The sequence below is a fragment of the Haloferula sp. BvORR071 genome (assembly GCF_000739615.1).
GTDB lineage: Bacteria > Verrucomicrobiota > Verrucomicrobiia > Verrucomicrobiales > Akkermansiaceae > Haloferula.
Genome location: NZ_BATP01000019.1, coordinates 1 through 57,671, shown reverse-complemented (window position 1 = coordinate 57,671; position 57,671 = coordinate 1). Strand labels below are relative to the sequence as shown.

At 62.8% G+C, this 57,671-nt stretch carries 51 protein-coding genes and 1 pseudogene (1 of these 52 running past the window's edge); 17 read left to right on the top strand and 35 right to left on the bottom strand.

Translation table 11 applies throughout. The features are described from left to right. On the bottom strand, positions 1–30 hold the 5' end (the start) of the coding sequence (locus BV071_RS08540; RefSeq protein WP_035605006.1) for a hypothetical protein. The gene continues 471 nt to the left of window position 1, outside the view; 30 of the gene's 501 nt are visible here — the first part of the coding sequence; the start codon lies at positions 28–30; its stop codon lies off the left edge, out of view. A gap of 269 nt (positions 31–299) precedes the next feature. Here BV071_RS08540 and BV071_RS08535 point away from each other — a divergent pair, with 269 nt between their 5' ends. Further along, positions 300–1,748, top strand: a complete 1,449-nt coding sequence (locus tag BV071_RS08535; RefSeq protein ID WP_035605003.1) for a nitrilase-related carbon-nitrogen hydrolase — start codon at positions 300–302, stop codon at positions 1,746–1,748. A 1-nt stretch (position 1,749) separates the two neighbouring features. Here the strand turns inward: BV071_RS08535 and BV071_RS08530 are convergent, their stop codons facing one another. From BV071_RS08530 to BV071_RS08485, 10 genes are all read right to left on the bottom strand, one after another. Beyond that, positions 1,750–2,346 carry a hypothetical protein gene (locus BV071_RS08530; protein WP_265594222.1) on the bottom strand — a complete coding sequence of 199 codons (597 nt, stop codon included), beginning with the start codon at positions 2,344–2,346 and terminating at the stop codon, positions 1,750–1,752. A 69-nt stretch (positions 2,347–2,415) separates the two neighbouring features. Next, positions 2,416–4,965 carry a DNA topoisomerase III gene (gene topB / locus BV071_RS08525; protein ID WP_035604997.1) on the bottom strand — a complete coding sequence of 850 codons (2,550 nt, stop codon included), beginning with the start codon at positions 4,963–4,965 and terminating at the stop codon, positions 2,416–2,418. Positions 4,966–5,195: 230 nt separating this feature from the next. After that, a complete protein-coding gene (locus BV071_RS08520) occupies positions 5,196–5,663 on the bottom strand; it encodes a hypothetical protein (RefSeq protein WP_035604994.1) in 468 nt (155 codons plus the stop codon). 49 nt (positions 5,664–5,712) lie between these two features. Continuing rightward, positions 5,713–6,234: a hypothetical protein gene (locus tag BV071_RS08515; RefSeq protein ID WP_035604991.1), complete on the bottom strand. Its 522-nt coding sequence runs from the start codon at positions 6,232–6,234 to the stop codon at positions 5,713–5,715. A 3-nt stretch (positions 6,235–6,237) separates the two neighbouring features. Then, on the bottom strand, positions 6,238–6,711 hold the full coding sequence (locus BV071_RS08510; protein WP_035604988.1) for a hypothetical protein: 474 nt from the start codon (positions 6,709–6,711) through the stop codon (positions 6,238–6,240). Between the two features lie 23 nt (positions 6,712–6,734). Beyond that, positions 6,735–7,223, bottom strand: coding sequence for a hypothetical protein (locus BV071_RS08505; protein WP_265594221.1), 489 nt, complete (start codon positions 7,221–7,223; stop codon positions 6,735–6,737). An 8-nt stretch (positions 7,224–7,231) separates the two neighbouring features. Next, a complete protein-coding gene (gene dprA / locus BV071_RS08500; protein ID WP_035604981.1) occupies positions 7,232–8,323 on the bottom strand; it encodes a DNA-processing protein DprA in 1,092 nt (363 codons plus the stop codon). Between the two features lie 151 nt (positions 8,324–8,474). Next, positions 8,475–9,851 (bottom strand): DUF2851 family protein, encoded by a 1,377-nt coding sequence (locus tag BV071_RS08495; RefSeq protein ID WP_035604979.1) that lies wholly within the window; start codon positions 9,849–9,851, stop codon positions 8,475–8,477. Then, the gene (locus tag BV071_RS08490) at positions 9,848–11,407 is read right to left on the bottom strand and encodes a TIGR03790 family protein (protein ID WP_052573064.1); all 1,560 of its coding nucleotides are present in this window, start codon (positions 11,405–11,407) and stop codon (positions 9,848–9,850) included. Before BV071_RS08490 ends, BV071_RS08495 begins: the two co-directional genes overlap by 4 nt. A gap of 71 nt (positions 11,408–11,478) precedes the next feature. Then, positions 11,479–12,309 carry an MBL fold metallo-hydrolase gene (locus BV071_RS08485; protein WP_265594220.1) on the bottom strand — a complete coding sequence of 277 codons (831 nt, stop codon included), beginning with the start codon at positions 12,307–12,309 and terminating at the stop codon, positions 11,479–11,481. Between the two features lie 294 nt (positions 12,310–12,603). Here BV071_RS08485 and BV071_RS08480 point away from each other — a divergent pair, with 294 nt between their 5' ends. From BV071_RS08480 to BV071_RS08455, 6 genes are all read left to right on the top strand, one after another. Then, positions 12,604–13,566, top strand: coding sequence for a hypothetical protein (locus tag BV071_RS08480; RefSeq protein ID WP_035604976.1), 963 nt, complete (start codon positions 12,604–12,606; stop codon positions 13,564–13,566). A gap of 156 nt (positions 13,567–13,722) precedes the next feature. Beyond that, positions 13,723–15,381: a DNA repair protein RecN gene (recN, locus tag BV071_RS08475; protein ID WP_035604972.1), complete on the top strand. Its 1,659-nt coding sequence runs from the start codon at positions 13,723–13,725 to the stop codon at positions 15,379–15,381. A 78-nt stretch (positions 15,382–15,459) separates the two neighbouring features. Beyond that, positions 15,460–15,774, top strand: a complete 315-nt coding sequence (locus BV071_RS36120) for a DUF5808 domain-containing protein (RefSeq protein ID WP_035604969.1) — start codon at positions 15,460–15,462, stop codon at positions 15,772–15,774. Between the two features lie 47 nt (positions 15,775–15,821). Beyond that, complete coding sequence (locus BV071_RS08465) at positions 15,822–16,379, top strand: RimK/LysX family protein (RefSeq protein WP_052573063.1); 558 nt, start codon at positions 15,822–15,824, stop codon at positions 16,377–16,379. Further along, positions 16,376–17,281, top strand: a complete 906-nt coding sequence (gene rimK, locus BV071_RS08460; protein WP_035604966.1) for a 30S ribosomal protein S6--L-glutamate ligase — start codon at positions 16,376–16,378, stop codon at positions 17,279–17,281. Before BV071_RS08465 ends, rimK begins: the two co-directional genes overlap by 4 nt. Positions 17,282–17,296: 15 nt before the next feature. Then, positions 17,297–18,031 (top strand): hypothetical protein, encoded by a 735-nt coding sequence (locus BV071_RS08455; protein WP_035604963.1) that lies wholly within the window; start codon positions 17,297–17,299, stop codon positions 18,029–18,031. A gap of 56 nt (positions 18,032–18,087) precedes the next feature. Here the strand turns inward: BV071_RS08455 and BV071_RS08450 are convergent, their stop codons facing one another. Further along, positions 18,088–20,286 carry a hypothetical protein gene (locus BV071_RS08450; protein ID WP_265594219.1) on the bottom strand — a complete coding sequence of 733 codons (2,199 nt, stop codon included), beginning with the start codon at positions 20,284–20,286 and terminating at the stop codon, positions 18,088–18,090. A gap of 121 nt (positions 20,287–20,407) precedes the next feature. Here BV071_RS08450 and BV071_RS08445 point away from each other — a divergent pair, with 121 nt between their 5' ends. Both BV071_RS08445 and BV071_RS08440 read left to right on the top strand, forming a co-directional pair. Beyond that, positions 20,408–22,441, top strand: a complete 2,034-nt coding sequence (locus tag BV071_RS08445; RefSeq protein WP_052573061.1) for a family 20 glycosylhydrolase — start codon at positions 20,408–20,410, stop codon at positions 22,439–22,441. Between the two features lie 200 nt (positions 22,442–22,641). Continuing rightward, positions 22,642–24,651, top strand: a complete 2,010-nt coding sequence (locus tag BV071_RS08440; protein ID WP_052573060.1) for a family 20 glycosylhydrolase — start codon at positions 22,642–22,644, stop codon at positions 24,649–24,651. Between the two features lie 139 nt (positions 24,652–24,790). On the opposite strand, the gene BV071_RS08435 is transcribed toward BV071_RS08440, so the two are convergent. The 20 genes from BV071_RS08435 to BV071_RS08335 all read right to left on the bottom strand — a co-directional run bounded on the left by BV071_RS08435 (position 24,791) and on the right by BV071_RS08335 (position 47,831). Beyond that, the gene (locus BV071_RS08435) at positions 24,791–25,936 is read right to left on the bottom strand and encodes an endo-1,4-beta-xylanase (protein WP_035604960.1); all 1,146 of its coding nucleotides are present in this window, start codon (positions 25,934–25,936) and stop codon (positions 24,791–24,793) included. A 56-nt stretch (positions 25,937–25,992) separates the two neighbouring features. Continuing rightward, a complete protein-coding gene (locus BV071_RS08430) occupies positions 25,993–26,886 on the bottom strand; it encodes an alpha/beta hydrolase-fold protein (RefSeq protein ID WP_081885872.1) in 894 nt (297 codons plus the stop codon). Positions 26,887–27,035: 149 nt separating this feature from the next. Then, positions 27,036–27,224 (bottom strand): SEC-C metal-binding domain-containing protein, encoded by a 189-nt coding sequence (locus BV071_RS36115; RefSeq protein ID WP_343123399.1) that lies wholly within the window; start codon positions 27,222–27,224, stop codon positions 27,036–27,038. A 179-nt stretch (positions 27,225–27,403) separates the two neighbouring features. Beyond that, complete coding sequence (locus tag BV071_RS08425; RefSeq protein ID WP_035604956.1) at positions 27,404–28,753, bottom strand: hypothetical protein; 1,350 nt, start codon at positions 28,751–28,753, stop codon at positions 27,404–27,406. Positions 28,754–28,957: 204 nt separating this feature from the next. Continuing rightward, positions 28,958–30,637 carry a prenyltransferase/squalene oxidase repeat-containing protein gene (locus tag BV071_RS08420; RefSeq protein WP_035604954.1) on the bottom strand — a complete coding sequence of 560 codons (1,680 nt, stop codon included), beginning with the start codon at positions 30,635–30,637 and terminating at the stop codon, positions 28,958–28,960. 131 nt (positions 30,638–30,768) lie between these two features. Continuing rightward, positions 30,769–31,227: a biopolymer transporter ExbD gene (locus BV071_RS08415; RefSeq protein WP_035604951.1), complete on the bottom strand. Its 459-nt coding sequence runs from the start codon at positions 31,225–31,227 to the stop codon at positions 30,769–30,771. A 7-nt stretch (positions 31,228–31,234) separates the two neighbouring features. Then, positions 31,235–31,672, bottom strand: coding sequence for a biopolymer transporter ExbD (locus tag BV071_RS08410; protein WP_035604948.1), 438 nt, complete (start codon positions 31,670–31,672; stop codon positions 31,235–31,237). A 127-nt stretch (positions 31,673–31,799) separates the two neighbouring features. Further along, positions 31,800–32,582 carry a MotA/TolQ/ExbB proton channel family protein gene (locus BV071_RS08405; RefSeq protein ID WP_052573059.1) on the bottom strand — a complete coding sequence of 261 codons (783 nt, stop codon included), beginning with the start codon at positions 32,580–32,582 and terminating at the stop codon, positions 31,800–31,802. 133 nt (positions 32,583–32,715) lie between these two features. Beyond that, positions 32,716–33,558, bottom strand: coding sequence for a hypothetical protein (locus BV071_RS32685; RefSeq protein ID WP_052573058.1), 843 nt, complete (start codon positions 33,556–33,558; stop codon positions 32,716–32,718). 11 nt (positions 33,559–33,569) lie between these two features. After that, the gene (locus tag BV071_RS08385) at positions 33,570–36,551 is read right to left on the bottom strand and encodes a tetratricopeptide repeat protein (protein ID WP_035604937.1); all 2,982 of its coding nucleotides are present in this window, start codon (positions 36,549–36,551) and stop codon (positions 33,570–33,572) included. 438 nt (positions 36,552–36,989) lie between these two features. Next, complete coding sequence (locus tag BV071_RS08380) at positions 36,990–37,475, bottom strand: hypothetical protein (RefSeq protein WP_035604934.1); 486 nt, start codon at positions 37,473–37,475, stop codon at positions 36,990–36,992. Next, a complete protein-coding gene (locus BV071_RS08375; RefSeq protein ID WP_052573057.1) occupies positions 37,472–37,894 on the bottom strand; it encodes a biopolymer transporter ExbD in 423 nt (140 codons plus the stop codon). Before BV071_RS08375 ends, BV071_RS08380 begins: the two co-directional genes overlap by 4 nt. A 6-nt stretch (positions 37,895–37,900) precedes the next feature. After that, positions 37,901–38,569, bottom strand: coding sequence for a MotA/TolQ/ExbB proton channel family protein (locus tag BV071_RS08370; protein WP_052573056.1), 669 nt, complete (start codon positions 38,567–38,569; stop codon positions 37,901–37,903). Positions 38,570–38,572: 3 nt separating this feature from the next. Next, complete coding sequence (locus BV071_RS32680; RefSeq protein WP_052573055.1) at positions 38,573–39,322, bottom strand: energy transducer TonB; 750 nt, start codon at positions 39,320–39,322, stop codon at positions 38,573–38,575. A gap of 329 nt (positions 39,323–39,651) precedes the next feature. Beyond that, positions 39,652–40,440 (bottom strand): hypothetical protein, encoded by a 789-nt coding sequence (locus BV071_RS08360; protein WP_265594218.1) that lies wholly within the window; start codon positions 40,438–40,440, stop codon positions 39,652–39,654. Further along, a complete protein-coding gene (locus tag BV071_RS08355; RefSeq protein WP_035604928.1) occupies positions 40,430–43,852 on the bottom strand; it encodes a hypothetical protein in 3,423 nt (1,140 codons plus the stop codon). The genes BV071_RS08360 and BV071_RS08355 overlap by 11 nt, the downstream gene beginning before the upstream one ends. Positions 43,853–44,170: 318 nt before the next feature. Beyond that, positions 44,171–45,721, bottom strand: a complete 1,551-nt coding sequence (locus tag BV071_RS08350) for a pyridoxal-phosphate dependent enzyme (protein WP_035604925.1) — start codon at positions 45,719–45,721, stop codon at positions 44,171–44,173. A gap of 237 nt (positions 45,722–45,958) precedes the next feature. Beyond that, the gene (locus BV071_RS08345; RefSeq protein WP_035604923.1) at positions 45,959–46,384 is read right to left on the bottom strand and encodes a hypothetical protein; all 426 of its coding nucleotides are present in this window, start codon (positions 46,382–46,384) and stop codon (positions 45,959–45,961) included. 16 nt (positions 46,385–46,400) lie between these two features. Beyond that, on the bottom strand, positions 46,401–47,075 hold the full coding sequence (locus tag BV071_RS08340; protein ID WP_052573054.1) for a phosphoribosylanthranilate isomerase: 675 nt from the start codon (positions 47,073–47,075) through the stop codon (positions 46,401–46,403). Between the two features lie 54 nt (positions 47,076–47,129). After that, positions 47,130–47,831 carry a hypothetical protein gene (locus tag BV071_RS08335; protein WP_035604920.1) on the bottom strand — a complete coding sequence of 234 codons (702 nt, stop codon included), beginning with the start codon at positions 47,829–47,831 and terminating at the stop codon, positions 47,130–47,132. 184 nt (positions 47,832–48,015) lie between these two features. Here BV071_RS08335 and BV071_RS08330 point away from each other — a divergent pair, with 184 nt between their 5' ends. The 3 genes from BV071_RS08330 to BV071_RS08320 all read left to right on the top strand — a co-directional run bounded on the left by BV071_RS08330 (position 48,016) and on the right by BV071_RS08320 (position 51,425). Then, positions 48,016–48,576: a hypothetical protein gene (locus tag BV071_RS08330; protein WP_035604917.1), complete on the top strand. Its 561-nt coding sequence runs from the start codon at positions 48,016–48,018 to the stop codon at positions 48,574–48,576. Between the two features lie 82 nt (positions 48,577–48,658). Continuing rightward, positions 48,659–49,834, top strand: coding sequence for a TlpA disulfide reductase family protein (locus BV071_RS32675; protein ID WP_265594217.1), 1,176 nt, complete (start codon positions 48,659–48,661; stop codon positions 49,832–49,834). A gap of 67 nt (positions 49,835–49,901) precedes the next feature. Then, complete coding sequence (locus BV071_RS08320; RefSeq protein ID WP_035604914.1) at positions 49,902–51,425, top strand: phospholipase D family protein; 1,524 nt, start codon at positions 49,902–49,904, stop codon at positions 51,423–51,425. A gap of 81 nt (positions 51,426–51,506) precedes the next feature. Here the strand turns inward: BV071_RS08320 and BV071_RS08315 are convergent, their stop codons facing one another. Then, positions 51,507–52,391 (bottom strand): transporter, encoded by an 885-nt coding sequence (locus tag BV071_RS08315; protein ID WP_035604911.1) that lies wholly within the window; start codon positions 52,389–52,391, stop codon positions 51,507–51,509. 267 nt (positions 52,392–52,658) lie between these two features. On the opposite strand from BV071_RS08315, the gene BV071_RS08310 reads away from it, so the two are divergent. The 5 genes from BV071_RS08310 to BV071_RS08290 all read left to right on the top strand — a co-directional run bounded on the left by BV071_RS08310 (position 52,659) and on the right by BV071_RS08290 (position 56,604). Beyond that, the gene (locus tag BV071_RS08310) at positions 52,659–53,279 is read left to right on the top strand and encodes a redox-sensing transcriptional repressor Rex (protein ID WP_035604908.1); all 621 of its coding nucleotides are present in this window, start codon (positions 52,659–52,661) and stop codon (positions 53,277–53,279) included. 110 nt (positions 53,280–53,389) lie between these two features. Then, positions 53,390–53,908 carry a sigma-70 family RNA polymerase sigma factor gene (locus tag BV071_RS08305; RefSeq protein WP_035605270.1) on the top strand — a complete coding sequence of 173 codons (519 nt, stop codon included), beginning with the start codon at positions 53,390–53,392 and terminating at the stop codon, positions 53,906–53,908. After that, positions 53,905–55,155: a von Willebrand factor type A domain-containing protein gene (locus BV071_RS08300; protein WP_035604906.1), complete on the top strand. Its 1,251-nt coding sequence runs from the start codon at positions 53,905–53,907 to the stop codon at positions 55,153–55,155. Before BV071_RS08305 ends, BV071_RS08300 begins: the two co-directional genes overlap by 4 nt. Before the next feature lie 85 nt (positions 55,156–55,240). Further along, a complete protein-coding gene (locus BV071_RS08295) occupies positions 55,241–56,050 on the top strand; it encodes a hypothetical protein (RefSeq protein WP_265594216.1) in 810 nt (269 codons plus the stop codon). A 74-nt stretch (positions 56,051–56,124) separates the two neighbouring features. Further along, positions 56,125–56,604, top strand: coding sequence for a deoxycytidylate deaminase (locus tag BV071_RS08290; RefSeq protein WP_265594215.1), 480 nt, complete (start codon positions 56,125–56,127; stop codon positions 56,602–56,604). Here the strand turns inward: BV071_RS08290 and BV071_RS08285 are convergent. Both BV071_RS08285 and BV071_RS08280 read right to left on the bottom strand, forming a co-directional pair. After that, positions 56,559–57,338, bottom strand: coding sequence for a hypothetical protein (locus BV071_RS08285; protein WP_035604902.1), 780 nt, complete (start codon positions 57,336–57,338; stop codon positions 56,559–56,561). The genes BV071_RS08290 and BV071_RS08285 overlap by 46 nt on opposite strands. A gap of 57 nt (positions 57,339–57,395) precedes the next feature. After that, a pseudogene (locus BV071_RS08280) lies at positions 57,396–57,671 on the bottom strand (nicotinic acid mononucleotide adenylyltransferase); the annotation flags it as partial.

Here is a 57,671-nt window from a genome sequence, read left to right as displayed (position 1 = left end):
GGTAAGGACAGCACGGCGCGACAGGGTCATGCGGCGCAGCTTGCCTACGGGGTGGAGCTTTGAGAATCCAAAAAACGGCTGCCTGTCGGGATGCCTTGGAAGCCCGGAGGTCTGGGGGATTCGTAGTATTCCGTGGGGTTTAGGCATTGCTCTAATTTTGAGTGGGTTACGGTGATTTTGGTATCTCAGGTGGGAGGAATGGGACCTAGTGGATATGGGCTGGGGCCGGTCCGGACATTGGGGAAGCGGGTGCTTTTCCCGAGTCTTGGCTTCCCACGCAGATCTGCCAGAAAGGGGTGATGGCAGCAGCGGCAGACCTTTTGGCGGAAGAAGTGACGGATGCGATAGAGGTGCGCCGCGGCGGCTCTTGGCAGGAGTGGACGCTGGAGATCGTGCTGTCAGTGGGTCTCTTCCAGGCGGGGCTGAGCTTTCCGCAGCTCTCCGGTTGGCTGGTGCTGCTGTCGCTGGTCTTCCTGCTGCGCTTGCGACGGGCGGCGACGATGCGGCGGGCCTTTTACGGGGGGCTGTTGGTGGGGCTGGGGATCGTGGCACCGCAACTGACGTTTTTCTTCCATGTCTTCGGCTCCTTGGCCTTTGCCCTGTGGTTCGCGCTGGCGGTGTGGGTGGCCGCCTTCGTGGCGCTGGGGAAGGCGGTGGAGCAGCGCTTCGGTCGGGAGTGGGGTGTGGTGGCGGCCCCGGTGCTGTGGCTGGGGCTGGAATTCACGCGCTGCGAAGTGTGGCCGCTGAAGTTCACCTGGCTGACGCCCGGCTTTGTCCTGCCTGCGGCGAACTACGCGGGGGCCTTCCATTGGCTGGGGGTGTATGGGATTGGAGCGCTGATGGTCTATGGCGCGGCCTGGGTGGCGGATAGCTCGCGCGGGCCGATCAAGTGGGTGTTGCCAGCGCTGCTGCCACTGGGCCTGATGGGACTGCCGCATGCCAAGCTCTCCGGAGATAATGGCAAGTCGATCGTGGTGGCTGGGGTCCAGCGCGAGGACACCTATCCGCAGCAGGTGATCGAGGATCTGAATGAGGCGCTGCGGCAGGTTCCGGAGGCCAAGCTCTATGTTCTGAGCGAGTATTCCTATCAGGACGCGCCGCCACCGGAACTGCTGGAGTGGTGCCGCCAGAATGCCCGCCACGTGCTGGTGGGCGGCGTGGAGCATCACCGCGACAAACATGTCGAGGAGCACTTTTACAATATGGCCTATATCATCGGGCCGGACGGCAAGCTGGTGCACAAACAAGCGAAGTCGGTGCCGATCCAGTTCATGAGTGATGGCGAACCTGCCCAGGTCCAGAGCGTGTGGGATGGGCCGCTGGGGCGTATCGGCGTGGCGATCTGCTACGACATGAACTACGCGCGGGTGATGGACGGGCTGATCGGCGGTGAGGCTGCGCTGCTGGTGATCCCGGCGATGGATGTGATCTCTTGGGGCGAGCGCGCGCATCGTCTGAGCGCGCAACTGGCCGCGGTGCGCGCCGCGGAGTACGGCGTGCCGCTCTTTCGCTTGGCGAGCTCAGGCTACTCGCGGATCGCGCTGCCGAATGGCAAGCTGATGCAGGAGACCAGCGTGCCGGGGCAGGGGGAAGTGATCCACGGGCGAATCTATCTGCCGGAGAAGGGCCGGCGGCCGCTGGACCGCTGGTTGGCATGGCCCTGTGTGGTGGCGACGCTGGGGCTGATGGTTTTCCTGCTGGTGGAGAAGGCGCGGAAGATGGACCGGGCGAAGCAGAAGGCGGCCTGATTCAAAGCTGTGCCGCTTCCGCGAGCTGCTCTTCTAAGAGGGTATCGCGCTTGGTGATGCGCCTTGCCCGCCAGAAGGAAAGGCCTAGCCAAAGCGGGAGATAGCCGGCGATAAGCAGCCAGTGGGCAAGTTCCCAAAATTCGCTGATGTAGATGTGGTCAGGGATTCCCACCCCGTCCACTTGAGGTCCCAGGCCGCAGTCGTAGGCTGGGAATCCGTTTGTCGTGGTCTTGCCCGCATAGGCGGGCCAAGGGAGCCAACGCGCCTCTTCCGGGGCAGGGCTTCTGCTGAAATGTTGCCTTTTGAAGAGTCGCCCCACGACGGGAAGATCTCCAAGCAGCGGGTCGTCAGGGAGACCGTCCGCGCGATAGCTTTGGTCCAGGGTGACTTTCGCGCCTGAGTTGGAGAGGACAAATTCGGAGACCTTGGAGGGTGACCTCCAAGCGAGCCGCGAGGTGGAGTTCATCGAATCCCACCATCCCCACAGCAGGAATGCGAAGACGAGGGAGCCACACCAGAAGAGCAATGAGCGGTGGAGCGGCATTGCGAGCAGGGTAGCAAGCGGATGGCTCGTTCCAAGCGTGAGGAATTGGCGCAACCTTGCAAAGTTGCGCTACTCCGCTCGGCAAGCCCCAGCAGTCCAAGTGGGCGGCTGCGCCGCTGTGGCTTACTCCGCGCCTGCCTCAGGGGCCGCCTTCGCTGCCTTCTTCGCGGCGCGCGGCGGGCGCTCGGGGAACTCGAAGGCGATCTTGCCTTCCTTGAGGTCCAGCTTGAGGTGCGCGTCGAAGCCACGCTTGGTGCGGTTGGAGACGAAGCCCTTGATCAGGTCGGTCTTGCCTTCGCTGAGCAGCTTGAAGGCTTGGTCCTGCGGGATCTCCTTTTTGAGGATCTCGCGGCCGAGGCGCAGGCCATCCGGGTCGCTCTTGGTCTTGAGCTCGGGGACCAGATAGGCCTTCTCGGTGCCATAGACCTTCACGGTCTTGCCATCAGGAAGGGTCACGTTGCCGAGGATCATGTCGTCGGTCAGTTCGATGACCTTGTCCTCCCTGCCTTCGAAGACGAAGTTGATCTTGAACTTGGCGTCAAGTTCGAGCCCGGCGTCGAAGGACTTGTTGAACTTCGACTTGAAGCCGATGAGCGGGCCGACGAAGCGCTTGCTGAACAGCTCGCGGGCTTCTTCTTCCGTGAGCAGGCGGCCGGCGATGTACTTCTTCGCCTTGAAGCCGCAGTCAGGCGTGCGGCACTCGTAGCTCTCGTCGGTCTGCTTGAGACCCTCGGCTCCGCACTTCGGGCAGGTGGCCTTGAGGTCGGGGAAAGCGCGGTTCTTGATCTCGGTGGCGAGCGACTTGGCGCGCTTCACGATGTCGCGCGTGTAGTCCTCGATCTCATTCATGAAGGTGGCCCGCTGAAGCTGGCCGTGCTCCATCTGGCGGAGCTTGAATTCCCACTCGCCGGTGAGGCCCGGTGAGGTCAGGCCCACGATCTCCATCTCCTTGAGGATATGGATCAGGCGCATCCCATTCGGCGTGACGTGCAGGTCGCGGCCATCGCGGACGATGTATTTCTGCGCGATCAGGCCTTCGATCGTGGCGGCACGAGTCGCTGGCGTGCCAAGTCCGCGCTCCGACATGGCTTCGCGCAGGGCTTCGTCGTCGATGAGCTTGCCGGCGCCTTCCATCGCGGAAAGCAGGGTGGACTCGCTGAAACGGGCGGGCGGCTTGGTCTGCTCGTGGCGGACCTCGACTTCGAGCGTGTTTGCCTTTTCACCGGCGGCGACGGCAGTGAGCTCGTCCTTGCCGGAGGCCACGCCGGGACGGCGGCCGTAGACTTCCAGCCAACCGGGCTTGATCAGCACGCGGCCATCGGTGCGGAAGGTATCGGTGGCTTCCGGGTTGGCGATGCGGGTCAGGCGCGTGGTCTGCTCGTATTCCGCATTCGGGAAGAAGACCGCGATGAAGCGCTTCACGATCATGTCGTAAAGCTTCTCCTCGGTGTCGCTGAGCTTGGCGACCTTGCCAGTGGGGATGATCGCAAAGTGGTCCGAGACTTTCTTGGAGTCGAAGACGCGCTTGGACTTGGAAAAACGCGGGCCGTTCTCGTTCTTGCCCTCGAGCACGGCGCGGGCGTATTCAGCCACGGGCAGGTCGGAGCTGGCGATGTCGCGCAGGGTCTCGCGCACGGTGTCCCCGTAGTCCTCCGGCAGGTAGCGGGAGTCGGTACGGGGGTAGGTGATCATCTTGTGCTTCTCGTAGAGCGCCTGGGCGATCTGGAGCGTGCCCTTGGCGGAGAAGGGGGCCTCGCGCTGGAGGGTGGTCAGGTCGTAGAGCTGCGGGACGATCTGGGACTGCGCCTTGGTCTCTTCCGTGACGGTGCCGGTCTTGCCATCGCAGCGGGCCTTGATGGCATCGGCCACCGCTTGGTCCCAGATCCGCTCCTGACGGCCGTGGGGATTGTTTTCGTCCTTCTTCCACGCTTCATCGATCCAGCGGCCGGCGTATTCACCGGCAGCGACCTCGAAGGTGGCGTGGACCTCGAAGTAAGGGGTCGACTGGAAAGCTTGGATCTCGGCCTCGCGGGTCGCCAGGATCGCCAGGGTCGGCGTCTGCACCCGGCCAGCGGCGGTAATATTAAAGCCGCCGTGGCGGGAGCGGAAGCATGTCAGGGCACGGGTCGCATTCAGGCCAACCAGCCAGTCGGACTCCGAGCGGCATTTTGCGGCATCTGCCAAGGGCCGCATCTCCTCGTCGGAGCGCAGCTTGTCCCAAGCATCCATGATCGACTGGTTGGTCATGGACTGCATCCACAGGCGCTTCACCGGCTTGCTGATGCCGCCGATGTCCATGATGTAGCGGAAAATCAGCTCACCCTCGCGGCCGGCGTCGCAGGCATTGACGATGCTGTCGATATCCTTGCGCTTGGCCAGCTTGAGCACCTGCTTCAAACGCGCCTCCGAATCCGGGATGGGGTCCAGCTCGAATTGGTCGGGGATCGCCGGCAGCACATCGAACTTCCACGGCAGTTTTTTGCCGTTCGGGCCGGTCGGCATGCGCAGCTCCACGAGGTGGCCGACGGCGGAGGTAATGACCGCCTGATCGTTCTCGAACCAAATATCACGGCCCGATCCCTCCTTCTCGAATTTCCCCAAAGCCTTGGCCAATGCCCGGCTGAGGTCGGTCATGACGCTGGGTTTCTCGGCGATGATAAGGATCTTTCCCATGGACTCTGCGGCGGTATCCGGGGCGAGGGACTAGACGGGTGGGATAGCGCTTGGCAAGGGGATTTCCGAAAGCTTCCGCCAATCCCCGTAGGGGATGATTTTTGTTTCGAATCCCAAAGGATTACCTTTGGAGGCTGCATTTGGAGGAGAAAGGCTGCCCGGGCGGGCTTTCCGGAACCCTGCGGCCGGGGAGATCGATAAGGGAGGGTTTAGGCTGCGAGGAAAAGCCTTCAGGGCTTGGTGCAGCCGGGATTCCAAGCTTCTTTCCAGCCCTTGATGCGGCCTTGGGAGCGGTAACCGATGGCTGCGGAGGCTAGCCCCGCCAGCAGGCCGCAGATTGCCAAGGGAAACGACAGAGCCGCGACTGCTGAAATCAGCAGGCAGATGGAGGCCACTGCGAGTAGTTGCACACCAAGTTCCACAGCCATGTTGGCCGCAATTTGTCGCGGACCCACACTATAGGGGTGCTCGGCGGTGAAAAAATCCGCGGCTACCACCACAAAGTAGGCAATGATCCCGAGTAGGAGCGCAGCTAGGAAGATCGGAGGAGTCGCCCACACGGGCAAGGGGCGTGGACCGGCGAGGATGAGGGCCCAAGCGATGCAGGCGTGGAAGACACTGTACACCCGCGTCAAACCGGCCGGCAGGGCGATGCAGGCGGTGATCGTCTTGCGGACCCAGCGGGGCGTTGAGTTCATCGTCGCTCAAGCGGTTGGCGGCTGCCCGTCATTCGGAAAGTGGAGGCGCCTATGAGGTAAGGTCGAAGTCACCCGCGGCCGGATCTTTCCACGCTGCCCGCCAGTTGTTGGTGCGTTGCCGGTAGCGGACGGTGAGGAATAGTGCTGCGCCGCCGCAAACCATGCCCGCAGTGGTAAAGGCCGGGTGTCCCAAGGGCGTCGCCGCGGTTTCCATGAAAACAGTCGCGATCAAAAGACAGGCAGCGGCGACGCCGAGCAACTGGACTGCCAGCTCCACGACTATTAATACGGCGATCTCCCGGGGCGGCACGGCCTGGCGGTGCCGCGAGTTGACGTAATCGACGCCTGCGTCCACCAGATAGCCGACGACGCTGATGGTCAAAGCGATTGCGAAGGCCAGGGGATTGCCGATAGGCGTGCCGGAATGCGGTCCGAAGAAGGGGGATAGCCTTTCCGGGGCGGCCAAAAGTAAAACTCCCTCAAAACCGGCCCAGAGTATGCCGCCGATCCTGGCGAGCACCGCGGGCACACCCACGCAGAGAGTGATGATGAAGCGGGCAAAAGGCGGCACTACTCAGGATGGGGGAAGGGGATCGTGGATATGCTCCTGCACCCAGCGGTCGAGGAAGGCGGCGCGGCCGCGGTTGGTGAGGATCAGTAAATAGGCAAGTGCGATACAAAGCACCGCGGCCAGCACGCTCCTCTGCCAATCGGCGCGGGCCAAGGTAGGTGCCAGAGCGATTCCCGCTCCCACGATGCCGATGCCCTGAAGGTCGATCGCCAGATCCCAGGCCATGCGTTGGCCGATCTGATTGCCCGCCATCCGCTGTTCCGTGTCACCCAAGGTGTAGCCTACGAGCGCTTTCATCAGATGGCCGATGAGCGCCGCCGTAAGGAAGCCGAGGAACATGAGCCAATACTTTGGTTCCAAGCTGCCCATGAGCAGGAAGCCCAAGCTGGCCATGCCGCCGAAGCCGCCGAGGAACCACAGGAAGGCTCCCGGGTAGCCGACCATGATCACGATCAGAGTCCGGATGAAGGGAGGCATGGCATTTGGAGAAGACGACTTGTTCAAGGTGATGGGGCAGGATCGAAGTGGCTCGCGCGCAACTTCTCTTTCCATTGCTTGCGGCGCGCGGTGGCGTATCTCTGGAGCCACACGGCCGCGCCGAGAAAGGCCACCGCAAGCATCGCGGGGATCCAACTGCTGCCCGGGACATGATTCATCCTGCGGGCCCCGGCCACGATCACTCCGGCAGAGACCGGGGCATAGAGCAGGCTCACCGCGATATCGAGGGCTGCACAAGTCGCGAGGTGCTTGGAATCCGCCCCGTAGTCGCTGCCACGCGATAGAATGCTGCAGGCCATCATCATCAGCCAGCCGAAGGCAGTCGCCGCGATTCCTCCGAAGCCGAGGGCCACAGTTTCGACGAGCTTGTTTGCCGGCTCAAGCCACCAGAATGAGATCGCCCCGACCAATGCCATGATCCCTCCAAGCCAGAGAATCCCCGCCGGCACCCCGAGCACGAAGATCATAAGCGGGCGTATGAAGGGCGGCATGGCTGGATTCAACGCTTCACATACCGGAAACCCGGCAAGGCGCGAACCAGTTTCCGCATTTCCAGTTTCATCAGGCTGGTGGCCACCACCGGGGCGGGCAGGCCGGTGGCATCGACGATACGGTCGACGCCGGCTTCGCCCTCGCCGAGCGCGGCGAAGACCTTGGCTTCATCCGGCGGCAGTTCGGGCAAGGTGGATTTCTCCACCGTGGGCAGGCTCGCCGGGCGGGCGAAGGGCAGCTCACCGAGATCGTCGATGATATCCGCGCCGCTGGTGACAAGGGTGGCTCCTTCCCGGATCAACTGGTTGCAGCCGCCGGAGCTTTCCTGGTCAATGGGACCGGGGACGGCGTAGACGGGTCGGCCATAGTCGCCCGCCAGATTCGCGGTGATCAGCGAGCCGGACTTGCGCGCGCACTCGGTGACTACGACGGCTCGCGACCACGCTGCAACGATGCGGTTGCGCTGCGGGAAGGTCTGCTTGTCCGGCTTGGTGTGGAGAGGAAACTCGGAAACCACCGCGCCGCGGCCCTCGGCAATTTTTTCGGCGAGCGCCAGATTCTCCGCCGGGAAGAGCTGGGCCAAGCCGGAGCCGAGCACCGCGATCGTGCGGCCATTCGCGGCGAGGGCCGCTTCATGAGCTACAGTGTCCACCCCGCGGGCGAGACCCGAAACGATGGTGAAGCCGGCGTGCGCGAGCTGGAAAGAGATCAGCTTGGTGGCATTTCGCCCGTACATGGTGCAGCGCCGGGTGCCGACGATTCCGATGGCGTGGCGGTCGCGCGCTTCCAGTTTGCCCCAGACGTAGAGCAGCAGCGGTGCATCGTAGGCCTCGCGCAGGGCGGGCGGGAAGAGCTCATCATCCGGGGTGAGGATGGTGATGCCGCGCTCGGTCGCCTCGCGGAGTTCCGTCGTCGGATCGGTGAAGTCCTGCCACTTGTGCAGGATGCTTGCGGTTTCCTCGCCGATGCCATCCACCCGGATCAGGTCATCCTTGCGCGCGGCGAGAACAGCATCGGCATCCCCGAAGCGCTCTAACAGACGGCGCACGCGGATGGGGCCGATCTTCGGCAGGGAGTTGAGAGCGAGGAGGGAGTGCACGGGAAAAGGCGAAAATACTAATTTCTAAGGACCAATTTCTAAACGGAAGTGTGTGCGGAAGAGAAGAGGTGCTGGTCTAGCCAACGCGTTTCCTTTGAAGCATGCACATCATTCTTCATCACACTCTGGGTTGAAAATTAGTGCCTGGTAATTAGTAATTTTCTTCCTTCTTCCACTGCAAAAGCTGCTCCGGAAAAGGGCAGTCCGCGCAGTCACTCGCATCCTCAAGACAGAAGTCCTTGTAGATCTGCAGCAGCGCCTGGTGATGCGCGGCCTTCTTCAGCCAGGGCCCAGCGGCTTCCTCGCTGCCGAAGAGGCGGATGGCGCAGCGCTTGACCTTCTCGTTGCGGGCTCCGGCGGGGAGTTTGAGGTAGTTCGCGAAGGGTTCGCCCTCGTGCAGGACGAGCGGGAAGAGGTGATTGGCCAGCAGTTCGATGGCCTTGGCCTCGCCGAAGAGCGCGACCGATTGGCGGGATGCGGTCGAGGAGAGGGTGTGGCGGTGGGTCCAGAAGGGATCGGCGAGCTTGGCCAAGTAAGCGCTCAGGCCTTTCACATCCAAGGGCCGGGAGTGGGCGAGCTTGCGGAAGCGTGGCCAGTCTTTCACGAGGGCGGCGAGGGCCGCGACCCGCCGGTGCGGATGGTTGGCAGGCCGCTGGCCGCCGGCCTTCCATGGGATGGCGTGGGCGGATTCCCAGCGCCCGCGGGCTTTCCACCAGGTGTCCCAGAGTTGGCGCAGGTGCTCGCGGGTATCGGGCGGAGCCTTTTCATGGAGATCCGGCGCGAGGAAGCCTGCGGTGCCGAAGAGCAGCGCCTCCGCATCGGCGGGCGACTCGCGCAGCGCCGAGAGGGGCATGCGCTGGGCTAGCAGGCGCATGCCGAGGGCATTCGCACGATAGCCGAGCGTCTCCGCCACGGCCTGATAGAGCGCGGCATCCGGCCCGTGCACGTCAGCAGTGCGGAGGTAACGCGCGGCCTTGAGGTGAGCACGATGGGTCGCTGCCTCCACGATGAGATCGGAGACCGCCACCGGCGGCAATGCCGCGAGGGGATGCACACAACGTCCCGGTCGCGCGATCGCGATTTCGCGCCGCGGCAGCATCAGCACTTCCTCCACGATGTCCGTGGGAATCACCACGCGCGGGACCTCGCGGTGCTCGCGCGTGCGGGTGAAGCTGGTCGGCCCACTTGCATGGAAGACCACATGCAGGACCGTGCCATCGAAAGCAGGATCAGCACCATGACCGTGTGCCTCCCAGTCGCTGGCGCGGAGGTCGAGCTCGATCGCGCCTTCGCGCGTCTGGCCGCCGGTCTCGATCACGGCTTGCATGAAATCCGGACCGGCGGTGCGGTTCCACTCGCCGAATTGTACGATGCGCACCGTACTTCCGGAACTGTCGCGGAACTCGCGGCCAAAGGCACCTGCGAACCACAGGGCCTGCAACTCCAGTTCAGAAGGCAGCGGCAGGCGGGGAGGCTCGGCGAGGGCTCCGCCATTCCAAACGCGGGTCAGCAGGCCATGGTAGCTCATCGGCGCGGAGGTGTTGCCGGGGGCGGCGCGGGGGGGTCGATGATGTTCAGCCACGCTTGGGCGGCGGCGGCTTCCGGAAGATCCATGTAAAGCGTGCGGGCACCGCGCAGCGTCTTGATCGCGGCAGCGTTCCGGCCTTCCGCGCGATCAATGGCCGCGACGTTGAGGTCCATGCGCAGGCGGTCGGTTTTCTCAGTGTAATAATTCTTCGCCTTCTGGAAATCCATGGCGGCCTCCGCGCTGCGGCTGCGCTCGCGCTCCATCAGGCCGAGACTCTCCAGGATCACGCCGCTCTTCAGGCGGTCCGCGCCTTCGCGGAGCATGGCATCGAGTTGCTGCGGATCGTCTTTCCAGCGTTCCGTGGCGACGCGGATCGCCCGGTAATCGCGGTCGGCTTCTGATTTCTCGCCGCTGCCATCGAGGTGCAGGAAAGGCCGGTAGAGTGGATCGCCGAGGACGATATTCTGCCAGGACAGCACGGGGGCTGCCATGCAAGCGGCCTCCACCAGGGTGTATCCTGCCAGCAGGCGGGCTTGGAAAATATCGAAATGATGGGTCTTCTCGAGATAGGGCTCGTAGACATTGCCCAAGGTGGCGGCGGCACCGCGGGCCAGCAGGGGCGCGCACCAATTTTTGGAAGGATCCCGCAACTGGGCTGCGCTGAAGGAGTGCAGGTGCACGGCTACCGCGCCCTTCTTGAAATGGAAGGACGGATTGAGGAAGGGCCCGCTGACATGCCAGTCGTACCAACCGTAGTAAAGCGCGGTGTCGCGGAGAGGAAAGTTCGGGGGGAGTGTGTCAGAAAAGCGGTCCACCAAGGTGGGAATGCCGAGCTCACCGTGGAGGCGCACAATGTTCTCCAAGGAGGGGTCCCCGGCCGGCACGTTCGAATACTTTTTGGCGATATCGACCACGGCCATGCCCCACAGGCCAGTCTGCTCGGTCTCCGCCGCGTCGCGGATCATCCGTTCGCACACCGTGCGCGAAGGTCCATCGATGCGGCCCACCAGAGTTATGGGTGGCTCGCTTCCGGGAGTGCCAAGTTCCTTGCCGAAATAGGGGTTTACCAAGGCACCGGCGATCGGCAGGCCTTCGTGGCCGAGGAGCGCCAGCTCGGAATCGACGGCGGCTTCCGAAGTGGCGACCGGCGGCTGGCCGCCCGGCTTCATTTTCGGATCGGATTCGAGAGCGGCGATGCGGCTCGGCACGCCGAAGATGCAGGTCACAATGTGGATGCGGTTGACTCTAACTCCCAGCACCCCGTTCTTATCCGGCGTGCGCTGCCACCAGCCACGTTTGTCGTATTCGGCTTTGAGCGGCTCCAGCAGGCCCTTGTTGAATTCCTCGCGGCTGATCTCCTCCTTGTCCGGCAGGGGCAGGCCGACCAGGTTGGCAGCTGGGATTTGTCGGGCCGCGATGTAGTTCTCGGCCAGTGCCTTGGAATCCGCAGACGAGGAGTTATACAAGACCGCCACCGATTCCGGCGCTGGTGGCACCGGAGCGGCATGGACGACGGTGGCGAGCAGGATCAGGCAACCGATGGAGCGGATGAACACGCCCTGAGAATGCCCGCCAAGCGCCGCGGCGCAAGCCGGAGCTCCAGCAAATGCAGGGAGCGACAGAGGCCTCAGGCAAGGATCCGCAGACCATCCCAAGCGACCTGAACGCCCTGTGGCAGAATCGCCTCCAGTTCGGCATGGGGGTTCTCGTGGCTCAGGTGGGTGAGCCACGCGCGCGGAACCTGACACTCGGCGATCACGGCAAGTGCCTCCGCGGTCGAGAGATGTGTCGGATGCGGTTGCTCGCGCAGGGCATCGATGATCAAGATATCAGCCCCGCCGAGCAGCGTCATCGTGCTCTCGGGAACGTGTTTGACATCCGGGATATAGGCGACCCGGGGGCCGTCGGGCGGCTCGAAGAGGAAGCCCATCGTATCCGCCTTGGCGTGCTGCACCGGGAGGGGGGTGATCTTGAGATCGCCGACCGAAAAAGCTCCTTCGATCAATTGAGGGTCCGGCTTGATGTAGCCGCGGAAAACATTCTCCGTGGAGAAGGCCCAGCCGAACATCGTCTTGAGCACGTCCATGGTCTCCGGCGAGGCATGCAGTGGCAGCGGCGACTCGCGGTGCCAGCAGAAGGCCCGCAATTCATCGAAGCCGACGACATGATCGACGTGGGCGTGGGTGTAAATCACGGCATCCACCTTGGTCAGGCCTTCGCGCAGCGCCTGGGCGCGCAAGTCGGGGCCGGAATCCACCAGCACCGAGATATCTCCCGAGCGAACATGGATGGAAGAACGGGTCCGGCGGTCGCGCGGGTCCAGCGAATGGCAGACCCGGCAGGGGCAGCCGATCACCGGCACCCCCACGGAAGTCCCCGTGCCGAGAAAAGTCAGTTCGAAATCCGCTGCCATTGCCTTGCCGCCAGTGAGGCTGGCACCGAGCGGGGCGGGGGGCAAAGCGAAATCCCCGCCCGGAGAGCATTGCGCACAGCCGGTGGCTCTGATAGGGAAACTTGAGGAAGGAGTAAGCTGTCCATCATGGGCAATACCAAAGGAAAAAAGCTGATGGCACTTGGCGCGGCCCTTGCAATCGTACTTCCGGCGGGCCTGCTCTGTTGGAGTTCATTCAACCCGACTGCAAATCCGTCCCCCTCAAATATTGCCTTCAAAGCGCCGGTCGCGCGGCAGACACCAGAATCACCCCGGCCTGCCCGCTTAGAGTCAACGCGACAGCCGCGGGATCGTACTCGGATGGTATCCCGCCCGGGCGCAGCCAAATACATCGCGGCTTGGGATGAACAAACGCGCGGACTCAAGGGCGATTCCTTGAAGGCCGCGCAATGGCGGCTGGCCAAGGAGGCCATCGAAGAAGGCCTTGGCGGAATGGACATGGCCGCCTTCCTTGAGCACGTGCAGGGGAAGACAGGGAGTGATTTGCAGCAGTGGCTGGTGTCGCACGCGTCATCCTGCCTATATCATTCCGTTGACCGTGAGCAAGCCAAGGAGTGGATACTGGCCCTGGAGAATCCCAGGTTCCAGACGGACCTGCTCTTTTTCATGGGCACCGACTACGATGAGACGGATGGCCCTGAGGCCTTCCTCAAGCGGATTTCCCTGCCGGCTGCGCGCGAAGCCTTTCTCAGCGGATATTGCGTCAACCTCGCCCATGAGAAGCCCGAGGAGGCGGTGAAGACCTTCTTGCGGTGGAATGAGCCCGGAAAGGACATCGGAGCGCTGGGACGCGTGGTCGGAATACTTCCGGAATTCGCGGACTTCGACGGAATCGCCGAATCCTTGCATGCACTCTCCGATGCGAAAGGGGTCGGGCCGGTGAGCGAGACGCTGCTCCGGCGGTGGGCGAGTCTCGATCCGGGTCGTGCGGCGGAGTATGCGGTGAGCAATCCCGGGACCGTATTGCCCGACCACCTGGGCTCGGTGGTGGGCGTTTGGCTCCAATCATCCCCAGCGGAGGCTGCTAGCTGGGTAACGGGCTTAGCCCCCTCGCCGTTCAAGACCAGCGCCTGCGGCGTCATGGTGGCAGGACTTCTGGAGGGGGACCCTGCGCAGGCTTGGACCTATGCCTTGCAGATGGAAGATGCTGGCGCCCGTGACGCGGCCATTGAAACCGTTCACACCGCGTGGGCGAAGCTGGACTCAGTGGCGGCAGATTCAGCGCTGGCCCAGGTGAAGAGGCGCACAAGCGACGAGCACTAGAAAACCGATCCCCCATTCTCCGGCCGGGACTGCGGTCTCAGCGAAGGGGAGGAGATTACTTCCCGTTCTGTTCCAAGCGCTCCAATTCAAGCACGTTCCGAGGGCGATTGACTCCCTGCGAGGGCCGCGCATCATGCGCGCGCCGCGGCCACGCCCATGCTTACCCTGCTCAAAATCCGCAATCTCGCCCTTGTCGATGAACTCGTTTGGGAACTCGGTCCCGGCCTCGTCGGCGTGACGGGGGAGACCGGTGCCGGCAAGTCGGTGATCGTCGGGGCCTTGAAGCTGGTACTGGGCGAGCGCGCGGACAAAGGTTTGATCCGCACCGGCGAGGACTCCTGCACGGTCGAGGCGGTCTTCGAGCTGAAAGAGGTGGCGGAGATCGACGCGGTGCTGGCGGAAGGTGGGCTGGATCCTTGCGAGGATGGCTCGCTAATCGTGCGCCGCGTGATCGGCCAGAGCGCGAACCGGCAGTTCGTGAACGACTCGCCGGTGACCCTCGCGCTGCTGAAGCGGCTCGGCGAGCATCTGGTGGACCTGCACGGACCGCACGATCACCAGTCGCTGCTTTCGACCGAGCGCCAGCTTTCGATGCTCGATGCCTATGCCGGCAATGATGCCGGATTGGAGGCTTACCGCGCGACATGGCGCTCTTGGCGGGACAAGGAGACCGAACTGGCAGACCTGCGCCAAGCGGAGACGGCGGGCACGCAGGAGCTGGATTTGCTGCGTCATCAGGTCACGGAGATCGATGCCGCGCAACTGAAGCCGGAAGAGGAAGACGAGATCGCCGACCGCTACCGGCGCGCGAGCAATTCGACACGGCTGGTGGAGCTTTCCGCGGCGGCGGCTTCGGCCTTGGGCGAGGATGAATCCGGGGTGCTCACGCGCTTGTTAGAAGTGCAACGCCTGGTGCGGGAATTGGAAAAGCTGGACCCCAGCGTCCGCGAACGCACCCAAGGCCTGGAAGGCGCAGTGATGGAACTGCAAGAGTTGGAACGCTCGCTCGCCGACTACTCGGAGGATCTCGATATCGACCCCAAGGAAGCCTCACGGCTGGAAGAGCGCGTGAATCTTTTCGAAACCCTGAAGCGCAAGTATGGTGGCAGTGACCTCGCGACCGTGCTGGCCCACCGCGACCGCGCGGCCGCGCGCCTGGACTCGGTGGAGAACCGCGGCGAGCGCTTGGAGCAACTGGCAGCGGAGGCCGCTCAGCTCCGCGAGGCGACCGACAAGGCGGGCCTCGCGCTCTCCGCGAAGCGCAAGAAGGCCGCGCCCAAGCTGGCGAAGGAGATTGCAGCACAGCTCAAGGATCTCGGCTTCAAGCAATCGTCCTTCGAGGTCCAGGTCGCTTCTAACAAGGAACCCGCGGCCTCCGGCCTGGAAGGCATTGATTTCCTCTTTGGCCCGAATCCCGGCGAGCCGCTGCAGCCGCTGCGGCAGATCGCTTCCAGCGGTGAAATCAGTCGCGTGATGCTGGCGGTGAAGAGCGCACTGGCGGAGCAGGATGCTACCCCTCTAATGGTTTTCGACGAGATCGACGCGAACGTCGGCGGCGAGATTGCCCGCGCGGTGGGCAAGAAGATGGCGGTGCTCGGCGCGAAGCACCAGGTGGTGGCGATCACCCACTTCCCGCAGGTCGCCGCACTCGCCGCGCGTCACTATGTGGTGGAGAAGGAAGTCGCTGGCGGCCGCACCCGCTCGCGCATGTTCCCGGTGAATGGCGAAGGGCGGATTTCAGAACTCGTGCGCATGCTCGGCGGGGGCGGGGACTCGGCGCGGGCGATGGCGGCGAGTTTGCTGGCTGAAGCTTGAAGGAAATCCAGGCGCTGCGCTCTGGTTCTGCTTGAGGCAAATCTCCGGATCGGTCATTTTCTAACCACGGTTCCTGTCATGAAGCTGAGCGAATTGGATGAAATTCACCGGTCTCCCGGGAGCTGGATTCTTGGCGTCGTCTATTTCGCGCGCCGCGATCCCCGGCTCTTGGTTAGGAAGCGGATTGGAGCACTCGGGTGGACTTTGAATTTTGCCCGCCCGCTGGCGATTCCCTTCCTTCTGGTGACCTTGCTAGTCCTCTGGTTGGGGCTGGACGCCGTGGCTTCCTTGGAATGGTCGAAGTCGGTAAAATGGGGTGCGGCGTTTGGCCTCATTTCCACGTTGATTGCCGTCTGGGCTTGGGCGGCAAATCCGCGGCGCTATATTGATTGAGTCGCTCACGACTCTCTGATCCAGGTTCGCGTCTTTCCGTTCCCTCTATGAAACGCAAGCCCCGCAGCTTCAAAGCCACGCCCCTCCAGGTGGACGCTCCGTCCGGCCAGGTGGCGCGCGAGCTTGGCCTGCCGTGGAAGCACACCGGCATGCCGAAGCTGGTCCTCGGCCGCCGCGAGTGGATCGGGCTGCCGGAATTCGGGGTCGGCCCGCTGAATGCCAAGACCGACAGCGGGGCGCGCACCTCCAGCCTGCATGCGGAGGAAATCCAGGTCGCGCCGGATGGTCTGAATGTCTTTTTCGTCACCCGGGATCACTACGGGCGGCGCGTCACCTGCGAGGCGGCGATCGTGAAATCCACCCGTGTGAAAAGCTCCACCGGAGTCTCGCGCCGCCGCCACGTGATCGAGACCGAGGCGATGCTGGCCGGCGGTTTCACCTGGCGGATCCGCCTGACTCTGGCGAACCGCTCGGACATGCGCAGCCCTATGCTTTTAGGGCGCCAGGCGCTCGCTGGATATTTTCTCATTGACCCGCAGGGCAATCATCTTGAGGGAGCGCTGCGCGATCTCGAAGCGCACTTCCCCGGCTGCCACCGTTCATGAAAATCCTCGTCCTGTCGCGTAACGCGAACCTTTATAGCACCTCTGCCCTCGTCAATGCCGCGGAGGCGCGGGGCCACGAAGTGCGGGTGGTGGACTACCTCCGCTGCTACATGAACATCACGGCGCACAACCCGAAGATGTTCATCGAGGGCGAGGAACTGACCGCGGATGCAGTGATCCCGCGGATCGGCGCCAGCCACACCTTCTACGGTAATGCTGTGGTCCGTCAGTTCGAGATGATGGGCGTCTTCACCGTGAATGACTCGGTGGCGATCGCCCGTTCGCGCGACAAGCTGCGCAGCATGCAGCTCCTGGCGCGCAAGGGGGTCGGGTTGCCGATCACCGGCTTCGCCCACTCCACCGACGCGACCCGCGAGCTGATCAAGATGTGCGGCGGCGCGCCGCTGGTGATCAAGCTGCTAGAGGGCACGCAGGGCGTGGGTGTGGTGCTCGCCGAGACCGCCAAGGCCGCCGAGTCGGTGATCGAGGCCTTCAAGGGCCTGCGTGCCGACATCCTCGTGCAGGAATTCATCAAGGAGGCGAAGGGCGCGGACATCCGCTGCCTCGTGGTCGATGGAAAGGTGGTAGCCGCCATGAAGCGCCAAGCGGCGGAGGGCGAGTTCCGCTCGAACCTCCATCGCGGTGGTACTGCGGAGAAGGTGAAGATCACCCCGGAGGAGCGCTCGGTGGCGATTCGTGCCGCCAAGATCATGGGCCTGAATTTCGCGGGGGTGGACCTCTTGCGCTCAAACCACGGACCAGTGGTGATGGAGGTGAATTCTTCCCCGGGTCTGGAAGGTATCGAGAAGTCCTCCGGCAAGCCGGTGGCGGACATGGTGATCGACTTCATCGAGAAGTCCGCCGTGAAGCCGCCCAAGCCGCCGAAGCCGACGGATAAGTGATTCTCCCTCCCAACCATGAAAGATTGGATCGTCCTTCATATTGATGCGCTGATCCCCATGGTGGTGGGGATCGTTGTGTTGGTGAAGTTGCGGTTTTGGCCAAAGCACAACAGTGACTCGCTGGACAGAGCCAAGAAGCGGCAGACCCTCATTGCTGTAGGCGCGCTGCTCGTCGTCATCGGGGGTAGCCGGTATTTCACCGATTCTCTGGCGACGGGATCGCAGCTGCGGGACATGTCCGGGTATGAGACTTCGTCGCGGAAATTGGACCCATCCAAGCTCAAGAGAGTGGACCCGTCTGAATTCCTTAAGCCAGTCACTGCAACGACGGATGACGGGATGGCCTCGGCGGAATTTCCGATGACTCCCGTGAGGCATGAGGCGGTAGACCGCAAAATGGGAATGGAAGCCAAGCGCGTCACGCATGAAGTCGACATCGATGGTGGCGGCTTGAATCTGAGTCTGAGCTTCAGCGAGTATCCTGCCGGGTCCGAAGGAGCAAAGAACGAGGAGAGGCTGCAGGGATTGAAGCAACTTCTGCTGGAAGCCGGATACCGGCCTCTCAGAGAGGCAGGCACCCTCGCCGGAATCTACGAGATGGTGGTTGAGAATGCAGAGACTGGAGGGCGGCTCAGCATGCGCTTGAAGTTTGCAACGCGCGGTCTCTACCGCGTCCTGGCCACTTCGAACCGCGCTTACCACGACGACGCGAGAATCGAACCGTTTTTGAACTCGTTCACCGTCAAGTAGGCCGGGAATGGAAACATAGTCCGCACAGAGGGCTGTGCGGACCACTCTCGGAGCCCTCACTTCAGCCCCTTGATCCGGTAGAGCACCACCTTCGACTTGTAGTCGTCCTCGATCATCACCCGGTATTCGCCGTCCTTGCCGAGGCGCGCACTTACTGTCTCGCGCAGATCCTGCAAGCCCACCTCGCCGATCTCCGGTCCGGGCTCGACGTGGCCCACCGCGCTGCCATCGCGGGTGCGGAAGATCTCCACCCGCCCGGTGCACACCCCCGCCGACTTCGAAGCTCCCGTGTAGGGCACGAAGATGAAATCCCCCGCGACATCGAAGCCCATCGGCTCGCAAGACTCGTGGCCGGAGGACCCTTTCACGTAGGGTAGGGTCACAGTCCATGCGCATTTCCGCTCGCCTTTCAGCCAGTGGTCGTAGCGGGCCAGCACCGGGCCCATCGGTTTCCAGTGCTGATTCTTGTCCTCCGCGGTGCTGCCGCCGAGATACATCGTGTCCGTCGCGGGATCGTAGCGCAGCCGCTTCACTTCTTGGAATTCCGCGGGGTGGGGGAAGCTTTGGATCGTGGCGAAGTCCCAGCGCGGATTTTCCTTCGGATCGAGCCCTTGTGAAGGGAAGAGGCGGATCCCGTCCTTCTCCGTCGCCAGCCAGACATTCCCGGCCGCATCTACCCACCACCCTTGAGCGGAAGGCGCATCGTCCCCTCCATTGGCGGTGAACTCGCCTTCGTCGAAGGCTCCGTTGCCGTCCGCGTCCCGCCAGATCCACTCACCCTTCTCGGGCTGGTGAGGCGGCCACTCGGTCTTCACCTTCACGTGCTTCTTCGCGAAGAGACCGGAAGGAATTGCGATTTCGCCATCGGATTCCGGCGCGAAGCGGTAGACCTGCAAGTGCTCGCCGTTCATGTCATTGACGAAGAGCACCCGTTGCCCGCCAATCCGTCGCAACCACGCTCCGCCCGACCAGATGTGCAGCCGAGGATCTTCGGGATATTTCACCCGGTTCAGGGTGAAGGCATGATAGCTTGCTTCCTTCCCTGGTGGCTTGCTGGGATCGAAACGAAAATGCTCCTCCTTGGTGTAGACTCCAGTTTCGTCCCCGGGGTCGAAGTCAGCCATGTCCACGAAGGTCAGGCCGACAAGCCGCCAGAGCAGCGCTTGCGACTTCAAGTCGTAGCACTCCAGCACTGTGCCCCCACCGCCGCTCTGGCCGTCTTGGGCGACATAGAGCCGGTCCTTGGCATCGCAGCCGATCGCAGTGATATGGTTGAATTTTTTATCGGCAAAGATTCCAGGAACGGGGGCAAGGATGCCTCCTTCCGCCCCGATCTTTCGCTGCGCGACCAGCGTGCGCGGATCGATGTGAAACGGATGGATCTGCTCGCCGGGGCCGTCTTCCACCACCAGTGGCCGTCCTTCGGCATCGAAGCAGAAGGCTCTCGCATCGGGAATCGTCGAGATCAACTGAGGTCCTCCCGCCGTTTTCCCCTCTGGGGTGAAGGCTTCGAGCCCTGCGTAAAGATCCTTCGTCCGTCCGCTCATCATCCAGACCTTCCCCGTCGGGCCCAGTGTAAGAGGTCCGGTGCGCTCCACCTCCCACGAGTTGAGTTGCTGCATCGTCTCACAATCGAAGACCTTGATCCGGCGCTCTTGGGGAGCCACGACATAGACCCGCGATTCATCCGCGCATATCCCGGTGATCGGGTTGCTGTCATCGTCCGCGACTTCAGCGATGACCAGGAAGGACTCGTTCAAGGTGTCGCCCTTGCCGCCCTTGCCACCGGGGAATGGAGCGGCGGACCGGATGTCGCTGCGCGGGCGCCGTGATATGCCGTACCACTTCTTGCCCTTGGGCGGCCAGGTCCCTGGATCGACCAGTCCGCCGCCCTCGTTGCTCACGCACATGGCGATGAACAGGTACTTGGAATTGGCGGCCACCGCCTTGCCGCCACCATTGCCCCAGCCGTGGGTGTGGCCCGCGTAGCCGATGAGTTCGCCATCGCGGTATTCCCCGACGTTGCCGCCGCCCTCCTCCCACTCCACGTTTGTGAAGACGGTGCCATCGGGCGTCACCGTAATGGCGGCGATATCCTGCTGGACCCATTTCTGTGCTCCGCCGTAGCTATTGCCGATCCACGAGCTGACTGCCGGCAGGGCCGGGCTGGTGAATTCCGCGGCACTCGCGGGACCCGCCATCAGCAGCAAGGACAGCGCGGATTCGGCGACGGGTCGGAAAGGAACAGGAGGCATCGTTGCAAGCCTACGGGTTCTGGGTAAGTCGTGTTTCACACCCGGGGAGCTGTTCCCGACCCGCAATCGAGCCGTATTTTCCCGATTGTCCCCACCGGCGGGATTCGCTGAAGTGCGATCCATGCGCATAGCTCTGCTCGCCGTCGCCCTGATCAGCTCCCTTGCCGCCGTGGAACCGGCGATCATCCCGCTGCCAAAGGAGATGAAGATGGGGGAGGGAAGCTTTCCGGTGGTGGAAAGCAGCGGAGAGCCCCGCGCAGGTATCCGTTACGACCGCGAGCTTGAAGGGATCGCCAACCTTTTCGCTGCCGATCTGAAGGAACGTGCAAACGGGGACATCAAATTGGTGAAAGAGGAGCTGCGGATCAAACTGCCCCACGAGATCCGGCTCGATCTCGACACCTCTCTCCCCCTCAAGCCCGGCGGCTACAAGCTCGAGGTAAAACCAGAAGGGGTGACAGTGATCGGCAAGGACGTCGCCGGTGCGTGGTACGGCACCCGTAGTATTCTCCAGATGCTTCCGCCGAAGGGCACCGAGGTGTGGGCCACCACGAAAGGGGTATATCTGCCTGCGATCTCCATCACCGACGAACCCCGCTTCTCCTGGCGCGGCATGCACATGGACGTGGGCCGCCACATGTATCCGGTGGAGGACATCAAGAAGTTCATCGACTGGTTGGCCTTCCACAAGCTGAACACCCTGCACTGGCACCTCACGGAGGACCAGGGCTGGCGCATCGAGATCAAGAAGTATCCCAAGCTCACGGAGGTCGGCGGCTTCCGGGATTCCACGCCGCCTTACGGCAACCGCGACAGCGACGATGGCAAGCGCTACGGCGGCTTCTACACCCAGGAGCAGATCAAGGACCTCGTCGCCTACGCCGCCGCGCGCCAGGTCACCATTGTGCCGGAGATTGATATGCCAGGCCACATGGCCGCCGCGATCGCCGCCTACCCGGAGTTCGGGAATAGCGACATCCCCAACTACGCGCCGAAGGTCCGCACCCGCTTCGGTGTCCTCTACGATACCCTCGCGCCCACCGAGGAGACCTTCAAGTTCATCGATGATGTCCTCACGGAGGTCTGCGCGCTCTTCCCCTCCACCTACATCCACACCGGTGGCGACGAGGCCCCGAAGGACCAGTGGGAGCAGTCCCCCCGCGTGAAGGAGCTGATGAAGAAGGAGGGCCTGAAGGACGGCCACGACGTGCAAAGCTACTTCGTCAAGCGCGTGGAGAAGATCCTCGAAGCGAAGGGCCGGAAGTTGATTGGCTGGGATGAGATTCGCGAGGGCGGGCTCTCGCCCAAGGCAACCGTGATGTCATGGCGCGGCGAGCAAGGTGCGGTCGATTCCGTGAAGGAAGGCCACGATGTGGTGATGGCCTCCACCAGCCATCTCTACCTCGACCACTACCAGCTCCCGAAGAACCCGGAGCTGGCCAAGGGCGTGGAATACGAGGCATGGGGCGGCTTCCAACCGATCTACAACGTCTACTCCTACGACCCCGTGCCAAAGGCCCTCAATGCGGAGGAAGCCAAGCACATCCTCGGTGTCCAGGGCCAGCTCTGGTCCGAGTATATCAGGTCCTACGACAAGCTGGAATACACCGCCTTCCCGCGCATCGCCGCCGTGGCGGAGATCGCTTGGAGCCCGCTGGAGAAGAAGAACTACGACGACTTTCGTAGTCGTCTTGATCCAATCATGAAGCACTACGATGCCGCGAAGGTGCGCCACGCCGTGCCACTGGCCGCTCCGAAGCGTGAGACCAAGGACGGCGGCACCATCCAGACCTCGCTGGGCACCTTCCGGCCTCTTTTCCTGTGGCCCGAGTTGGCCTACGACGGTGACCCGGAGACCTTCTTTTGGTCCGCGGCCAAGGTGAAGGCGGATGACTATTTCACGCTCACGCTGCGCGCCGCCGTATCCGGTAAGGTCAAGGTTGTTACCGGCGGCAAGATCGGGCCCTTCCCGGATCATCTGGAAAGCGGTGTTCTGGAGGCTTCCGCGGATGGGAATACCTGGACGCCGGTTGCCGATTTCAAGTCTGGCACGGCGGAGGGCATCTTGCCTGCGGGCACGACCAACGTGCGCATCCGTGTGACCAAGGCCCAGGAGTCATGGTTCACCCTTGGCGAGATCGTTTTCGAAAAGTAGTCCGCGAGGTGGTTCGCTCGGTCCTCTGGGCGGACGAAGCAGTTCTGACGGCTGACCTCATCCGGGCCCTCAGGTTGAGGTCCGCCTGTAGAACAGCTTCCACTGCACAAAGGGTCGGCCTGCTTCCGTCACAAATCGCAAATTGCCTGCGCATCTTCCCGATTGTTCCGCCCCTTGGGATTCGTTGAACTGCGACCCATATGCGAAAAGCCCTGCTTGCCACTGCCTTGTTGTCCTCGCTTGCCAGCGCGGAGCCGACCATCATCCCGCTGCCGAAGGAGATGAAGGAAGGGCAGGGGAGCTTCCCGGTGTCGCCGGAGACGGGCATCCGCTACGATGCTGCGCTCGACGGGATCACCAAGCTCTTCGCCGCGGACCTCAAGGAGCGCACCGGCCAAGAGCCGAAGACCGTCCGCGAGGAGCTCCGCATCATGCTGCCCTCAGAGATCCGGCTGGACCTGGACAACTCGCTGGACCTCAAACCTGGCGGCTACAAGCTGGAAGTCACCCCGAAGGGCGTCACCGTGATCGGCAAGGACGTGGCCGGTGCATGGTACGGCACTCGTAGTATTCTCCAGATGCTGCCCGCCAAGGGCACGGATGCATGGACCGACAAGGCGGGTGCGCCGGTTCCCGTGGTCTCGATCACCGATGAGCCGCGCTTTGTTTGGCGCGGCATGCACCTCGATGTCGGCCGTCATTTCTTCCCGGCAGAGGATATCAAGAAGTTCATCGACTGGCTGGCCTTCCACAAGCTGAACACCTTCCACTGGCATCTCAGCGAGGACCAGGGCTGGCGGATCGAGATCAAGAAGTATCCCAAGCTGACCGAGGTCGGAGCCTTCCGCGATTCCTCGCCGCCCTATGGCAACCGCAACTCGGACGACGGCAAGCGCTACGGCGGCTTCTACACCCAGGAACAGATTAAGGACATCGTGGCCTACGCCGCGGCGCGCCAGATCACCATCGTCCCTGAGATCGATATGCCTGGTCACATGGCGGCGGCGATCGCAGCCTATCCCGAGTTCGGCAATTCCGATATCCCCGGCTACGCGCCGAAGGTGATCGGCCGCTGGGGCGTGCATCCCTACACGCTCGCGCCGACCGAGGAGACCTTCCGCTTCGTCGATGACGTCCTGACCGAGCTCTGCGCGCTCTTCCCCTCCCAATACATCCACATCGGCGGCGATGAGGCCCCCAAGGACCAGTGGGAGAAGTCCCCGCGGGTCAAGGAGCTGATGAAGAAGGAGGGGCTGAAGGACGGTCATGACGTGCAGAGTTACTTCATCAAGCGCGTCGAGAAGATGCTTGAGAAGAAGGGCCGCAAGCTTGTCGGCTGGGATGAAATCCGCGAAGGCGGCCTCTCGCCGAATGCCACGGTGATGTCATGGCGTGGCGAGGGCGGTGGCATCGCTTCCGCGAAGGAAGGCCACGACGTGGTGATGGCCTCTAACAGCCATCTCTACTTCGACCACTACCAAGGTGTCGCGAAGGACGAACTCGCCAAGGGCGAGCAGTTCGAAGCGATCGGCGGCTTCCTCCCGATCTCGAAGGTCTATTCCTACGACCCCGTGCCGAAGGCCCTCAGCCCGGCGGAGGCCAAGCACGTCCTCGGTGTCCAAGCCCAGCTCTGGACCGAGTACATGAAGGATTGGTACAAGGTGGAATACATGGCCTTCCCGCGCGTTGCCGCACTGTCCGAAGTCGCGTGGACCCCGGTCGAGCGCAAGGACTACGCGGGTTTCCGCGGTCGCCTCGATGGCATCCTCAAGCACTACGATGCCGCGGGCGTGAAGCACGGTGATCCCCTCGACCCGCCGAAGCGCGAGACCAAGGACGGCAGCACCATCACGACCTCGCTCGGCGCCTATCAGGACCACTGGCCCGAGTTCGCCTACGACGGGAAGCCCGGCACCTTCTTCTGGGCCGATCGCGCCCTCAAGGCGGATGACCACGTGACCCTGAAGTTCCGTGCCGCCGTCTCCGGCAAGGCCAAGGTAGTCACCGGCGGTCCCGCCAGCCAGAACGGCGACAAGCTCGCTGGTGGCGTGCTGGAGGCCTCCAGCGATGGGTCTCAATGGACCCAGGTTGCGGAGTTCAAGGACGGCAGCGCAGAAGGCGCACTGCCCGCCGGCACCACCGGCCTGCGCATCCGCGTGACCAAGCCCCAGGAGAACTGGCTGATCATCCACGAGATCACCGTGGAGTAATAGCAAGCGCAGGCGTGGTGGCGAGACCACGGAAGCGACGAGTGCGGCTCGACCCACGCTACAGCGTCAGCGTTCGAGCCCGCACTCGACTCTCCACGCGCCATCGATGCACAGGAGAGCCACTGATTGAGCCGTTTCCTCAGCGCTTCTCGCTGCTGGCGTCCTTCAATACCGCGAAGAACGCGGGCTTCGGCTTCAACGACCGGTCAATCAGCAGGGGATAGTTGCTTCGCCCCCGGATCGGGAAATGGTTCAGCCAACTCTGCCCATCGTGCAGGCCCCAGAGGGTCACACGGGTGACTGACTTCGGGTACTTCAGATAAACTTGGAATAGCTCTGCATAGCGGCTCGCCAGCTTTCCTTGGATCTCTTCCGGAAGCCCGTCGGCATAGGGATTCAAGGCCGGGTCGGCTTGCTCCCGGCGATTGATATCGGCAATCCCCGCTGCCCCTCGTGATGGCAGCACATCCACATCCAGTTCGGTCACCATCACTTTCAGTCCCAAGGCAGAGATCTGCTTGATGGTTTCCTCCACCTCCGCAAGGGGCGGCTGGCTCAATTGGAAGTGGGACTGCGTACCCACTCCGTCGATGGGCACACCACGCTCGATCAGACCTCGCAGCATCGCAATGCAGCGGGCGCGCTTGCGTGGATCTTCCAAGCCATAGTCGTTGTAATAAAGCTCGGCCTTGGGGTCTGCCTCCTTCGCGAAGCGGAAGGCTTGGTCGATGAAATCATCGCCGATGATGCGCTTCCAAGGCGAGTCCCTCAAGGTCTCCGGACCGCCATCGGCCAAGGCCTCATTCACCACATCCCAGCCGTGAATGCGACCCTTGTAGCGGCCGACCACCATCTGGATGTGATCCCGCATCCGTTTCAGCAAGAGTTCGCGGGTCGCGGGCTTGCCATCCTCGCCCTGGAAGACCCAAGCGGGAGTTTGGCTATGCCACACCAGCGTGTGCCCGATCAGCTTCATGCGGTGCTTCTCCGCGAAGTCGGCATAGGCATCGGCTCGCTTGAAATCGTAGCGCCCGGGCCACGGCTGCAGCGATTGCCACTTCAAGTCATTCTCAGGCGTGAGTGACGAAAACTGCATCGCGGCGATCTCGGCTTCCTTCGGCGAGCGTCCATCGATTTGCGCCGTGTTGAGCGCCACTCCGACCAGGAAATGGTCGGCAAAGGCCGTGCGTAGGCTGGCCTTATCCTCGTTCTTTGCCGCGTGTGAGAGCCCCGCCACCCAGATGGCTGTCAGGACGAGGAGCAATCCCAGTGAAGGAGATCTCATGATCAGGATGGGCTAGGCCGGGCTACATCGCTGCCGCCGGCCCCGGCAGGCAGGTCTCAACGGAAAATCTTTTGGGCAAACTCATACAGGATGTGCGCCCAGTGGGTGGCATCGTGGCCATTGCCGTCCACGTGCCACACATGGGGCACATCTTTCTCCTTCAAGTAGGCATGCATCCCTTGGCTGATATTGATCAGGCCGTCCTTGTTGCCACAGGTGAGCAGAAGATATTTGAGTTTGGCTTTTGTAGCGGCCGGATCCGGAACCAGGGTCGCCGGCGGCTTGGTATTGGGAGCGGAGGAGAAGGCTCCAATCCAAGCAAAGGTGTCTAGATGGGTCAGTCCGAAGTTCAGCGTCTGTCCTCCTCCCATCGAGAGCCCTGCGAGCGCCCGGTGTTCCCGGTCGGCGAGCGTGCTGAAGCGGCCATCAATCGCCGGGATCACATCGTCGAAGAGGTCCTTCTCGAAGTCGGCAAAGGCGGGGGCAGCTGCATAGATATCGCCCTCCGCACGGTCGTTCTTCTGGGCCCTGCCATTCGGCATCACGACGATCATGGGCACGGCCTTCTTGTCGGCGATGAGCTTGTCCATCAGCGCATCCACCTTGGCAAAGCGCTGCCATTCGGTCTCATCCCCGCCGATCCCGTGCAGGAGATACAAGACCGGATACTTGGTTTCCTTCGAGTATTCGGCGGGTGTGTAAACCTGCATCCGGCGCTTGGTTCCGACACTCTTCGACTCGTATTCCACCATTTCCAGCCGGCCGTGGGGAATATCCGCCACCGCCGTGTTGAAGCCCGTCGGCGGCTCCTCGAAGGCCGGCTTGTCATCCGGTCCGAGAACAACCGGACGGCTCAGGGCTGACTTGGGATCAGGCTTCGGCTCAGCGGAGTGGCTGATCGCGGAAGTCGCGACGAATGCGGTCAAAGCGAAGGACAACGCGGCTTTCATCTGGGTAGGGAGCTTGGGGCGAATTCGGAACAGGAGGGATCCTGACCAAATTACACCCCGTCCCGGGCGCGATGTTTCGGCTCGTGCCACGAATTCGCGATCCGCGGCCGCGAAGGTGCCGGAAATCGTGTCATCCCTCGGCTTCGCTACTATCGCGGACAGGCAGTGGGCCGTGCGGCCTTGATCGACCCGCTACTCCCTAAAAGTACTGGTCCCGCAAGGACCCGTCGTGGGTCCCCTTCCTGAGACAGCAGTTCTTGAAATTTGGAACTGGAACCGCAGGGACAGGGATCGTTCCTGCCGAGCTTTTCGCTGAGTTCCTTGTCGCCGTTTACCACCCGGAAACTTCGCTTCACGCGGGTCTCGGAGGGGAAGCCCTTGCGACGCTTACTGGTCCGCTCGTAGAAAGCAGCCGCCGTCTTGCTCGAATGTGGAGTCGTTCATGGTGTCCTCCTTGTTAAGTTAGGTCGGGGCGGACCATGGCGGCGCGGCCCCGACCTGTCGAGCTACTTCGAGCTTACAAGCCCAGCTTGCCGCGCCCCGGCACGCGCTTCCACACCGGACCATTCGGGTCGTAGGGTGGCGCATTGTCGGCCTTGGCAGGGGGCGGCACCTCGTTGTCCAAGCGGAAGAGCGGGAAAACCGGCGATCCCGAGGAGCTGGCCTCATACTTCTGGCCGACCTCCTCGATCAGCAGGGAGGCGCAGAACAAGCCGCCCGGGATTTCGCTGACCAGGATCTCGATCGGATACTTTGTGCCTGCCTCGGCAGTGAATTCCGCGCCAGCGGCCAGGCCGCCGATCGCGCCGTTCCAGTTACGGGTACTGTCGTACTCGTAGTAGGTCACCGGGCGCTTCATCGGGTAGTCCTTGCGGAAGATCTTTTCCCAATCCTCATTCTCGGCCTTGCCCTTGAGGAACTGGATGCCATTGCCGGCGAGGTAGATGCCCGCGGTGCCGGAGGTGAAGCCGTGGTCGAAGACGTGCTTGTTGTTGAAGCGGACCACCAGCACGTCATCCCCCGCGCCGATGAAGCGGTATTTCCCGCTGCGCGGTGGGGTCACATTCCCGCGGTAGACCACCACCCAGCGGCTCGGCTGCACTTCCTTTTCGCAGGAGAAGGCGGCAGGAGCGGCATCCGCGGGCATCAGTGGGATGTAGAGCTTGGTTTGGTAGAGTTTGACGCTCGCCTTGTAGTAGTCGTCCAGGATGCTCTCCTTCCAGCCGCGGTTGCAGAACTCGTGGATCACATCGCGGATCTTCTCGTTGGTCATCCCGGAGTCCTTCCGCTTGTTGGTCTGCTTCAGGTCATAGAAGCTGCCCTCGAGCGCATTCTCGTTCGGATTGATCATGCCGAAGGGATTCTGCATGCCGGTGCCCATTCCCTTGCCCGGGCCGGTTCCGCTGCCGAAGCCTTGGCCGTGACCATCCCCACGGCCACCGCCGCTGCCGCTGCCACCCATGCCACCGGCCATCCCGCCCGAGCCGATCTGCCCGAGCGAGGCCATCTGGGTTGACTCATCCTGCTCCGGCAGGGCGATCCGGCTGGCGGCACCTTCCACGACCACGCGTGACAGGTTCGGCCGCACCTGTGACGCCTGCTTCTTGGCCATCTTGTCCTGCGAGGCAGGATTGCCGCCACCGCCGCCGGTGGGCATGAAATCAACCAGCTTCTCATTCGGCGGCGGAATGATTCTCAGCACCCAGACCGCGCCTATGCATAGCAGGATCACGTGGATGATCACTGAGACGGAAAGCGAGCCACCACCCAGCCGCTGCCAGAAGGACAGCTTCGGCTTTTCATAAATCACCTGGGTCTCGGGCTCCGGCTCAAGGGGAAGGGTTTCGTCGAAGTCGTCTTTGCTCATCGGGGTTTCGGGATGCCATGGGGGAAACGACTGCGACGACGGAACCTTAGGAAAAAGCCTCCGGAACTTCATGAAAACGAATTTCACAGACCAAAAACCAGCATCGGACGTCGCCTTGTGCCGCCCTCTCAGAACACAAAAAACCCCGGTCGCAATGACCGGGGTCTTTGGTTTTGAAGCTGATTAAATCCGCCCGGGAAGAGCTTAGATCGACTTGCGACCGCCGCCCATACCAGTGCCACCGGCATTCAGGAAGCGGTAGTAAACCTCGAGCATCAGCGTGCAGAGGGCGGTGCGGTAGACCGCGCCGTTGATATTGGCGTCGGCATACTGGCCACCCACGGCGCGGAGCTTCTGGCCACCGCCGGGGATCTTGAAGGAACCGTCGCCTTCCTGATTGTTCAGGAGCTGGTCGCGGAAGAGGTCGTTGTAGAACTTCCAGTCATCGCCACCCCGCTGCATCATTGCCTGCGACTCGTAGTAGTGGCCGTAGAGATCCGCGAATTGGCTGTTATAGTCGAACTTGGTATTGGCCCGGAGATACTCCGCGCCCTTGCGGACCGTCGCGCTACCGCCCTTGCCCCACATCTGGTGGCAGAGCATGCCCACACCGGTGAGGGTGAAGTAGGAACCGTCGCCTGCCGGGGTCTTGCCAGCGTAGCCGAAGCCGCCGTTTTCAGCCTGGCAACCTTCAAGATACTTGAGGCCCTTGTTGATGGCACCGGTCATGCCCTTGTACTTTAGCTTGGAGTGCTCGCAGGCCTTGAGCGCCTGGATCTGCCAGCCGGAGATCGAAACGTCACCGCCGCGGTCATTGTCCGTGACGTAGTCGTAGTCCCAGCCACCGGAGCGCTCGTGCTGCTTGTCGATGATGATCTGGCCGGCCTTCTGGGTCACCTCCATGAGGTTCGGGATATCGACCTTGAGCTCGCGGCAGAACGTGGCGGCTTCGCCGAGCGCGTAGGTCGCGATCGCGTGCTCGTAGGGGTAGTGCTTGTCGCCGAGCACCGTGGTGAGCTTGCCGTCATTGTCGCCGCGCGAGCCGACATTCACCAGATAGACGATGCCGTTCAGGCAGGACTGGCCGAATTCCTCGGAAGCCGGGGTTTCGCAGTGGCCGAAGTAGGCCAGCAGGGCCAAGCCGGTCATGGCGCACTGGTTCTTGTCACCCCATGAGCCGTCGGAGTTCTGCTTGGACTTCAGCCATTGCAGCGCCTTGGTCACTGCCTCGTCGCACTGTGGGGTGCCACCGTTGGCGGTCAGACGCTCCAAGCGGTCTTCCTTCGAGCAGCGCTTGCGCATCGACTCAGGGATCAGGCCGAACATCTTGCCCGAACCACCGCCGCCGAAACCGAAGCCCTTGCCGTCGCCGCGACCGCCGCCGCTGCCCTTGCCGAAGCCGCTGCCTTCGCCGGCACCGCCGAGGCCGCCGGACATGCCGCCGCCGCTCAGTGAGCTGAGGGTGGACATCTCGCCGAAGTTGTCACCCGGGTCCGGAATCGAGAAATCCGACTTCGCGCCTTCCACGAAGACCCGCTTCACGTTCTGCGAGGGGGTCATCTGGGCGCGCTTCTTCTGCTGCACGTCATACTGCATGCCACGCTCGCCACCGCCGCCGCCACCGCCGCCGTTCGGCATGAAGTCGACGGTCTTTTCCGGCGGGTAGATTGTGCGGAAAACCCAGAAGGCACCGAGGATCAGCAGCACCACGTGGAAGAGGATCGCGATCGAAAGCGCGCCGCCGCCGATCCGCTGCCACATGCTGAGCTTCTTGCGCTCCATCAGCACCGGCCCTTCCTGGTACTCGTAGTACTCCTGGGGCTGCTCGCCCTGGGGCGATTCGTAGTATTCAAACGAGCCGTCGTCCTTGTTGGGATCGTTCATGGGCTGGGGTAATTGGTTTTTCCGTCGAAAAGTGGCGAGGCAAGGAAACGCTAAGTTCCACCCCCCATTCTAGGGGTGGAACGCGCGAACAGGAAATTCTTTTGTAAGAAGAAGGATTAAGCCGCCACCCCTTACTCGGGGGCACCGGCCTGGAAGGTCACGTCGCTGATCTTGGCCCGGGTCAGGGAATCCAGGACATCCACCACGCGCTGGTATTCAGCCAGTTCGTTCGCGTAGATGGTGACCAGGACCTTGGACTGGGTGGCCTCGGAGCTCTGCTTCAGCGCGTAGAGGGCACTGGTGAGCGCCGGCATGTCCTTCGACTGCGGGTCGTCCACCGGATCCTCGTTGAGGGAAACCTGGCCGTCGTCGTCGATCATAACCGAGATTTCGTCCGGCATGGACACGGCTTCAGCCGTCGCCTCGGTCCCGGGCAGCTTGGTGATGTGGGCGTTTTCCACTTGGATATCGCCCGCCTTCACCATGAAGAAGAGCAAGATCACGAAGACCACGTCGATCATCGGCGCGATCTGGAAGCCCAGATTGACTTCGGAAGACTGCTTCCGGCGGTGACTGCGTTTCTTTTTCATCGGCGTGTCACTTGTTGGATGCGGCGAAAGCAATGTCGGCGACGCCAGCTTCCCCGATCAGGTTCATCACCCGCTGGATCTCTCCGGCTGGCATTTTGGCATCACCACGGACGACCACGCGCAGAAGCTTGTCCTTCTCGGCCATGGCCTTGAGGTTTGGAATCAAGTCCTCCCAGTTGGTGTAGGTCTTGTCATCCATGATCAGGATGCCCTTCTTGTTGCCGTCCGGGCTCAAGCGCAGGTTCACGGCGACCTCGTGCTTGGCCATCGCGGGATCCTTCTTATTTGCGTGCGGTGACGTGGGCAGCTTGAGCTCCTTGTCCACCTTCAGCACTTCCGCCGAGGTGATCATGACGAAGAACACGAGCAGCACCAACAGCACGTCGATCATCGGGGCAATCTGGAATTCCGGTTCCCCGTCTCCGCCTCCTCCTCCTCCGGCCATGGTTTTATTAAATTAGGAAATTTGTATTTGGAATCCTGACTCCGAAACCTGGATCCGGGATTCCACGCGGGAGATCCTGGATCAGGTGATTTCAGAACGGGCTCTAGGTCCTTGCTTCCCCGCGGCTTCAGCCTTCGGGTGCGTCGATCCAGTTCGGCAGGGCGGCGTAGGTCTCTTCTTGGCCCACGTCGGTGTTCTGCAGGTACTCGTAAGGAGCGTTGCGGAACAGGCGCTCGCATTCGCCCTGAAGGTTGTGGACCGCGCCCTGCAGCTTGTTCCGCAGGAAGTAGAAGGAGCCGAAGGCCGGGATGGCGACCAGAAGACCGGTCGCAGTGGCGACAAGCACCTCACCGATGTGGCCGGCCAGCTCACCGACACCGCCGGAGAGGCCGGTGGAACCGAGCGAGCCGAAGGCGCCCTTCATGCCCGCCACCGTGCCGAGCAGACCGATCATCGGGGCGCAAACACCGATAACCGAAAGGTAGTTGATGCGGGTCTGCAGGGTCGAATTGATCTTATCCACGGTGGAGTAGATCGCTTCTTCCGTCGCGTCCTTGCCGTGGCCGATCGAACTAAGGCCGGCGCGGACCACTTCGGCGTAGGGGCTGACGCCAGCCTTCATCGCTTGATAGGCACCCACATAGTCACCCGCGCGGAAACGGTCCTGGGCGGTCGCCACGTCTTCCGGCGGTGTCATCTTCGGCCGGTTGGTGCGCATCCAGATATCGATCACAAGCCAGACCATCGCAATCGAGCAAATGAGCAGGAAGTGCATCACGATCCCGCCCTGAGTGTAGAGGGTGATCAGACTTTCCTTCTTGCCTTCAGCGTGGGCGGCGCCTTCCGCGGCGAACGCGGTCATTGGAGCGAGGAGGGTGACAGCAAAGGCTGCCTGGATGGTCTTTTTCATGTAGCTGGTTTTATCGGAATTTCGCGAGGGATTGAGTGCAGTAGCGTCTAGATCGGTAAGCGTTGGCTGTTTCCGGATGGCGGGCAAGGCTGGATTCCTTGCCCGGACCGTCTGCGGAACGCCGGAGTGACGATTATTTGAGGCCTTGTAGCGCCTTGTTGGCGGCAGCACCGACAGAGGTGCCCTTGCTGCCGCGGACGGCGGAAGTGAGAAGCGCCACAGCTTCCTCACGACGATCGGGTTTCAATTTGATAAGCTCCGCGGCATTCATCTCCGCAGCGCTCGTGAGGATCAGGCCGCTGGCCGGATACAGGCAGCCGATCGACAGGTAGCTGGCGAGGGCCTCGTCCTTCCGGTCCAGCTTGGCCAAGAGCTTGGCGCGGAAGTAGGACGCGTAGGCGCAGACGTCGACCGAATTGGAATCGCTGATCAGTTCGGCCATCTTGGCCAGACGGTCGGCCGCCTTCACCGTCATTGGCAAGGCGAGCACCTCGCCCAGACGCACGGTGGGATCCGAGCCCGATTCCGGGGTCGCCTCGGAGATCTCCTTGCCGAGGGCCGCAGCCTTCGCCGGCTCGTTGTAGAGCGAGTAGGCGATCACCAGCGAGCGCGCGGCTTCCAGCCAGTAGTTGCCGGGCACGGCGGCGGTTGGGCGGTGTTCGGTGACCACCGGTTCGAGCATTTTCACGGCCTCACCCGGCTCGTCCATCAGGATCAGTGAGATGCCGCGCTTGATGCCGTTCGGCCTCTCTCCGGAGACGTGCGAGGCGGCTTGCAGCGACATGGTCTCGGCGGTGGGGCCGCCCTTGATCGTGAACTTCGTGCCATCGAAGCTGACGTTGCTCAGCTCCACGGAACGACCATTCAGGAAGACCAGCTTGTTGCCTTCTCCCTGGGCATGAAGCAGCGGGGAGGTGCAGGCGAGGGCGATCAGGGCAAGGAGGGCGGACCGGCCGCCAGTAAAAGGGTTTTTCATAGGGCCGGAAATCATGGGGGCAGCAGTTGGGCGGCTTTCTTGGCTTCGGGGGTGTCTTTCAGACGCGGGTTGTCCCGGAGCTGTTTGAGGGTCTCGGTGGCGAGATCGCGGTTCCCCAGATCGGTGGCGACTTCGTAAGCTCCCATGTAGGCGGCGGCACAGATGTCCGTCTCCTTCTGGTAGGCGGTGTAGACCCGCTGATAGTAGCCGTGTGCACTCTTGAGGGTTTCCACCTTCGTCTTGGTGTCCTGGTTCCGCGCCTTCTTGCGCAGGATTTCGCAGAGCACCATGTAGGTCTTCGGCACCGTGCGGCCGCGGAAGGACCGGCTGTTGCCCACAATCTCCATCGCCAGCGCCTCGGCTTCCGGCAGTTTCTCCAGATCCCGGAGTGCCTCCAGCTTGCCGAAGGTTGCCTCCTTGAGGCGCGACATGCCGGGCAGGTTGTTGATCGCGTTTTCGAAGAGCTCGAATGCCTTCTGCGGCTCCTTGCGTGCCAAGGCCACTTGGCCGAGGCCGACTGGACCCGCGTCCGAGAAGGTGCTGTCCATGTACTTGTCCGCCAGGCGGCGATACATTTCCTCGGCGCGGTCGAGCTTGCCCTCCTTGAGCAGGATGTCAGCGCAGGTGGCCAGCAGCTCGGGGCTGAAGGCGTCGACGGGGATGCTCTCGTCGTTTGCGATGTTCGAGAGGTAGCCCTCGGCGGTCTTGGGATCCCGCATCATGTTGGCGAGCTGGGCCCGGCCATAGTAGATGCGTGCGTTGGTGGTCGGGTTCTCCTTGCCTTCGGCCGCCTTGGTCAGCATCGCCGTGAGCTTTTCGTCCAACTCCTTGGCAAGCTCGGGAGTCGGCTTGCGCGGCTTCATGCTCTTGACGATCTCGGTGATGAGATACTCGACCTGCACCTTGTCAGGATTGCCGATGTTCTTGGCCATCACGTCGGCTAGCACCTGGGCTCCTTCCTCGGGCTTGCCGAGGCGGGTCATCGCCTTGGAGACCCAGTTGGCGGACATCATCGCCATCTGGTGGTCGGGCTTCTCCTTGAGAAACTTGCCGTGAAGATCGGCGATACCCTGCCAGTCCTTGCGGCCCTGCAGGATGGTGGTGGCGGAATCCATGCCGTATTGGATCACGTCATCCGGGCTGTCGGACCACACCGCCTTGAGGAAGGCTTCGAGCGCGTGGTCTTCGTAGGACTTGATCGCCGCGGGAGGGTTGCCCTTGTTCCAGGCATCCAAGGCCTTCTGGTCGAGGCCCGCAGGCGGCGACATCTTCTTCTTCCAGGTGTCCGCGATCAGGGTGGTCATCGAGCCAGCCGCCGGATCGTTCGGATTCTTGGCGAGGAAGCCGGTGAGGTTGTCGATGATGTTCTTGGACTGGTCGACCTCCTTGTCGTTGGAGTCGATGAAGGCCAAGCGGTAGAGCATGTCGCCCGCGTAGTGGCCGCTGGGGTAAGCATTCAGGTAATCCCGGCACCACTTCAGGGTCTCCTTGTATTTGTTGGAGAGGAAGTAGCCCATCGCGATGCGGTACATCGCGTTCTCCTTCATGGTGGAGTTCGGATAGTCCTTGAGGAACTTCTCGAACATTTCCGCCGCCGGCAGGAATTCGCCTTGCTGGAACTTCGCCACGCCTTGGAAGAAGGCGAAGCGGTCGAGATTCGGGGACTGCGGGAACTTGGCCGCCAGATCCTCGTAAAAGCTCTGCACCTTCGGCCAGTCACCGGTTCCCACCAGCACCTCACCGGCCAGTGTCGCCACCTGCTCGATGTTCGGCGCCTGCGGATACTTGGTCATGAACTGATTGGTCAGTTCTTGGATCTTGGTGTTATCCTTCAGCTCGTTGTAGAGCACGATCTCGGCGTAAGCCGCCTTCTCTGCGTCGGTCGCGGTCGGGTGCTTTTCGCGGATGGTGCTGAAGCACAGCAGCGCCTCGGCGCGGCGTTCCAGATAGTAGTAGCAGCGGCCGCGGCGCATCAGCAGCGCGGCATCAAGGTCATTGATCTTCTCGATCGCTTCCTTTGCCTCGGTGTTCAGCTTGATGGCGGCTTCCTCGGTGCTGATCAGTTCGCCGAGGTTGTTCGAGCGTTCGCCGAGCATCTTCTTCTCTTCGGCAGCCTTGCGTGCCTTGAGCATGTCCAGATCCTTGCGCGCCTTTTCCAAGGAAGCTGCCTGGATCCGCAGGATTTCTTCGCGCGGCGGGACCGAACGATAGATCGACAAGGCGGCTTCGTACTTTTCGGCCTGCACCATCGCGTCGCCCTTCACCACCACCTGGTTGCTGTACCAGGCGATCGCTTCGCGGATGCCGGGCTGGCCGATCAAGCGGTCAAGGTAGGCGACCAGATCGTCCAACTGGTCGGTTTCCGCCAGCAGGCCGATGACTTCCACCGCGGCGGCGGTTTGCTGTGGCGTGCGCACGTCCGAGCCCATCAGGCTGCGGAACACGGTCAGAGCCTCGCTGTTCTTGTCGGTCTCGATGTAAACTTGGCCGAGCGCGAGGCCCGCTTCGGTGCGCAGCTTGGGATCGGCTGCGGCTTTCTTGAAGGCCTCGATCGCCGCCTTCTGCTTCTCCTCGCCACCTTGCAGTATGGCGGCCTTGCCAATGCCAAGGTAGCAGCGGCTGGTGTATTCGCCCTTCGGGAACTTCTTGGCGCCCTCGTCGAAAGCTTTCTCTGCTTCCGCGGCGTTGCCTGCCAGCAGGTTAGCGAGGCCGAGGTTGAATTGCAGGAACTCCAACGCGGGATGCGCGCTGCCAATTCCCTTGATCAATTCTGTGAGCTTTGCGGTGACAGTCGCGTAGTCCTGCGTGCCGAAGGCCTTTTCGGCCTCATCCCACAGCTTGGCCTGCATGCCGGGCGCCATGGTTTGCTGTTGGCCCGGAGCTGCCGGCGGCGTGACGGGTTTCGGCTGCTGTGCCGTGACCATACCGGCCGTCGCGACCAGCAGGAAGGCACCGAGTACATGGCTCGGGACGTAGGTTTTTGCCACTCTCATAAAGGGAGAAATTTTTCGCTTTGCTCCCCCTTGTCAAGCGGGAGTTGGAAACTGCGTGAATCCTTGAAAATCCGGGACCGGGGGGGAATCCAAGGGGTCGTATCGATGCCGGATATATGATGTAGATGCAAGCACGTGATCGCGTGATAGAGGGGTTCTGGAGGCTTGCCTTTCAAGCTCAGGGAGTCGGGTGAATCTGCATGGAAACAAACGGTTAAACGATGCTCGGGCGCAGTTCTTAGAAGCCATTGGGAAATATCTGGATCGTCCCGCGAAACTTTCTTCGCAGAATTTGGTTTAAGGCCGGACGCCGCAGCAAAGCGGGGTCAGCGAGAGGCCCCGGGAATGCTCGCGAAGGGCACGAGGACACCCTCAAAACGGAGGGTGACGACGGCTCGATCGGCCGTCGTTTGCGTGCCGCGTTCTCAAAGGGACGGCTTACTGCGCGCCGGCCTTCTTCAGCTGCGCGACGGCTTCATCGAGCCGTTTGCGCGCCGCCACAAGGTTGGCATTGAGCTCTTTGAGCTTCTCGGTGGCCTCGGCGAGCTTGCTGTCACGGAGTGCCAGCGCTTCATCGCGGGCCTTCACCGCTGCTTCCCACTCCTTGAGCTTGGCATCGGCATCCTGAAGCAGCTTGTTCGCCGCATCGAGCTGCTGGGTCTTCTCAGTCGCGGCCTTTTCGGCTGCATCAGAAGCAGCTTGGATCGATTCGATCGAGGACTTCAGACCGGCGATGTCGGACTCCAGCAGCTTCACGCGGTGCTCCGCTTCACCCCGCGCGTTCTTTTCGACGATGGTATCGGCGAGTGCCTGGTGGAGCTTGGCCTCGGTGGCCTTGCCATCGAACCACTGCAGCAGGATGAAGCCGCCGAGGGCAAGGCAGCCGGCGGCATTGATGATAGTCAGCAGGCGGGTGGAGATCACCGGGCAGGGTTCTTCGTTTCGAAACTGATCTTGTCGATCTTGGCGGCGCGCACCGCATCCATGACCGCCAGCACCTGGGCGTGCATCGTCGCGCCATCGGCGGCGATCATCACCCGGTTCTCATCGCTCGGTGGCAGGGCAAGCAGGCGCTCGGTCACCTCCGTCGGCGTCACGATCTTGGCGTCCCAAGTCACCACGCCGTGGGCGTCCACCGCGAGGTGGACCGGCGGCACCTTGATCTGGCGGTCGGAAGTCGCCGCATTCGGCAGCTTCACGTTCACGCGGTGGATCTGGGTCATGGACAGGCTGACCATCATGAAGCTGGCCAGCAGGAAGAACATGATGTCGATCAGCGGGACGATCTCGATCCGCGCATCGTCCTCATGGTCGTCGCCACCTCCCTGGAGTTTGACCGGCATCGGGGCTTAGCGCTTCTTGGTGTGGCGGGAGACAGCGAAGGTCTCCAGGTCATGGCCGTGGGCCTTGGCGGACTGGACCAGCAACTCGGCGTGGTTGATCCAGCGCTCGAAGGCGTTGCGGAAGGCGGAGACCCGCTTGCGGAAATAGTTGTAGGGCAGCAGGCAGCTGATCGCGATGCCCAGGCCGCAGGCGGTGGCGATCAGGGCCTCGGCAATACCGCCGGTGACCTTGTTCACCGCCAGTTCCTCACCGCCGAGTTCGCCGAAGGAACCCATCAGGCCGACCACCGTGCCGAGCAGTCCGAGCAGGGGAGCCAGGGTGATGATGGTGCCCAGGATCCACATCCGCGCTTCAGACTTCTCGATCCACTGCGTGGCGTGCAGGTGCATCGCCGCCAGCATCGAGGTATGGGCGTGGGACATGCCCTCGTTGAGATTGATGAGGAAGGGATCCTCGCCTTGCTCGCCGATCTGCCACGCGGTGTTGAAATCACCGGTGCCGAGCGCCTCGCGGGCTTGTTCCTGGGCATCGGGGCGCAGGGAGCGCTTCAAGGCGATCCACCAAATCGTGCGTTCCAGCAGAACGCAGAGGGCCAGGAAGAAAGTGGCAGCCACGGGCCACATGACCCAGCCGCCCTCATGGAAGTATTTGAGGACGATGTTCGAGAGCAGCATGAATCAATTGTTCAATTTGAATCTGACGACCTGCGTGTTGGTGGCACGGGGACCGGGAGTTGCCTTGTAGCGGCGGACGGAGGCCAGCGCGGCCTCATTGAGCTCCGCGTAGGGGCAGGGGGCGCTGACCCGCGCGTTCACCACGTAACCGCGCTCATCCACTGTGAACACGACGCTGACGCTACCGGTTTGGCCGGCGCGGCGGCAGGCAGAGGGATAGTTCGGTTCCACCTTACGGAGACCGGCCCAGCGGGCGGATCCGGTGGCCGCATTGCCGGAGCCCTTGGCGGTGCCAGCCCCTTCGCCTGTGCCTTGACCGCTGGCACCGCCGCGATTGGTGGTGGCGGTGCGCGAGGCCTGCTTCGGCTGTTCGCTCTTTTTGGGAGCCGCGGGCTGTGGCTTGGGCTTGAGTTCGCCATCCGGGGTGGCGGGAAGATCGGGGATGTCCGGCAGCGGTTCCATTTCCGCGATCTCAGGGATCTCCGGCATTTCGGGAACTTCCGGCACGATCTCTTCCGGGACGACTTCCTGCTGCTGGATCTCCTCCGTCACCGCGGCGTCTTCCGGCGCGGCGGGAGGAGCGGAGCCCATGATCTCCTCGGTGATCGCCATCTCGATCTCGTCGGCCTTCGGCTCGTTGAGCTTCGGCAGGCGCTCGTGAATCTTGATCGCCACGGCCACAGTGCTAGCCCCGGAAACCGTGAGCCAGGTGGCCAGAGTGCCGATATTCAGGGCGTAGAGGAGAGGTTGCACGGGACTGGGAAATCGTTATTGAGAATGAATCTCAGCGCGGGGGCAGTGAAATTCCGAGGCCCCCCACTGTCAAAGTGTTTTTCGAAAGTCGGGCTATTCCGATTGGAATCGCCAGCCCGCCATCAGATCAGAACGGCTGGGGTCCCGGGGATTTTAGGAGGAATACCGCCACGGCCCGCAGGGCTCTTCACCGCATCGATCTTGGTCTGAAGATTGGGACCGGGATAAATGGGATAAGAAGAGGGTGGGGGAGCCGGGTAAAAGCAAACGCCCGCCGAGCCTGAAGGCTGGCGGGCGCTGTGAAGTAGTCGAGCTGAGACGAGGCGGGCTCAGGGGGTGGCGGCTGCCGGCTCCGGCGCATCCTTGCCCGGGCGGCGCAGGGTCACGCTTTGCATGAAGCCTGACCGTGAGCCGTCGCTGTTTTGGAAGAAGCTGGCATCGCTCTTCAGGATGATGAGCTGAACCTGTTCGTCGGGTGTGACCGCAATCAGATTGTTCTCCTGGGTCTTCCAAGCGCCGTCCTTCTCGTAGGCGAGTTCGTAAACCACCTGACCGTCCTTGGGGGTGGCGAGGAAGGAGTCTCTGGTCTTCATCGCGATCGGCTTCATGCCATCGCAGGTGATCGCGACCCGGATGGGCGCGTAGTTGTGGATCCGCAGCTTGCCGAGTGGCAGCTTGGTTGGATCATCGTCGATCACGAAGGTCTGGTAGGTGCCACCTTGCGCCGCTGCGATCAGGACCGTGGCCCGCTTCGAGTTGGCGGGTAACTTCGCGAGGGCGACGATGCTGGGGTCTTTCTCCCGCAGTGCCTTCAGCTCCGGAGAGATCGCTGCGGGGTTCTGGGCACCGGCCTTCGCGGCGGCCGGATCCGCACCCTCCTGGTGGATCTCCATGATCGCGGGTCCGGCGTAGCTCACCGGCTTGGTGTAGGTGAAGGCCTTGGCCGTCACCGGCGTGCCCTTGCCCGAGGACTTCAGGCTCAAGCCGGGGATGTCATCACCCCAAGACACCAGATCCAGTTTCATCGACACCGACGCCTCTTGGGCGCGGGCGAGAGGCGAGAGGCTGCCAAGCAAAAGGAGCGCTGTGGCGGGACGAAGCAGGGAATTAAATCTCATTGGACGAGAGCCATTTGAAGGAGATGATCGAGAAACGACGGCCGAAGTTTTGATTCACCTTCGAATCCAGTTGGGCGGGAAGATCCCCCACCGCATCGCTGCCGTCAATATACTCTGGCATCCGCTGCACGATCGCCTCGCACCAAGCACGGGCAATCGGAGCGCCAGTTACGGGGTCGGTCGCCTCGCCATAGGCACGGACGCGGAAGGTGTCCGAACGGGCGGCGAGCGCCGGGCCAATCACCTGCAGGAGGTCCGCTTGGGTAACCCAGCCCGGGATACCGGTGGAGCGGAAACCCTGTTCGCTGCGGAAGCTCGGATTGGTCAGCATCGGGCGGTCCGCCAGAATGCCGGCAAGAGCGCCGGGGTTCAAATCCTTGGAGGTGGTGGCCCACACCGGCTCGCTCGGATTGGTCTCATTCATGCTGAACGCGCGCGAGCCATCGAGGTCGCCGCGGGGAGCGCTGCCATTCGCCTGCAGGTTGACGCGGTCTTCGGTGACGCTGATGTTCTTGAAGACGTTCTTGGCACCGGTGACGCTGATGTTGGCACCGCTTTCATCGAGTGCGACCTGGAGGGCACCGGCCCGGCTCAGCACCTTGTTGCGGGTGATGTCGGCGATTGCCCGGTTGACGAACTGCGAGAGCGAAACGAAGGGGCCGCGCATGCGGACCTGGCGGGTGATCTCGGTGGCCAAGGCGTCGAGCTGCGCGTCGTTCAGACGGCGGAAGCCGGCGAAGGAATCCTCCATCTCTCCGGTGGGCGGTGAGGCAGCTGAACTGGTCTGCTCAAGGCTGCGGGGGTAGAGGGCGTCACCCGAGGTGGATGTTCCGTCGGCCGGGTGCTTGAGGTGCTTGCTGCCGGAGAGCAATGCCTTCCACGCTTCCTTGCGGGTGCAATTCACGTTGAAGGAGCCATCGATCATGAGATGCGCGGCGGCGAGCTTGGCATCGCGCATGTCCGGCGATTCGAGTCCCGGATGGATGCTGATCAGGGCCGGATTCTCAGGGACGGACAAGCCCGACTGGGGCATGGCCGAGAAGTAGTAGCTGTCCCAGAGGGCTGTGTTGAGCAGGTAAGCGAGGTCGTAGTAATTCGCCGCCAGGGACTGGAAGCCGCCGGAGCTGTTTACCCCTGTCAGGGTGAAGTTGGTGCGCGACTGAACGCTCAGCGAGCGCTTCACGAAGGGCGTGGCATAGGAGTTGCCGACGGCATTCCCGGGCTGGTGGCCGACCGAGCCGAACTGGTCGTCACCCGTCATGTCCGCATGCTGGAGCTGGGCGAGGGAGACGAACTTCTTTTGCGGGCTGAAGAGAATGACCTTCTTGGTATCGTTCGGCGAGCGGCCCCAACCAAGCTGGCTGATGGCGAAATTCCGGGTGAAGGCGTCGCCAGTCTGACCACCGGGATCGTTGAAGGGCAGGTTGGCCAGGCTGTCCGCGCTTTCCATGAAGTAAGGCGGCGGATTGTAGGACGCGATCGGCTTGTGGAAGCGCTTGCCCTGGAAGTTGAAGTCGGTGAAGGAGCGCAGCGTGGAGCCGCGCAGTCCGAGCGGATCAACCCCCGAAGGATTGGGCAGCAGCGCCTTGTAATCGTTCCCCGGCTGGCTGAATTGGAAGCCGTAGAAGTGCATGGGGAAGGGGCGGCTCATCGTCTTCGCCTTCTCCTTGGTCATGTTGCGCGTGGTGGACGCGTAGTAGCCATTGTCGAGTTCGAAGCGCTCGAGCCGGCGCAGCAGGGTGTTGGTACCCGAGCCGGTGCGTAGATCGATGGTGATCTGGGTGGTGGTCCAGGACTCGCGCATGTCCATCGCCAGGGTATTCGCGAGGTTGTTGACCGAGTCGTGCGTGAGTTCCACGCAGTTGTCGAAGTTCGCGGGCTGGCTGGAGGCGAAGGGCTTGAGATCCACCGTCACGCGGCTGGTGCTGTTCGATTGGCGAACCACCGGTCCCCCGATGGTGAAGGCCCGGGCCTCACCGGCAGGGATTTCATCCGCGGGGATCCGGAAGACCGCGTTGTTCAGCACGGCGGGGCTGCTGGGGGTGGCCGGAACAAAAGCCGGTTGGCCGACAGCATTGTAAATGCAGGCGGGCTTGTAGCCGCCATCGACACCCTGGGTCCCTGAGGGTTGGGAGTTGGTGACCTCCAGCTCGAGGGCGGAGTTCCACTTCAGCGGATAGGGATACGGATTGCCGAGTCCGATCGCGATCTTGACGCAAGGGTTGATCTTGTAGGTGTCGCCGCCAGCGGGGACCATCCGAGCCCCGAAGACGAAGCGGATCTCGGTAATGGTCGGAGCGATCGCAATGCCAGCGTCGTTAGGCGCAGCTTTGACGAGCAGCTTCCCGCCGTCCGTCGTCGTCGTGGCGAGGTCGCTGAAATCCTTGATCCGGGACCACTTCGGTCCCTTCATGTTGCGGAAGTTGGTGATGCTGGTGGGAATGACGTTGAGCGTCGGATCCGGGAAACCGGACCGCAAATAGGCCGTCAGGTCCGCCCGCAGGCCGCCGTTGAAGCTGTCCACCAGCAAGCCGCGGCTGTCGGCCGTGGCCGCATGAAAATTCCGTTGCAGCGGAGATTCCGAGCTGCCGCTCTTCCCGAAGCTCGGATTGAGAAGCCCGCCTTCCGGCAAGGTGACCACATTGGCGATCGACTTTGCATTGCCGGCACCCGGAGAAGGATAGTCGCCGAAGCCATCGACGGTTTCCCAGCCTGCACGGCGGTCACCCATCGTCTCATAGGTCATCTTCTGGCTCGGATTGTCCTCCGGCACTTGGTTGAACTTGGCTTTGACCCCTTCGTCGCCGATCCACCAGCCATGCCGGCCGACCGGTTTGGTGTCCTTTTTGGTGCCACCAATCTCGACCAAGGGGGCGCCGACGTAGCGGTCGGTGTCCGTGGAGCCGACGGTGTTCTTGCCGACCAGCACGACTGCCTTGGTCGTGTCGCTCACATTGCCGCTGCCGTCGACCGAGGCGATCGTGGTTGCCGGGGTGAGACGGTTGGCCGCAGGCAAGCCCTCGTTGCCGCTGATTAGCCAAGCCTTGAGAGCGGGGGAGGGAGTGCGGGTATAGATCTGCGTGGTCGCGGCGGTCTGGTTCCAGACGCCGGTCCAGTAGCGGGTGCCCGGCTGCACCATCGACAGGCCTTTCGTGACGCTGTTGACCGAGGTGTTGTTGAGTGGCGCCGTTCCCACAGCCAGAGGATCGCCCGTGGCCGTACCGGCCAAGTCGGCAGTGCCCGTCGCCCTCTGGTCGGGTCCTGCCTGCTTCTGCAGCTCGCCGATCGCCAGCATCAGGGCCATCCGGGCATTGGCACGCGCCGTCGCCATCGCATCTTCACGCGAGGAGGCTCTCAACGAAATCGTGGAGAGCGAAAGGAGCCCCACGGCCAAGATGGTCAACAGAACCATCAGTGACAGTGAGATAACGAGTGCGAATCCGGGGCTTTTAGGCTTGAGCTGACGTTTGCGGCTTTTCGCGCCATTCATCGTTGTTTCCGTCGTAGCTCTGGTCCGCAGCAGTGAGGGGTAGGTCAAATCCCGGCTGCTTTCACGTCCAGTTCTACGATCCTCCACGTATTCACGAAGTATTCTCCGGCATCCAGCCGAAACTCACTTTCCGGGGCCCTTTCGACAAAAAAACTGTGGGTTTCTATAGTCCGAATGTGGGATTGCTGTGGGAATTTGGCTATTTCCCAAAATCCGTCACCCAAACAGGCGACAGGTTTTCTACTGGCCAAGCAGGCGCGCGCGGGTGCGCGAATCGAGCACCTTGCACGAGCGATAGCCTTCGCCGTGCTCCGGAACCGCGGCGGTGAAGGCGTCGCGTTCTGCCTCGGTGGCGAAGTCCAAGCCGATCAAGGCGCGGCCGATCCGTTCCCCGGATTGGCGGTAGTTGAAGTAGCACAGGCTGGCGCGGCCACGGACCCGCTTGTCCAGGAAGTCGTGGAGAGCGCCGGGCCGCTCGTAGAAGTCCAAACGCAGGAAGGCGGGGAAACCGAGCAACTCGCTGTGCAGAGAGATCGCCCGGAAGGCGAGGTCGACGGCACCACTGAGGTCTTCCCACTCGAAGCCACCCGCCGCCAGTTTCTCCGGCAGGGCCTCGATCAGGGCCGGGTCCTCGGCGCCGATGGTGAAGGCTGGCCAAGCGTCGCTGGCGTGGGTCTTGCCGTACTGGAAGTCGGTGATGTTGAGCCCGGCGAAGCAGGTATCCAGCAGTTCTAACATGGTGCCGGGCCGCTCGGGGATCCGCACCCGCAGACTGCGGGTGGCATTCGGGGCCGAGCCCTCGGATTGGGCGATCAGGCCGAGCTGGAGGAAATCGATATTCGCGCCGGAGATCACGATCAGCACGCGCTTGCCCGCGAGCTTCTCGCGTTCCTGCATCACCGCGGCGAGGCCGAGTGCGCCGGAAGGTTCGGAGACGCAGCGCAGGCCTTCCCACAGTTGCCGGATCGCTTGGCTGACCTCGGCATTGCTCACCGTGACCATGCGGTCGAGGGTCTCGCGGCAGATTGCGAAGGGCAGTTCGCCCGCCTTCCGCACCGCGGTGCCATCGCAGAAGATGTCCACTTGATCGAGTGCCACCGGTTCACCGGCTTCGATGGCTGCCTTCATCGAGGCTTGGCCGCTGCCTTCCACGCCGACCAGCTCGATCTGGGGCCAGTAGGTCCGCAGCCAGGCGGAAACGCCGGCCGCCATGCCGCCGCCGCCGATCTGAAGGTAGGCGGCATCGAAGGGGCCGTGGCCGGAGAGTACCACCTCATCCGCCAAGGTGCCTTGGCCGGCCATGACCTGCAGGTCATCATAGGCATGGATGTAGGTGGCGCCGCTGGCTTGCGCGTCCTCGCGCGCCGCGGTTACGGCCTCATCGTAGCTATCGCCGGAGAGCAGGATCTCGACGTGAGAGCCGCCATGATGCCGCACCGCGGCCTGCTTCACCCGGGGCGTGGATCGTGGCATGTAGATGCGGGCTTCAATGCCCAGCGAGCGGGCCGCTAGGGCCACGCCTTGGGCATGATTGCCGGCGGAGGCGGTGACCACGCCCGCTGCCCGTTCTTCCGGGCTGAGCACGGCCATGCGGTTGCACGCGCCGCGCCACTTGTAGGCCTTGATCGCGCAGAGGTCCTCGCGCTTCACCCAGATTTCCGGTCCCGGGCCACGGCCCGGCAGGACGAGGTGCTCCAGCGGGGTTGCCTGCCCGAAACGATAGACCCGCTCGCGTGCGAACAAAGTCTCCTGGCGCAAGCGGCGGTCCAACGGCAGTTCTTCGCGTTCCACGCCGGGTGGTGTGGGATATCAGGGGGCGGGGTGCAAGGCTGGCTTCGGAAATGGGTGCTATGGGTCGTATAGGGCTGATGGCTGTTGGGCCCAGGGCAGTTGCTCGACCACAAGTTCTCCAGAACATCTGCTGTCCCAGCGCGGGATCAGTCAGCGTGATCAGCTCCGCGCTCGCGTTTTCATCGCCTGTCGCACCAGTCTGCGCTGGACGATTTAGGGGCCGGGGAGGTGGTCAGACTAGGCTTGATCCGGATGCTCCTTCTTGATCAGGAAGATGCCTATCGTATGAGCGATGGCCGCCAGCAGGATCGCGCAGAAGCTCGGCTTGCGGTGGTCGGCAAAGAAGAACGCGATGCTGGTGGCGGCAGTCGCGATCGCGGAGATCACCTTCGCCAGCACCCGCACCGCCTTTGATTGGCCATAGACCCGCGATAGGAAGGGAGACAGCAGCCAGAGCAGGACCGGGCCGAGGTAGAGGAAATTGAAGCAAAGATCGAAGGGGGTGCCGCCCGACAAGGGCCGGGCGAGGTTCAAGCGGACGTCCGCAATCCACTCCCTTACGAGGACGGTGTGACCATCGCTGGGAAACACCAGCGCGAACAACGCCGCCATCATCGCGACCCAGAACGCGAGAATGGCTTCGTGCTGGTCCTGCTCCCTCATATAGGTCCTATGGGTCCTACGGCCGTTGGGTCGGAGCGAGAGGTGATGCTTTCGCCAGCAGTTGCTCCACTTTCGCAAAGTCCTTCACCCCCGGTCGCAGCTCTGCACCGGATGCCACGTCCAGTGCTGCCGGTAGCACCGCTGTCACTGCATCCGCCACATTCTCCGGGGTGATGCCGCCGGCCAGCACCAGCGGCAGGTCGGGATTCTCCCCGGCGAAGGCGCGAGCCAGGGCCCAGTCGATGGTCTTGCCGGTGCCGCCGTAGAGGCCAGGGGCATGGGCATCTAACAGGATGGCCGCGGCACCGTAGTCGCGGACCCGCGCGAGGTCCTCCAAGCCCTGCACGCCGATGGCCTTGATGAAGGGAATACCCGCCTCACGGAAGATGCGGGCATCCTCCGGTGTCTCGTCGCCGTGGAGCTGGACCACATCGATCAGGCCTTGCTCCACGAGGCGCCGCGGCAGGTCCGGGCCGGCGTTCACGAAGACGCCGACGCGCAAGATGCGCCCGGCCAGGCCGCGCAGGAAGTCGGCGGCTGCCGGATCGAGGTAGCGTTTCGATTGGGGCCAGAAGTTTGCTCCCAGTGCTTCCACGCCCAGTTCCACCAAGCGCTCCGCGTCATCCGCGAGCGTCACCCCACAGATCTTCAGGGAAACGGGAGCGGGGGCCAGGAAGCGGTCGGCGGTCACTGCGGAACCATTGCCATCACTTGGCGGGCTGCCAAGGGCGAAGGCGCGCCGCTTTTAGCGCCGGCGACGCAGCAGCACGAGCCCGCCGAGAAGGCCAAGCAGTGCGGCGGAGGGCTCAGGCACCACAGAGTAGGTGGCGTCGACGGCACCGATCTTGAAGCGGTCTACGTCGCGTTTGCCGCCGGGCTTGCCCTGTACGGCGCCGATCAGGATGGCGTTGAAGCTGCCGTCGCCAGTCACGTTGAGGGTCCGCTCCTGGTTGCTGCGGGTGGAGAGATCGTCCACGCGCTCGCTGAAGCCAAGTTCGTCCAGATCTGAATAGGTGAGGCCGGCGAGGTTCACATCCCCGGAGACATTCGCGGTGTAGTAGGTCACGTCGCGATCCCAGGTGCCGTAAGGATTCACCACGATGTTCACATCGCTCACCGGGCCGTCGAAGACGAAGAGGATCCAGTCGTTGCCCCTGGCATTGTCGATCTGGTGTTCGGGGACTTGGTAGGCCCGCTCGTTGCCGTTGGTTACGCCGATCCCGGTGGAGTAAACCACGCCCATGCCCTCCGAGAAGGACTGGTTGTTCTTCTTGCCGGTGTAGCCCCAAGAGGTGGCAGTGAAGCCATGGTCGCCGTTGGCAAAGACCAGTTCGTTGCCGATCTGGTTGTCGCCTTGGGAGCCAGTTGCTTCCCAAGAGACCGACTGGCAGAAGCCGGGCAGGGTTAGCAAGATGGCGGCGCAAACCGACAGAGCAAAGGCGTACATCCGGGGAGGGGTGCGGGGTGGGCGGGGAGTCCCGGAGGTTTGGGGAAACCCCAGGCAACAGTCGTGATTTATACTCAATTCCCGCTTACAGTCAATAAGTCACAGGGTACGTGATCACGGGGGAGGGAAGCGGGAGACATGCCAGCGCTCCAAAGGAGCCGTGGAATCCCAATTGTGCGGAGTGTTGCAGCCATCCCAAGATGGCGGCATGGCGCTGGCTTTTGGCTTCATTTTCTGGGGCTTGGTTTTCTCGCTCGTCGATATCCAGTCGGCGAATGGTTTCGACTACCTGCCGGACTGGCTGGGCTATGTGCTGGTGATGTTGGGCTGTGCCCGGCTGAGTAGTACTTCGGGGCGATTTCACATCGCCGGGGTTTTGAGCGGGGGCTTGGCCGCGATTGAGGCGCTCGCGCTGTCGAAGAGCCGGATCGGCATCGGGATCGATGCGGATCTTGGGGTGCTGTCCAGGATTGTGGATCTGGTGATGATCTGGATGCTCTTGGGTGGCATCATGGCGATTGCCGATAAGTGGCAGCGCCCGGACTTGGTGATGCGGGCCTCCAATCGCCGGGTCGCTTATGTGGTAATATTGGGATCCTGCTACCTGATCCCTTTGCTGGCCGGCTCGCGGAATGTCGGTCCCATGCTGGGAGTGACGCTGGTGGCCGGCGTCCTCGTGGTGCTCGTCTTCATTCTCCAGCTCATCCATCAAATGAAGGGGGCGTCCCATACCCACGGGTGGTGAGGCCATCTGGGGTGGAAAACAGGGCAGATTTTCACGCTGAATCCCGTTGCCTCGGCGGGCTGAATTGCCAATGCCCTTAGGGGTGAACAAAGCGATCCTGCTCTCCCTGCTCCTGCCGCTGGCCGCTCGCGCCCAGTCCGGCCCGATTGTCCCGATCAACTCGGTGGCACCTTCCGAGGTAGCGAAGGCCGCGATGGCGGAAATCGATGCCGCTCACCGCGAGCTCGGGCCGCAGCCAGCCGGGTTCTTCGACGGCAAGAGCCGCACCGAGCTGATGATGATGCGGCAGGCCTCGCAGAAGAAGCTGCGCGAGGCGGCGCTGAAGTTCTACACCGAGAACCCGGAGGATCCGATGCGCTGGGCCGCGGTGCTGCGCATGTTCATGATTCGGGGTGAGTTCGTCACTGGCACCAAGGAAGGCTACGATACGGCGGAGCCCAAGGCTGCGATGGATCTGCTGATCGTGGACGAGGCGGCGAAGGCAGAGTGGGACAAGAAGCTCGCCGATCTCGAAACCGCGATGGCTGCCGCCAAGGATGTGCCGTGGGAAGTTTCGGAGAAGAAGCTCTCGCTCGACGTTTCCAACAAGCTGAGCGTGGCGTTCAAGGCCGGCAAGGCGGCCGATCCTGCGGTGATGAGCGCGCACGACGAGCTCGCGGCGAAGTTCCCGAAGGGCGACCTGGCCCTGCAATCTTATCTCTCACTCCTGCGCGCCAGCGGTGTGCAGGGCACGGACCGCGAGGCCGCCTTCTGGCAGCATCTGGCGGAGAGTCCGAATGAAAGCGTCCGCGCGCGCGGGGAAGCCGAGTTGCGGGTCGCGAAGGCGGCGAAGGAGCCGATGGAACTCAAGTTCACGGCGGTGGATGGCCGCGAGGTCGATCTCGCCGCCCTGCGCGGGAAGGTGGTGCTGGTGGACTTCTGGGCCACTTGGTGCGGGCCCTGCGTGGCCGAGATCCCGAACGTGAAGAAGGCCTACGATGCTTGGCATGCGAAGGGCTTCGAGGTGATTGGCATCTCGCTCGACCGGGCGGACGCGAAGCAGAAGCTGGTCGACTTCGTGAAGAAGAACGAACTCCCTTGGCCGCAGTATTACCATGAGGGGGAGGGGGCGCATCCGATCGCCACCAAGTATGCGATCAATGCGATTCCGGCCATGTTCCTGATCGACCGCGAGGGCAAGCTGATCACGACCAATGCCCGGGGCGAGCGGCTGGAGCGGGAGCTGGAAAGCTTGCTCGGCGAGGGCGGAAAGCCCTGAAGGCTGCCGATTTCGGCTCTTCCGTTTTTTCCGGCTTGCTCTAGCAAAAGGCGGTCACCCACCCGCCATGCGTTTGCTTTTGTTATGTGCTGCCGGATGCCTGTTAGCCTCGGTATCCTGCAGACCCCTGCCGGATACCAGCGGGCGGGTGCAGGAATATGCAGTCGGGGCCAGCCGGGGCACTCAGTTGGACCGGGCGGTCCGGCCCTTCGGCGCGGCGCATCCCGGGCAGTCCGGTTTCGATGCGCTGGAGAAAGGCGGCGAGGCGATCGATGCCCGCACTTCGCTGGCTGCGATGGCCACGCGCAGCCTCGATCTCCAGTACTACATCTGGCACAATGACCTGACCGGGAAGCGCCTGGTGGCGGCCTTGCTGGCCGCTGCGGACCGTGGTGTGCGCGTGCGGGTGATTATCGATGACCTGGGCACTTCGGCCAAGGACGATGACCTGCTCGCGCTCGACGGCCACCCGAACATTGAGGTCCGGCTCTTCAATCCGGTCATGACGCGCTACGTCCGGCTGTTAGGCGCGGTGGGCGATTTTGGCCGCGTCAATCGCCGCATGCACAACAAGGCTTTCATCGCCGACAACCAGATCGCCATCGTCGGCGGCCGCAATATCGGTGACGAATACTTCGACTATTCGGGAGATGTGAACTTCGCCGACTTCGACGTCGCCGCGGTCGGGCCGGTGGTGCGTGAGGTCTCAGCCTCCTTCGACCAGTATTGGAACAGTCCCTCGACCATCGGGATCACGCAGTTGAAGCGCAGCAAGGTGAAGCCCGAATATCTGGAAGGCTTGCGGCACGGTTCGCTCGCAGCTGCAGGCACGGGCAGCGATGCCTATGCCCGCAAGCTCCGGGCCGGCAAAGTCATCTTCTATCCCGGCAAGGGCACCGCGATTGCGGACGATCCGGCCAAGGTCCGGGTCAGCAGCCGTAAGACCGATACTCACCTCGCGCCCAAGCTGCGGGAGCAGGCGGGTATCACCCGGCGGGAAATCCTGATCGTGTCGCCCTACTTCATCCCGGGGAAGGTAGGAATCGCGGAGCTGGCTGAGCTGCGCCGCCGCGGGGTGCGGGTGGTGATCCTTACCAACTCCCTGGCATCGACCGATGTGGCGGCGGTGCATGCCGGCTACAAGCGCTACCGCAAGGACATGCTGCGGATGGGGGTGGAGCTCTACGAGAACAAGCCCGCCGGCAATTGGGGCGGTGCCGCCTCGGCCGGGGTCGCCATTCGCAAAGGCAAGGGCAGCAGCGGTGCCAGCCTTCATGCCAAGACATTCGTCTTTGATCGTCAGCGGCTCTTTGTCGGCTCGATGAATCTCGACCCGCGCTCGATCCGCCTGAACACCGAGCTGGGTATCCTGATCGACAACGCAGTCCTCGCCGATGCCTTCACCAAGGTGGTGTTGAACGGGCTCCCGACCAATGCCTACCGTGTGGAGCTCGATGAGCACGGCAACCTGGTGTGGACCACCACCGAGAACGGCCAAGCGGTCCGCCTCACCAAGGAGCCCCAGACCACGGCGTGGCAACGCTTCAAGGTGGAGGTTCTGGGTTTGCTGCCGCTGGAAGGGCAACTGTGATCCTTCCCTCGAAAAACAAGGCCGGCGATGGTATCACCACCGCCGGCCGCTCTAACAACCGAATAAACTTTCTTTGCTGGACTACTGTCGGCGAGTGATCGGCTCGGTGCCGTGGTGGCCGCCAGCTTCGCCGCCGAAGTCGTAGCCGAGGACGAACCAGCCCTCGAAGTCCTTCGAGTCATGGGTCAGGCCGGCGAGGGTGACCACATCAACGTGGATGTTCTCAGTTGGACGCCACTGGACGCTGGGGCCGATGTTGAACTGGCGCTCGGGCTCGGCGCGGGAGCCGATCGTGGTTTCCCACTTGTAGGTCATTTCCACGCCTACGGAGAACTTGCTGTCGCAGATCGACTTGCTGATCGCCTGGGTGAAGGCCCACTCCTCGCCTTGTTCGTCGGTGAGTTCCTTTTCCCAGACGAAGTTCGCGGCCCAGTGCCAGCCCTCGCCGAAGTCCTCGCAGAGCAGCAGCTTGGGCTCGATCACGTCACCGCCGTGGTCAGGATCGGTGAGCTTGTATTCGAAATAGAGGGTCGGGTTGAGCGGGATCTTGCCCCAGTCGGCCAACGCCCAACGCACCTCGAAGGCGGTGTCCTTGTAGCTGCTGTGGTTGTCCTCATCGATCACCCAGTCGTAATAGGCATCGAGCTGAAGGCGGTAGGGCAGGCCGATTTCAATTTCTTCCTGGAAGAGGTGCGACCATTCGCCGCCGTCCTTCCGGCTGCGCCACCACTGCTCCACGCCGACTTCCCACGGATCCTGCTGGATGTAGGCCCGGGTGGTGGCGAAACGGCGGGCGCCGAGCCACTCCGGCTGGCCATAGACGCCATCGGGCACGTCTTCGGCGAGCTGGACGATGTCACCGGGTTCGCCGTGGACGGTCAGGGGCTTGAGGGCACTGGGTTCGGCGGCGGCTGCCACGAGGGGCAGGACTGCTGCTGCGAGTGCGAGCGAAGGGAGTTTTTGCATTGCGTGCGCGGGAACGATTGAAACGAGATGTCCTTAGGAAATTTTGGTGGGAAATTGCGATGCCAGCTTTCCCCGCTAATTTGTAGGGGAAATTCCTACGAGGGGAGGCCCGAGAGCCCTTGTCTCCCGCTAAGAGGGCGTTTCGGCCACGAGATGCCAGAGTGCTGAGACAAGGGCACCGGCATTTGATAATGCAGCTTCAGCACCCTCCACCCAAGCTTGACCCGGCGGCATTCCCCGCGTTTCCTGCCGCGCCGCCCTCGTCCTGTGGAAAAGGTTGATATTCCCAAAAAGGCGATCTACCGCCTGTCGATCTACCACCGCTGCCTGCAGCGTTTGCACGACAACGCGCAGGAAACGGTGAGTTCGACCGCGCTTGCGAAGGCCGCGGGGGTGAAGCCGGCCCAGCTGCGCAAGGATTTGGCCTATTTCGGCCAGTTCGGGACCCGGGGACTGGGCTATCCGGTGGATACGCTGGCCTCGATGATCCGGGATGTGTTGGGGCGCGAGCGCCTGCAGCCGGTGGTGCTGGTGGGGGCGGGTAATCTCGGCTCGGCACTCCTTCACTACCAAGGGTTCCAGAAGGAAGGCTTCGAGGTCATCTGTGCTTTTGACGCTGATCCAGAGGGGGCGGTGCGGCGCGGGGTCGCGATTCCGGTGAAGTCGGACAAGGAGATCGATACCTTCGTCCAGCAGGAGGGGGTAAAGCTGGCGATTCTCTGCGTGCCCGCGGGTTTCGCGCAGGCGGTGGCCAATCGCTTGGTGGCAGCGGGGATCCAAGGGATCCTGAATTTCTCGCCGGTGGTGCTGGAGGTTCCGGAGGAGGTGGTGGTCAATAATGTCGACCTTGCGCTGGAGCTGGAACACCTCAGTTTCTTCGTGCGCTGAAGCGGCCTGAGTGCGGCCATTCGGCAATTTGAGGGATGGACCCGGATTTTCACCAAGATTTTCCCGAGCCGTCCGTTCCACCAGTGGCAACGGTGCCTCTCCCGGCCGGCATGGTGGAATCCCGAGAACAATTCGTCGAACGAGCGCTCGCTGAGTACGAGTCGCCCTTGGTCGGCTATGCGTACGGTTTCGTCCATGATGTCGAGCGGGCGCGGGACATCGTCCAAGATACGTTTATCCGCCTGTGCCAGCAGGATGTGGCGAAGGTGAGGGACGGGCTGAAAACCTGGCTCTTCACCGTCTGCCGCAACCGCGCGCTGGACGTCCTGCGCAAGGAGTCCCGCGTGACCCCGTTGGACGAAGCGGAATACCACGGCTTGCCCAGTGAGGAGCCCTCGCCGGACCGGGCCCTCGACCAAGACGAAAGACTCGACCAAACGATGCGTTATCTCGCCCGTCTGCCGCAGAACCAGCAGACGGTGATCCTGATGAAATTCCGCGATGGCTGCAGCTATCAGGAAATCTGCGACGCCACCGGGCTGAGCAGTGGCAATGTCGGCTTCCTGATCCACACCGGACTCAAGCGCCTGCGCGAACTCCTCCCCTCCGATCTCCTTTCCCCGCCATGAACCTTCCACCCGATGATCCCCGCCTCAGCGCCTGGGTGCTCGGCGAACTCCCGCCCGATGAGGCCGAGGCCGTGGGCCGCGCCGTGGAGAGCGATCCCGAACTGCGCGCGCAGGCCGAAGAGTTGCGCGGCATGAGTGAATTCCTGAGTGCCAGCTTGGCGGCCGCCAGCTTGCAGGCCCACCAGCGGGAGGCCGTGCGCCGTGCTGGCCGGACGACGGAGCCAGCAAGGAACAACTTGGTCGAGTTTCCCGTTGCCAAGCCGCAGAAGCGGCGGCTGCCTTGGCCGCTGATCCTCGGGGTCGCGGCTACCGTGACCTTCGCTGCGTATCTCACATTCTCACCCGGCAGGGCTCCCGAAGGTCTCCCTGATCAAGCTGTGTCTGGTGGCGAGGAGAAGGCTGCGCCCCCATATGCCGGGCCGCGGATTTCCACGGCACCATCGCCGGGGCAATCCCGCCCGCAGCGCGATGCCGCCCCCTTGCTGGACCAGATGGCCCGTGATCTGGCCGCGAACGGTCTGCCGGAGCCTTCGCGCTTGCCGCCGCCCATGCCCTTGCCGGAGATGCGCAGTGCTTCGGAAGTCGATCTGCCGGTATTGGTTGGGCGCGAAAGCTATGACTCGGTGCGAGGCTGGATCCGCCAGAAGGGCCAACTGCCGCCGAAGGATGCCGTGAGGATCGAAGAGCTGGCGAATGCCTTTCCGCTGCCGGCGGCGGAGGAAACCCGTGAGTTCGCGGGGCTCAAAGTGGCTTGCGTTTCGATGGCCTCAATGTGGTCCGGTCCCGGCCGTTTGGTCGGAGTGCAGATCTCAAATGAGTCGGGCCGATCGCGCCAAGTCGAGTGGTCCTTCAGCCCGGCTCCCGGCGCGCGCGAGGGCGGGGTGCGGGTGCTGGCTTCCACCAGCGGCAGCGGCGCGAAGGAGGCCATTCTGCCACCCGGCCGCCGAACCCTGGTGCTGATCGAACTGGCGTCCGCCACCGACGACGCCGGGGATCTGGTAGTGGCTTCGGCGGGTCGCAAGAAGCGCTTCCCGGCGCTGGAGACCAAGGATCCGGCGCTCAAGCAGGCGGGGCTTGTGGCGGCCTTCGGGATCTGGCTGCGGGGTGAGGGGATTGATGACTCGCGCCTGAATCAGATCTTGGCCTCTGCGGAAAAGGATAATTCGACCAGCACTCCGGAGTGGACGGATTCCCGCAAGCTGGTGCGCGAGGCGCTGGACATCGCGGAGAAGAAGCGGCGGAAGTGAAGGGGCGCTCCACTTGAACGACGAATGCAGCGCTCTTGGAAGCGTTTCCAAGGAATCGTCCACTGGCGTGTCATTCCAGTGAGCGATGAAAACCATACTCCGCCATTTACCGCGGCTGATTCTGTTAGTGGCCTGCTTGGGCGTGGCGCAGGCGCGTCCTTGGTGGCATTCGCTCGATGACTCCGGGGACGACTTTCCGGCTCGCTACGGCTACGATGTGCAAGCTTTCGAAGAGGGGTCTGCTAGCCGCTTCGTCGTCAGTGTCGACCCGGTGGCAGCGAAGGTCCTGCAGTCCGCAGAACTGGTTGGCGGAAAGGCGGCGAACGCACCCGTGAAACTCTCGGAACCGGACGCCCAGGGGCGGCGTAGCATGGAATTCTCCGTCCCCACCTCGGAGTTGCCTGCCCGTGGCCTGCGCTTGAATTCCGGGCCCATCCCCTTGGGCGGGCAGGAGGGGCTTGATGATTTTCAAGGCTACGTATTGCTGCTGACAAGTATCCCGAAGGGAGAGTCGGCGGTGGGTTTCGATCGCTTCGCGGTGACGGCGCAGAGGTCCGGAGACCAGATCGATTTTTCCGTGAGCTTGCCCGAGAAGCCGCTGGAGATTTCATCCATGGGGCCATCCTGGGAGGTGGTTGCCTGCACCTTGGAAGGGACGATCGCCGGAGGGCGCGTGAAGATTCCATTGAACATTTCAGGGCCTCGCGATGAACCGCAGGTCAAGCTGCCCCAACCGGTGATCGGACCTCCTAGCGCTCGGGAAGCGCACTTCACCCTTCCGGCGTCCCAAGTCTCCGGCCTGATCCTCAAAATCGGTCTGGCCACCCAAGAGCTGCATCCGCAGGGGCGCCAAATGCGGCTCGGCTTGGCCCGGATTACTGCCGGAGCGGAATGAGTGGGTGAAACCCGGCATTCGTCATTCCGCCGCTCCGCATTGACTCGCCCGTGCGCGCCCGGTTCAGTCCCCGCGTGTCCCGGCTTTCCATTCCTGAATATGCGATGGCGCTCGCGCAGGTCGCCAGCATGCGCTCGGAAGATCCCTACCGGAAGGTGGGTGCTGCCGCCCTTGATGCGGACAACCGCGTGATCGGTACTGCCTACAACGGGCTGGCTCCCGGCTTCAATGCGCCGCCAGGCTTTTGGGACGATCGCGAGGCGCGGCAGAAGTTCATGCTCCATGCGGAGGTGAACCTGTGCAGCCTGTTCCGCCGAGGGGAGGCCAAGCTGGTGGCCACCACCACGATGCCCTGCACGGCATGCATGCAGACCCTGTGCGCGAACGGGATACGCGAGATCTACTACCGCGAAATCTATCACGCCTCGGACGCGCCGGAGATTGCGCGCCTCTACGGGGTGAAGCTGGAACGCGTGGAGAGTTCGCTATTCGGAGACCTGACCGCGCTTCAGGGCGCCGCAGCCTCGTCACCGCCGAAGAACCCTTTGACGTAGCCAAACTCCACCATCGTGTCCTGCCATGGGGAAAGGAGGTTGGGGTCTTGGAAGATCCGGGAGCCTCGTGCCATCAGGTTTTCCGCCTCCACCTCTTTGCCTTGGGAGAAGAGGATCGCGGCCTGAGCGTAGTAGGGGTACGGGGAGTCGTCCAAATAGTCGTATTTCTTGGCCATTGAGGCGGCCTCCGCTGCCTTGTTCAGCTTTAGTTTGACCAGCAGCAGCTTGAATTCGCTCAGCCGGTTGATTAGAAGGCTAGCCCTATCGGACTTTTCCGTCCCTGAAGGCTGGCGCTCAATGAGCTTCAACACCTTGGTCAGGTTGGTTTCCGCCTCCGCCCAGTTTTTCGTCACGAAGCTCAGCTCAGCGATGTTGAAGTAGGTCTCCACACGCTCGGGCATGAGGTCGCTGGCCTTCTTGAAAGCCGCCATCGCCTTGTCGAAATCGCGGAACTCGACTTGGCAGGAACCGATCAGGGTGAGCAATTCGGGATCGTCCGGAAAGATGGCCTTCGCCTCATTGGCCTTGTCGATTGTCTCGAAGATCCGCTTGTCAGCGAACATACGGCGGGCCTCCATCAGCTTCTTGGTGTACTCAAGGCGCTTTTCTTCCGGCAGGTTCGAGAAGGCGATCTCGTAGGGGCGCTTTTCCTTGGCGGGTGCTGCCGGTTCCTGTGCGTGGAGCACGGAGAGCGGCAGGAGGCAAAGGAGCAGAGTGCGGAAAATCGGTTTCATGGGTGAGGGACTCGGGCTTGAGATTAGAGCGACAGCGAGGGTCCTGCAAGCAGGCGTTCAGGCTTTATAGAGGCCGCGGCTGCGGATGTATTCCGCGACGGCCGGAGGCAGCCAGGGCGCCTCAGAACTACTGGCGATGGCCTGGCGGACCGCGGTGGCCGAGGCCGGGTGGCTGCCCGGCAGGAAATGCATCCGCCAGTCGCCCTGTGGTTGGGGGGTGCCGTCGCGGGCGAAGACGATGAACTCGACGGCGGCCGCGAGGCGCTCGGGGTGCTGCCAGCGGGGCAGGGCGCGCCATTGGTCGGCCCCCATCAGCCAGAACAGGCGGGCTCC

Coding starts and splice junctions, on each gene's coding strand:
- BV071_RS36120 (WP_035604969.1), top strand. CDS start 15,460: ATGAAGCTGAGCGAATTGGATGAAATTCACCGGTCTCCCGGGAGCTGG.
- BV071_RS08505 (WP_265594221.1), bottom strand. CDS start 7,223: ATGCCGCCCTTCATACGCCCGCTTATGATCTTCGTGCTCGGGGTGCCG.
- BV071_RS08420 (WP_035604954.1), bottom strand. CDS start 30,637: ATGAACGATCCCAACAAGGACGACGGCTCGTTTGAATACTACGAATCG.
- BV071_RS08465 (WP_052573063.1), top strand. CDS start 15,822: ATGAAACGCAAGCCCCGCAGCTTCAAAGCCACGCCCCTCCAGGTGGAC.
- BV071_RS08440 (WP_052573060.1), top strand. CDS start 22,642: ATGCGAAAAGCCCTGCTTGCCACTGCCTTGTTGTCCTCGCTTGCCAGC.
- BV071_RS08355 (WP_035604928.1), bottom strand. CDS start 43,852: ATGGTTCTGTTGACCATCTTGGCCGTGGGGCTCCTTTCGCTCTCCACG.
- BV071_RS08295 (WP_265594216.1), top strand. CDS start 55,241: ATGAAAACCATACTCCGCCATTTACCGCGGCTGATTCTGTTAGTGGCC.
- BV071_RS08335 (WP_035604920.1), bottom strand. CDS start 47,831: ATGTACGCCTTTGCTCTGTCGGTTTGCGCCGCCATCTTGCTAACCCTG.
- BV071_RS08385 (WP_035604937.1), bottom strand. CDS start 36,551: ATGAGAGTGGCAAAAACCTACGTCCCGAGCCATGTACTCGGTGCCTTC.
- BV071_RS08405 (WP_052573059.1), bottom strand. CDS start 32,582: ATGAAAAAGACCATCCAGGCAGCCTTTGCTGTCACCCTCCTCGCTCCA.
- BV071_RS08435 (WP_035604960.1), bottom strand. CDS start 25,936: ATGAGATCTCCTTCACTGGGATTGCTCCTCGTCCTGACAGCCATCTGG.
- BV071_RS08495 (WP_035604979.1), bottom strand. CDS start 9,851: ATGAGCTACCATGGCCTGCTGACCCGCGTTTGGAATGGCGGAGCCCTC.
- BV071_RS08320 (WP_035604914.1), top strand. CDS start 49,902: ATGCGTTTGCTTTTGTTATGTGCTGCCGGATGCCTGTTAGCCTCGGTA.
- BV071_RS08360 (WP_265594218.1), bottom strand. CDS start 40,440: ATGAGATTTAATTCCCTGCTTCGTCCCGCCACAGCGCTCCTTTTGCTT.
- rimK (WP_035604966.1), top strand. CDS start 16,376: ATGAAAATCCTCGTCCTGTCGCGTAACGCGAACCTTTATAGCACCTCT.
- BV071_RS08305 (WP_035605270.1), top strand. CDS start 53,390: ATGGTGGAATCCCGAGAACAATTCGTCGAACGAGCGCTCGCTGAGTAC.
- BV071_RS08510 (WP_035604988.1), bottom strand. CDS start 6,711: ATGCCTCCCTTCATCCGGACTCTGATCGTGATCATGGTCGGCTACCCG.
- BV071_RS08425 (WP_035604956.1), bottom strand. CDS start 28,753: ATGAGCAAAGACGACTTCGACGAAACCCTTCCCCTTGAGCCGGAGCCC.
- BV071_RS08315 (WP_035604911.1), bottom strand. CDS start 52,391: ATGCAAAAACTCCCTTCGCTCGCACTCGCAGCAGCAGTCCTGCCCCTC.
- BV071_RS32685 (WP_052573058.1), bottom strand. CDS start 33,558: ATGAAAAACCCTTTTACTGGCGGCCGGTCCGCCCTCCTTGCCCTGATC.
- BV071_RS08445 (WP_052573061.1), top strand. CDS start 20,408: ATGCGCATAGCTCTGCTCGCCGTCGCCCTGATCAGCTCCCTTGCCGCC.
- topB (WP_035604997.1), bottom strand. CDS start 4,965: ATGGGAAAGATCCTTATCATCGCCGAGAAACCCAGCGTCATGACCGAC.
- BV071_RS08415 (WP_035604951.1), bottom strand. CDS start 31,227: ATGAAAAAGAAACGCAGTCACCGCCGGAAGCAGTCTTCCGAAGTCAAT.
- BV071_RS08410 (WP_035604948.1), bottom strand. CDS start 31,672: ATGGCCGGAGGAGGAGGAGGCGGAGACGGGGAACCGGAATTCCAGATT.
- recN (WP_035604972.1), top strand. CDS start 13,723: ATGCTTACCCTGCTCAAAATCCGCAATCTCGCCCTTGTCGATGAACTC.
- BV071_RS08520 (WP_035604994.1), bottom strand. CDS start 5,663: ATGAACTCAACGCCCCGCTGGGTCCGCAAGACGATCACCGCCTGCATC.
- BV071_RS08300 (WP_035604906.1), top strand. CDS start 53,905: ATGAACCTTCCACCCGATGATCCCCGCCTCAGCGCCTGGGTGCTCGGC.
- BV071_RS08285 (WP_035604902.1), bottom strand. CDS start 57,338: ATGAAACCGATTTTCCGCACTCTGCTCCTTTGCCTCCTGCCGCTCTCC.
- BV071_RS08375 (WP_052573057.1), bottom strand. CDS start 37,894: ATGCCGGTCAAACTCCAGGGAGGTGGCGACGACCATGAGGACGATGCG.
- BV071_RS08345 (WP_035604923.1), bottom strand. CDS start 46,384: ATGAGGGAGCAGGACCAGCACGAAGCCATTCTCGCGTTCTGGGTCGCG.
- BV071_RS08450 (WP_265594219.1), bottom strand. CDS start 20,286: ATGCCTCCTGTTCCTTTCCGACCCGTCGCCGAATCCGCGCTGTCCTTG.
- BV071_RS08370 (WP_052573056.1), bottom strand. CDS start 38,569: ATGCTGCTCTCGAACATCGTCCTCAAATACTTCCATGAGGGCGGCTGG.
- BV071_RS08480 (WP_035604976.1), top strand. CDS start 12,604: ATGGTATCCCGCCCGGGCGCAGCCAAATACATCGCGGCTTGGGATGAA.
- BV071_RS08455 (WP_035604963.1), top strand. CDS start 17,297: ATGAAAGATTGGATCGTCCTTCATATTGATGCGCTGATCCCCATGGTG.
- BV071_RS08535 (WP_035605003.1), top strand. CDS start 300: ATGGCAGCAGCGGCAGACCTTTTGGCGGAAGAAGTGACGGATGCGATA.
- BV071_RS08430 (WP_081885872.1), bottom strand. CDS start 26,886: ATGAAAGCCGCGTTGTCCTTCGCTTTGACCGCATTCGTCGCGACTTCC.